The following is a 49,154-nucleotide window of genomic DNA, read 5'->3' on the forward strand; positions in this document are numbered from 1 at the left end:
TGGTCCTTTTCGCTCCTGTTCTTCGTCAGATAGCCCGCTATCTTCCTCATCACAGAAGCGAAAATGCCTCAAAAACTCATCCCAAATCATCGCACGATAAATTCAAAACAGCTTCTTAATGGACAAGATGCGGACATTAAAGATAAATCTTTGCGCCTCTACGTTTGTTTTTTCCCGATTCATTTCCGACTAACTATAAAAACCGTATCTTTGCATATCACTTAAAACCATACGCTTATGTGCTCGGAAGGAATCGTAGAAAGATACGTCAACTTTTATACCGACTTCGCATTCAAGAAGCTCTTCGGTACGGAAATCAACAAAGAACTGCTCATCAGTTTCCTCAACGCCCTGCTACACGGAAGGGAAAAAATAGAGGACATTACCTACCTGAACGCCGAACACCTTGGCACGCAGGAATACGACCGGCGCGCCGTGTTCGATGTGTATTGCAAGAACGAGAAGGGAGAACATTTCATCGTGGAGATGCAGAAAGGTGAACAGCAGTTCTTCAAGGACAGAAGCATCTATTATTCGACATTCGCCATCCGGGAGCAAGCTCCACGGGGGGATTGGAACTACGAACTGAAGGGTATATACACCATCGGCATCCTGAACTTTTCCATTTATCCAGATAATACGGACTTCTACCACGAAATCAAGCTGATAGACATCGACACCAAGGAAATATTCTACGACAAGTTGACATTCATCTACCTGGAAATGCCCAAGTTCACCAAGGAGGAAGACAAATTGGAGACGCTCTTCGACAAGTGGTTGTACGCCATACGGAATCTTGCCACACTCATGAAACGGCCGGAAGCCCTGCAAGAGATGGTTTTCACACGGCTGTTCGAAGCCGCTGAAATAGCGAAGTTCGACCGAAAGGAACGATACGAATACGAAGAAAGCCTCAAAAACTACAGAGACTGGATCAGCGTAATAGAAACTGCGGAAAACAAAGGGGTAGCAAAAGGGCACGCAAAAGGATTGGAAGAAGGAATTGCCAAAGGCAGAGAACTTGGTGAAAAGGAAAAAGCCATTGCAATAGCCCGCCAACTAAAAGACATGAACATCGATGTAGAGGTAATCTCCAGAAGCACCGGACTGGACATTAAAGAGATAGAAAGAATTTGAAATACGCCCCTACGGTTGACTGTTTGCGATATTCATAAGATACAAAAAATGCATCCGGTTGGACGATTGTGGCATAACCTTGTACGATTTCACCCTTTTTTGTCCCGTTTTTTTCCTTACTTTGCTGACAGAACAAAAAAAGAAAAAATATGATGAACCTCAGTATGCTGTTAGCAAGCGCGGCTGCCCTGCTTTCGTATGCAGCCCATGACACCCTTCCTGCCAGCCAACCCTATCCGCTTCCGGAAGGAAAAGCAATCTACCAACCTGAAGAATTTGCCGGACAAAACTGGCAAATAGACACCTGCCGGTACAGTTACGCCCGGATGGATTATACCGAAAACACAGCCATCTTTTGGGAAAAAGGCTTCGGCAAAGATTTGGCCAATCCTCCACAATTGAATGGACACGACATGCACGTTGATTTGGAACACCTGAAAACGAAGCTGGAGGAATTTTATACCTTTTTCCGCGATAGCTTAAACTTTGTCAACCCAGGCTCGTATAGCGAACGTTACCGTATGATGGTGATGCTGATGCATTCGCTGGACGGTACGGCATACGGAGGGGCTTACGATAACAAGATAGGAGCCTTTTGGGCTGCGCCAAACCGGCTACAAGACCCGAACCTGAATGCCGTGGCACACGAACTGGGGCATAGCTTCCAGCTTCAGATGCTGGCAGACGGCAGTTCCTGTTGGGGTGAGAAACAGGGAGGTTTTTTCGAAATGACTTCACAATGGATGTTGTGGCAAGTCAATCCCAACTGGATTGCCGAAGAAACCTATCATTGGGATGCTTTTAAACAAGCCTCGCACAAGGCTTTCCTGCACGACGAAAATGTATATCGTTCGCCGTATGTATTGGAATACTGGAGCGAACGCAACGGACTGGACTTCATCGCCGAGCTTTACCGGAAAAGCACCGCAGACGAAGACCCCGTACGGACCTACCAACGCCTGAAAGGTTTCAAGGAAGGAGAAAACTACAAATTTGTAGATGAAATGTTCGACTGCTATTGCCATCTGGTGAACCTCGACTTCAAACGGGCTTTTGCCGAAACCCGTCCATTTGCCAATTCGTTCGAAAACTTTAAGCCTTATATGACCCAAGAGTCCGATGGCTATTGGCAGGTAAAAGCAGAGCGCTGTCCGGAAAATTACGGTTTTAACGCTATCCGGCTTGATGTGCCCGAACCTGGTACGACGGTGAAAGCCGACTTCAAAGGGTTACAAGGCAAAGAAGTTCCAGCTGGATACCCGGGTTATAAGAATCCCCTTCATGAGGCTGCCTATTACCGTTATGGGCTGGTGGGGGTAACCGAAGAAGGGGAAACTTTGTTCGGTACGTCGGGAAGCACAGATGCGGACAATCAAACCGGCGCTGTTTCGTGGACTGTGCCCGAAGGTAAGAAATTGGCTCATTTATGGCTGATAGTAACTGCCGGTCCGCATGATACTCACCGGTTATTACAACAAGTACCGTTGGCACAATGGCCTTATAAAGTGAAACTGACGAATACACGTATCTTATAATCGTAAAAATCGTCTAACAAAATGCAATAATCGTCCAAAAGTTGCGAATAACATCGGCTTTCGGACGATATTCGCATAGTTTAAGACTTCTATGGTACGCTATTCAATTCTTTTTGCTTTGCTTTGCAAACGGAAATAACCCTAAATGCATGAACACATGAAAAAGACATCTTTTTTTCTCGGGATAATTTTCAGCCTTGTCGGAATCGTGTCGCAAGCAAAAGACTATACGTTGCTTTCGCCCGACAAGCACTTGAAGGTTACAGTAACAGACGGAAACAGTCTGTTGACATACTCGGTATATCATAACAATTCTCTCATACTTAAAAGCAGTCAAATAGGTTTGGTGGCCCTTGACGAACAACTTACTGCCGGGAAAGCAGTGAAAGTTACTTCGAAAAAGTCAAGGGAGGTTGTTCAGGATGTAACATCTCCTTTTTATCGCTTCAAGTCATTCCGTGCTGTGTGCAACGAAATGGACTTGAAGCTGAAAGGTGATTTCGGCGTTATCTTCCGGGTATACAATGAAGGCATCGCCTATCGTTTTTACACAACCATGGGTAAAGACAAAGAATTGGTCATTGCCAATGAAACGGCGGAATTCAATTTCCCTGATAACTATACGGCATACCTGCCTTACACGACCAACGAAGAAAAGCCAATGGCAATGGCATATCAGGCAACCTACGATGTAAAACCTCTTTCGGAAACACGCAAGCAACTGGCCTTTCTTCCGGTAACCGTAGATTGCGGAAGTGTAAAGGTGACGTTGCTGGAATCGGACTTGGAAGCCTATCCGGGTATGTTCGTCGAACCTACCGGAACAAATGGACTGAAAGGTGTATTTGCCTCTTATCCTAAAAAGACAGACTATTATCCGTGGCGCAAACAATTATACGTAACCGAAACGGAGAATTTCATTGCGAAAGTAAAAGGCACACGTGAATATCCATGGCGCATCCTTGCTGTTACAGAAAAAGACAGCGAGATGCCGGTCAACAATTTAGTTTATGCCTTAGCATCGCCGAACCGTATCGGAGATTACAGCTGGGTAAAGCCTGGCAAGGTGGGTTGGGAATGGTGGAACGACTGGAACTTAAAAGGAGTAGGCTTCAGTACAGGCATCAACATGGACACCTATAAATATTATATCGACTTTGCTTCCCGTAACGGACTGGAATACATCGTAATGGACGAGGGCTGGTACGATCCCAAGAGCGGAGATATGCTTACTACCATTCCGGCTATTGACTTGCCCGAATTGGTAGCATACGGGAAAAACAAAGGTGTAGGTATCGTGTTGTGGACGGTATTTAACGTACTGGACGAGCAGTTGGAAGCTGCTTGTAAAAAATATGCTGATATGGGCATCAAAGGATTCAAGGTAGATTTTCTCGACCGTGATGACCAGACCGCTGTGGAAATGGTTTACCGTATTGCCGAAAAAGCTGCCGAATACAAACTGTTGCTCGATTATCATGGCATTTATAAACCAACTGGACTGAACCGTACTTATCCCAATGTCATCAATTACGAAAGTGTATTCGGGATGGAAGAAGCGAAATGGAGTGAAGTGGAAAAAAATATGCCGCTATACGATGTAACCTTTCCTTACATCCGCATGATGGCAGGACACGTAGACTACACGCCGGGAGCCATGCGCAATGCTACGAAACGTGATTTCAAACCGATGTATTACACACCGATGAGTATGGGAACACGTGCTCATCAGCTGGCTGCCTACATTGTCTACGATTCGCCGTTTACCATGCTTTGTGACGCACCCACCAGCTATATGCGTGAACCAGAATGTCTGAAGTTCATCACCTCCTTACCGGTAGAAACCGATTCAACTTTCATATTGGCAGGTGAGATAGGCAAATACATCGTAACCGTACGCAAGAAAGACATCAACTGGTTTGTAGGCGGTATGACCAATTGGGACGAACGGGATCTGACCGTTGACTTCTCCTTCTTGGACGAAGGCGAAACCTATTTCTGTACGCTGATGAAAGACGGCATTAACGCTTCGAAGCAAGCCGAAGACTATGTTTGCGAACAATTTGAAGTGACGCGCGATACCCGGCTCAAGTTGCACTTGGCTTCGGGAGGTGGTTTCGCTCTGAAACTGGAGGTCTGTCCGAAGCACAGTGCTGTAACCGGCATACCTGAAGGCAAACTAATACCAGACTTTTATAAGAAATATATCGAGACAAAAGGACTCTATGTCACCTCTTCGGAACGAGTAAGCGACAAAGCCCTGCTGAAAGCTTGCGATATCATCAGCCTTATGTTGGCAAAACGTCCCGATATCACAGCACACATGGTAGAAAAAGGTTGCCACGTAATGGTAATCGGTAAAGAGGAAGAAACCTGCGACCTGCCCGAATTCGCGCATATCTGCAATTGCGAGGACAGTATCAAATACTGGAACAAGCGTGCCCGTGGCTTTGGAGGTGCGCCTGAAGATACCTACTCGTCCAGTTGCGGTGAAGAAAACCTGCTGGCCCTGCCGCAAGACAAATACGTAGGCGAAAACATCCTGGTTCACGAGTTCGCACACCTGATTCATACCATCGGTATTGTAGGCGTAGAGCCTGATTTCGATGAACGGCTGGAAGCACTGCGCCAGAACGCCATACAGAAAGGGCTATGGAAAGACACCTATGCCATCAGTTGCAAAGAAGAATATTTTGCCGAATGTACGCAATCGTTCTTCAACTGCAACCGCTATGCAGAAAAGGCAAACGGCGTGCATAATCAGGTGAACAACCGCACCAAGCTGAAAGCATACGACCCGGACATGTACAACCTGTTGAAAGAGTACTTTTACGAGATTGATTTACCTTTATACAATAATTGTAAAGCTGAAGACTAAAGAACCATGAAAAAGCTATTGTACATCCTGCTGCTGACCGGCACAGCATTGACCACGCAAGCGCAAGAAGTGAAATGGAACACGCCGGGAGCTGGAAATCCTTTTCTTCCGGGCTATTTTGCCGACCCTACAGTCAAGAAATTTGGAGATACCTATTATATATATGCCACTACCGATGGAAGTGGTGCAGGATTCGGTCCTTCGCAATTATGGTGTAGCAAGGATTTCGAAAACTGGACACTCATGCCCATGAACTGGCCCGACAGTCACTGGATATGGGCACCCGATGTAATGCAGCATACCGACGGCACTTACCGTTTGTTCTATTGTCAGCCTTGCAACCTGTATGAAGGCATAGCGGAGACACCGCGCGGCCCGTGGAAAAATATCTTAGGAGAAAGCGAAGCCGTACTGGTGCCCGACCGCTTTGTAAAAAACGCCATCACATTGGACGGACAAACGTTTGTAGACGATGACGGCTCGGTATACTTGTATTGGGGTACATGGGGCATCTACAAAGGATTCGGATGTGGTGCCGGAAAGATGACCCCCGACCTGAAAGGATTCAGCGAAACCCGCCTGATACCGAATACGGAAGTAACCGATTTCTTCGAAGCACCGTTTGTCATGAAGAAAGACGGCATCTATTACTTCATGTATTCGTCCGACTCGTGCCACGACAGCACCTACCACGTACAATACGCCACAGCCACCAGTCCTCTGGGACCTTATACATATAAAGGAACCATCTTGAAGACTTCGGCAGACGGCACGATACACGGACCCGGACATCACAGCATACTGCAAGAAGGGGACGACTACTACATCGTTTACCACCGGCATGACAATCCGCACTCTACCCGTGGATTCCATCGCCAAGTGTGCATCGACAAACTGACTTTTCGTGCTGACGGAACCATCGAACCGATAGAAGGTACCCACAGCGGTATAGGCAAACTGGGTAAAAGCATACTGACCTCGCCCAACCTGGCTTACCGTAAACCTGTACGTGCCTCATCTTATTACGATGACCATTTCCTGCCTGAATATGCCGTAGACGACAACAACGGTACACTTTGGCGTCCGCGCGGCATGGGACAAGAGTGGATTGAAATCGACTTGCAAAAGGTAGAAACCGTAAAAACCATCTGGACTCAGTTCGAATACGGCACGTCTTATTACCAATATGTCATTGAAACGTCTGTCGATGGCAAGACATGGACTGTATTTGCCGACAAACGCTCAAACTACCTGGCAGGAAGCCCGATGGTGGACTTCGGTGATACCCAGGCCCGCTACATCCGCCTGACCACTACGGGTACACAAAAGAACGGATTTGCCGGAGCGTTGTGGAACATCAAAGTGTTCGGTGCATACGAAACAGCCTCGCCTCAATTATGGATGGGGCTTTCGGGAGAAGACTGGAACGGGACAGAATGGAAAAATGACGGCGGTATGCTGGGAGGAACTTTCCGACTGAAAGCCGGACAAATCAGCCGCCAACGCTTGAAAGGCCAGGAGGCCATCGTATTGGCACCGGGTAGCGTATTAGAATACACATCGCCGGTATTGAAGCCTACCCAAGCACATACAGCGACCGTATGGATATACAAAGACTCCCAATGGACATCAACAGACACCGACAGCTATCTGACCAACGGTGGTATCCGCATTGAAGCAGGAAATGAACCGCTGACACTAACCAATTTCCGCTATTACAACTGGAAGCAGGAAGAGGCAGAAAAACAATACGATGCCACTACCGGACTGGTGCGCATACAGCCGTCCGACCGTCACAAACAAGGATTACTCGTGTCGCTCTCTGCCGATGATTTTACCGCAGGCGATACCGTAGCCTACATCCCCAACAAAGGCATCGAAGGTGTATTCGAAGCACAAGACGCTCCGGCAATCGTCAAAGAGGTAGAAGGAAAGAAAGCTTTCAGCTTCGAAGGCAAACAAGTGTTCCGCTCCAGCTTCCCGCTTCCGGCTACCTTGGCCGACAATGCGCCTTATACCCTGGAAGCCTGGATATGGAATCCCGAACTGAGCGAAAACGAATGCATAGCCGACTTTACCAGCAGCCACGATGAATTAGAGAAAATCATGTTGGTCAACGGCACCGAACCGCGCTGCGGCATGCTGAACCATTACGGCTGGTATGAAGACGTAGGCTACAAAGATGCAGCCGCTCTGGCAGGCAAATGGCAACACATCTATGTAGAATTCGACGGAAGAACCGAAAAAGTATACATAAACGACCAGCTCATCAGCAGTAAAGACATTCAAATCCTGGTGAAACCCATCCAATTTGTAACATTGGGACTGAACGCTGAAAACGCATGGCCGTTCACCGGATACCTGCATTCGCTGAAACTATGGGATGAATGGATTCCATTCGAAAAATAATTAATCCACATAAAAATACACAACCATGAAAAAACTGATGATTTCCGCTTTGCTCTTTTCTATCGTAACAGGAGAAGCATATGCACAAAAGGGAACGGCGGCACATGGGTATCCTATCGATCCCGTTCCGTTCACTTCTGTAAAGATTACAGATTCTTTTTGGGGACAACGGCTGAAGGCGAGCCGTGAAACAACTATTCCGTTGGCATTCAGCAAATGTGAAGAGACGGGACGTTATAAAAATTTTGAGATGGCCGCTCATCCAAGCGATACCATCAAGGTAGGCGGATTGTCTTTCGATGATACCGATGTATATAAAACCATTGAAGGAGCCAGCTACCTGCTCCAAACCTATCCCGACAAGAAACTGGAAAAATACATCGACAGTGTGTTGACCATTGTCGCCGCTGCACAAGACCCCGACGGCTACCTGTATACATCACGTACGATGAATCCCAAACATCCGCACGAATGGGCGGGGAGCAAACGTTGGGAGAAAGTAGAGGAACTGAGTCACGAATTCTATAACTTGGGACACATGATAGAAGGCGCTATCGCTCACTACCAGGCTACTGGAAAACGTAATTTTCTCGACATCGCTATCCGTTATGCAGACTGCGTATGCCGTGAAATCGGTGACGGTCCCAACCAGGTGGTACGTGTACCGGGACATCAGATTGCCGAAATGGCACTTGCCAAGCTATACCTCGTTACCGGTGATGAAAAATACCTGAAACAAGCCAAATTCTTCCTCGACAAACGTGGCTACACATCACGTCGTGACGAATACAGCCAGGCACACAAACCGGTCATCGAACAAGACGAAGCGGTAGGACACGCCGTGCGGGCCACTTATATGTATGCCGGCATGGCAGATGTGGAAGCCCTGACAGGAGACACATCGTATGTACATGCCATCGACCGCATTTGGGACAACATTGTAGGCAAGAAGCTCTACATTACCGGCGGTATCGGAGCCACCAGCAACGGCGAGGCTTTCGGAGCCAACTACGAACTGCCCAATATGTCGGCTTACTGCGAAACCTGTGCGGCTATCGGTAATGTGTATGTCAATTACCGCCTCTTCCTGTTGCATGGCGACGCCAAATATTACGATGTACTGGAACGTACGCTTTACAATGGATTGATTTCGGGCGTATCGCTCGACGGCGGAGGATTCTTCTATCCCAATCCCTTGGAATCTATGGGACAACACCAGCGTCAGCCCTGGTTCGGATGTGCTTGCTGCCCGTCGAACATCTGTCGCTTTATTCCTTCGCTTCCGGGATATGTATATGCTGTAAAAGACCGCAATGTATACGTCAACCTTTTCATGTCGAACAACGCGACACTGAAAGTTAACGGCAAGAAAGTAGAACTGTCACAAACCACTTCGTATCCTTGGAACGGAGATGTCACCATCACCGTAGACCGTAACAGTGCCGGACAATTCGCCATGAAAGTCCGCATACCGGGCTGGGTACAAAATCAAGTCGTGCCGAGCGACCTGTATATGTACACTGACGGACTGCGCCCCAAATACAGCGTGAAAGTAAACGGTGAAGAAATGAATGCTGAACTGCAGCAAGGCTATTTCACCATCGACCGGAAATGGAAGAAAGGCGACCAGGTGGAAGTGCACTTCGACATGGAACCGCGCACCGTCAAAGCCAACAACAAAGTGGAAGCCGACCGTGGACGCATTGCGATAGAAAGAGGCCCGATTGTATATTGCGCCGAATGGCCCGACAACGACTTCGACGTACTGAGCATCCTGATGAACCGCACACCGAAATTTGAAGTGGTGAGCAAACCCGACCTGCTGTACGGCATCAATGAAATCAAAACTCAGGCACAAACCCTGGAATATGACAACAACGGACGCCTCGTTGCAAAAGACCATACACTGACCCTGATTCCTTACTACGCATGGGCACATCGTGGTTCGGGCAACATGGCGGTATGGTTGCCTTATGAAGTAAACGCTACCCGTCCGACAGCTATCCCCACATTGGCATCGAAAAGCAAGGTAGATGCATCTCACAAAGGTTCATCGCTTTCTTCTATCTCCGACGGACTAGTGCCAAAAGATGAGAACGACCGTACCATTCCTTATTATCATTGGTGGCCTAAAGAAGGGACAACCGAATGGATTTCATACGAGTTCCCTGAAGAAATGACCGTCTCCAGCTCTACGGTTTATTGGTTCGATGACGCTCCATGGGGCGGATGCCGTGTCCCGAAGTCATGGAAGATTTACTACAAGGACGCAGCAGGTGCATGGACTCCGGTTCAGAACCTGAACGACTACGGCGTAAAGAAAGGCGACCCGAACATCGTTGATTTCGAACCGGTCAAAACCAAAGCCGTCAAATTGGAAGTCGTATTACCAGAGAAAAACGCTTCCGGAATTTATGAATGGGAAGTGAAATAGTATTCAAGTAGTAAAGGAGGTAAAGTAGTAAGGAGATAAAAGAGGTAAAGTTTTGATGATATCGCTAAAAAATAAAGCTTATATTCGAACTTCGCTTCCTTTCTCTCCTTAATACGTTACCTGCACAATATAAACCCGACAAACCAATGAAATATTCCATACTCACAACCGCCGCACTCCTGATTAGCGGTGCGGCTTGGGCGCAAGGCACATTAGAAGATTACAACCGCGCTTACGGACTGCGCGAAAAATACAGTCCGAAATCAGTATACTACAGCAACGTAAACCCGCAGTGGATAGAAGGCACCGATTGTTTTTGGTACATACGAAATACCCCTGAAGGTGAGGAATACGTGAAAGTAGATGCCAGCGAGAAGAAACGCGCTCTTTTATTCGACCCAGACAAGCTATCGGCATCTCTCACTGCAAGCACAAGCAAAGAAATCGACCCGATGCAGCTTCCCATCCGCGGATGCCGTGTGTCGCAAAACCTGGATACCTTGCGCTTCGTTTTTGAAGGAAAGCGCTGGTGCTTCGACATTACCCACAACAAGCTGACCGAGGAAGGCAACCTTCCTGCACCGGGACCGCAACGCCACTGGATGGAACGGGATGATGAGAAAGATGGAGCGCCTGTTACTTCGCCCGATGGCAAGTATGTAGCTTTCATCAAAAACGACAATGTATGCGTACGCAACCTGGCTACCGGAGAAGAAAAGCAACTAAGTCAGGATGGTACGATGGCAAATTATTATTCATCGTATATCTATTGGTCGCCAGACTCGAAGTATGTAGCCTCCTGCCGCATCCGCCCTACCGAGAAACGGTATGTATACTACGTGGAATCATCACCTGCCGACCAGCTTCAGCCCAAACTGCACAAGCAAGAATACGCCAAACCGGGCGATGAACTGCCCTTCAAGGTGCCTTGCATCTTCGGGGTGGAAGACGGTAAACGGCTGATACCTTCTACCGAACTCTTCAGCCACCAGTATGAACTGTACGGACCTATATGGAACAACGACAGCAAAGGAATTACCTTCGAATACAACGAACGCGGACACAAAGTCTACCGGGTACTCGAAATGTCGGTAACTGATGGCAGCGTACGCCCGCTTATCGAAGAAAAGGAAGAAAAATACGTCAACTATCCGCGCATCTACCGCTACTACCTGAACGACGGCAAACGTATCATCTGGTCAAGTGAACGGGATAACTACAACCACCTGTATCTGTACGACCGCGCTACGGCAAGCCCCATCAACCAAATCACCAAAGGCGAGTGGTACGTACGCGAAGTGCAATACGTCGACGAAGCCAACCAGCAGATTTATTTCTCGGCCAACGGGGTGAACAAAGACGAAGACCCGTATCTGATACATTATTACCGCATCGGCTTCGATGGCAAAGGCATGAAAGAACTGACTCCTGAGGAGGGAATGCACAAAGCATGGTATTCATCAGACCATAAATACTTGGTAGATGTCTATTCCAAAGTAGACCAGGCTCCTGTAGCCGTACTGCGCAACGCGGAAAACGGCAAAGTGATGATGGAACTGGAAAAAGCCGATATTTCGAAACTTACCGCCAACGGCTGGAAAGCTCCCGAAGTATTCGCAGCCAAAGGACGCGACGGCAAGACCGATATGTGGGGCATTGTCTACCGTCCGTCCAACTTCGACGCTTCGAAGAAATACCCTGTTATCGAATACATCTACTCTGGTCCGGGCGACCAGTACGTGCCCAAGACCTTCTCACCTTTCAACGGCTACATGTCGGCGATTGCCGAACTGGGCTTCATCGTGGTGCAGGTAGACGGCATGACCACTTCGTTCCGCTCGAAAGAGTTTGAGGAAGTATGCTACAAGAACCTGAAAGACTCCGGACTGGCAGACCACATAGCCTGGCTGAAAGCCCTTGCGCAGAAGTATCCGTACATCGACCTCGACCGTGTAGGTATCTTCGGATGTTCGGCCGGCGGACAAGAGGCATTGAACGCCGTCTTGCTACATCCCGAGTTCTACAAAGCCGCCTATTCAGCTTGCGGATGCCACGACAACCGTATGGATAAGATTTGGTGGAACGAACTGTGGATGGGTTACCCGATAGACGATTCATACAAAGCCTGTTCGAATGTGGAAAACGCCCATCTGTTGAGCCGTCCGCTGATGTTGGTGGTAGGCGAACTGGATGACAATGTAGACCCTGCCTCTACCATGCAAGTAGTCAATGCACTTATCAAAGCCAACAAGGATTTTGAATTGGTGGTTATTCCCGGTGCGCACCACACCATGGGTGAAGCCTTCGGCGAACATAAACGTTACGATTTCTTTGTCCGCCACCTGATGGGAGTTAATCCGCCGGCATGGAGCGAAGTGAAAACAGGAAATCAATAGCTTCTTATAATATGAATATCCTCACGAAACCAGTAGGTAAAAGGAGTTAGAAGGAGTTATGCCTTCGGCAGGAGTTAAAAGCCAATAGCATAAAAGTATTGGTCTTCTAGCTCCTTTTAAGAAGCTGTTTTGAATTTATCGTGCGATGATTTGGGATGAGTTTTTGAGGCATTTTCGCTTCTGTGATGAGGAAGATAGCGGGCTATCTGACGAAGAACAGGAGCGAAAAAGACCAAAAAATCGCCCAAAGCACACACGAAAACGAATACATCAAGCCAAGAAAAACTTTTTGGAGAAATTCAAAACAGCTTCTAACTCCTTGAAATAACTCCTTTTTTACTTTTTGTCGGCTAAATGCGGACATTCATTTTAGGTTTAACTTCTGATTTATATTATTTATGGTAAAATTTCTGTTTCATAATCGGGTTAGATTCAAATTTTCTTTTTATCGTCCTCCTGTTTCGAATACAGATGACAAAGTTTTGAGATTATAGGTAATGGGCAGACATCTCCCGAATGGTGTCTGCAATATCTTTTCTGAAGTATTCGGGAGTAAGGACTTCCATGTCGGTTCCTCTCGAAAGGATTTCTTGTTTGAAATCGAAAGTCGGTTTGATATGGTATTCGAAAATGGAGTATTCATCCGTTGTCTCTACTTCTGTTTGGGAGGAATGTAGTGGCAGGGCACGCACGTATTGCCGGTGTGTGGCAGATACTTTTATCCGTACAGTCTCGACATCCTCATCGTCTACAATGATGCCGAAACAATCGGCAAAGTATCCTTCCGGGTCGAAAGTTTTTGGGTAAGTGAAATGTATGTCTGAAGTAGTCAGCTGGTGTATCCGGTCTAACGAAAACGTGCGCAGGGCGTTACGCTCTTTGCAAAAGCCTACGACATACCAGCGTTGCCTGAACACTTTGATGCAATAGGGCTGTACGGTGTATAGGGTGGGGGTGTCGCGCCAATAACTTTGATGCAGCATGTTCACTTCCAGTCCGTCGCGCATCGCTTCGATAATGGGAGTCAGGAATTGCCTGCCCGACGGTATGTTTTCGAATAAGATGCGACGTTTCAGGTGATGGCTTTCATTGATAAGGTTGTTTACGGCAAACGTGTTGAGCAGCCAGTTGCGTATGCCTCCTTTTTCCATGTCATCAGCATTCTCGATGTAGTAATAATAACCGGCCGTGCGGTCACATTCGATGTTGATGTCGAATACTTGCTCGATAGCGTTGCGCCAGTTATGGAACGTGCGGTGTGGCAGGCTGATACCTCCGCTTAGTTGGGAGCGCATCCACCGTTTGTTGATTTCTTCGAGAGTGATTCTTCCGGCACGGTAGATAGTATCTACCAGCCATATATATTTGTCAAACAGGTCTTTTGTCATGGTTTTTGGTCGTTTAATTTAATCGTAATACATCTTGACGGTCAGGTTGAAGCGTGAAATCTGCATCATGTCCTGCCACGAAAGCTTGTATGTTTCTTTCATGTAGCAGAAGTCTTTTCCCAACCCGTTTGCTTGTTTTTCTTTTAATCTGTCTTCCAAGATGGGATTGTACAGGCGTTGTTGGGGCTGACTATTGTCTTCCGGTTCTTTTTCGTTGACGTAGACATGGTCTCTCATCACACCCCAAAAAGGAGTATATCTGCGCTCTTCTCCGCAAAGCACTCCCCATAAATCGCACTCTTCGTCCGAATAACATCTTTCTTCCGCATCTTCCCTGTCCCAGAATTCCAAGTGCAGTGCAAACCATCTTGGTAGATGCGGATGATGATGTCTTCCAGTATGTCTACCGGCAGCTGGGTCAGGTCATCGTATTCGCATAAATACCCGTCTCTGGGCAACACATCGTGATTGCTCGATTTCCGTGTGGCGAACTGGCGTTCGTAGAAGCGCAGGCAGAAGTTGAGTATCAACTCGATGTAGGCGACAAGGATAGTCCGTTGGTGCACATCGGGATGCCTGCATAATTCTTCCTGTATCTGCTTCATCAGGGCGATGAGGGTAGCCCGTTCCTCGGCGGTCATGTGCAGGGCTTCGTTCACCTGATAGGCAAAGAAGGTAAACTCTTTCATCCGTGCGGCAAGCGGCGTGCCGTGCAGCAGTTCGGGCGAAAACAGCAACGCCCAACCCTCGATGCGGAACACCTCGCCGTTGTCTTCCACACCGCCTATCTGTCCCGGCGACACACAAATAAGCGTTCCCTCCCGATAATCGTACTTGCTGCATCCGTAAGTCAAATCCTCCAAGCAATCATCGCGCAGAAAGAGGGCATAGACGGAGAAACGGGTGCGGCTGTGGCGTATGGGCGGCAGCGCGGCATAGTCGATGACGCTGACCAATGGATGCTGGTCAGCGTGCCCGACGTAGGCGTTGTAGTCGTGGACGGTCTTTGCGTTCAGAATCTTGGGCATGAGTACCATATATTTTATTCATAAATACCATTCTTATAATCCTGTAGATATTGCGTGAACGTCTTTCCCGTCTGCTGCTTGAAGAAGCGCATCAGATGGCTGGGGTCGGAGAAATGGAAATCATCCGCCAGTTCGCTGACGGTGCGGTTGGAGAAGAGCAGCTCGTTCTTCAGTTCTTCCAGCAGACGTTGTTTCAGCAAATGGGCGGCTGATACGCCGAACTGAGCCATGACCGAAGCGTTCAGCGTGATGCGGCTGATGCGAAGCTTGTCGGCATACTCCTGTACCCGCTGCATGGTGCGGATGTGCTGTTCCAGCAAATCCTTGTATTGGAAGGCGTAATTGTTCTTCGCGATTTCTACGGGCAGGCGGTATGCGGCGGCATACGCACGGTTGATAATCAGCAGCAGGTAATAGAGCACGGACACAATGAGGTTGTACGTGTCCGCCACGGGATGCAGCAATTCCTGTTTGATTTTGCCGAGCAGGCGCATGTATTCCGCCAGTTCTTCGGGCGAGGCATACAGGTAGGGCGGCGTATCAGTCTGATAATAGTACAGCAAACGATAGACAAAGAACTTGTCGGCAATGAATGTGCGCATGAAGTCCTCACGGAAAATGAGGAACGTATAGTCCAATGCCGCTTCGTCCACATGCCATTCCTGTTGTTGGTGGGGCGAGAGGAGCAACACCATGCCGTCGTGCAATTCTATCTTGCGGAAGTTCAGCAGCAGAAAACCGTTTGCCTTCCGAAGAAAATAAAAACTGAAGAAGTCCGTCTTGAACCGTTTGTATTCGGTCAGTACAGGGCCGATGTCCTTGTTCGTGGCGGTGTTGATGTAGAAATCCACGCCGCAATCTGTCTTGCTGAACGGCACGCTGACCAGTCGTTCGGGGTTGATTATCTCTTTCATACGCTTGAAGTTTCCGCAAAGGTAATATATTCCTTTATCAAAATGGCATATATTCCCCTGTTTCGGGCATAGAGGTGCGGGAAGATTCTGCCGAACTTTGCAACCGTAAACATTAAAAGCATAGAAGATAATGGAAACAACATCTATCCGTTTGGTGCGCAATGCCACCTTGAGAATCAATTATGCAGGACACAACATCCTTGTCGACCCGTTCTTTGCCGATAAGGGAAGCATGCAGTCGGCAATCGGCGTGTATAAGACCCCACGTGTACATCTGACCATGCCCGTCAGTGAAATAACCGAAGGATTGGACATGGTGTTGCAGACCCACATCCATCCCGACCACTACGATGAAACGGTAAAGCAACATCTGCCGAAGGACATCCTTTATTATACCCAACCGCAGGATAAGGCGACGGTGGAGCAGGACGGCTTCACTCGAGTGGAAGTAATCGAAGACAAGATGACAATGGGGGACATGACCATCTATCGTGTGAGCGGCCATCACGGTTTCGGCAGGATTGGCGAGATAATGGGACCCGTATCGGGCTATGTCTTGACGGCAGAAGGATGCCCAACGGTCTATCTCATGGGAGATTGCAAATGGGAAGACTGCATCCGCGAAATGGCGGAACGGTTCAAGCCCGACTACATCGTGGTGAACAGCGGCGGAGCGGTTTTTCCGGAGTTTTCCAAGGTGGACGGCTGCATCATTCCCGATGAAGCCGAGGTAATGCAAATGCTGGACGAACTGCCTGTACACATCAAGCTGATAGCCGTCCACATGGATGCTACGGATCACGGGCAGACCACTCGCGCCATCCTGCGTAACGAGGCACTGCATCATGGTGTCGATATGTCTCGCCTGCTTATCCCGGAAGATGGGGAAACCACCAAATTATAAATCCTATAAAAAATTACAGAAATGAAAGCAATTAAGAATGTGGCAGCAGCCAAAAACTTCAACGCAATAAGCGTTGGCAAACTGAGTGAACTGAGTGACTATGTGATAGAACTTTCGCCCGAAGTGAAGATTCCGGGAAAGGTGTTCGGAGGTGCGGCACTTCAGGCAACGGGCAGTGAGTTCTCCTTCCAGATGTTCCAGCCCGGCACGGAAACGGGATTCCTTCACACCCACAAGAACCATGAGGAGCTTTATTTCTTCCTTGCGGGAAAGGGTGAGTTCCAAGTAGACGGACAGGTGTTCCCCGTTGAAGAAGGCAGCGTGGTGCGCGTGTCTCCCGACGGTAAGCGCAGCGTGCGCAACAACGGGACAACTCCGCTCGTAATGCTTTGCGTGCAGTATCGGGGCAACACCTTCACGGCAGAAGACGCAACCGATGGCGTGATTCTGAATGAACCGGTGAAGTGGTGAGAAACGAAACAGGTAAAGGCAAAACAATTTTAAGTTTAACCCGCCTTTCTGTCAAGAATTATCTAAGCGACAACCTGCCCGCAGACACCCACGCCGTGCTCCGTGCCCTGCCCAACATCATGGCGGATTTCATGAAAGAAAGCCGTGCTGTGCATTTTGAAGGACTGGGCTGGTTCCGCTACACCACCGTTTCGGCAGGCAACGGCGTTGCCACGAAAGAGGAAGTAAGCAGCGACCAAATCACCGGTCTGCGTGTGCAGTTCACGCCCGACCGCACCCGCAACATGAGCGGCGGCTACACCCGCGCACTGATTGCCGACGAAGGCATCACCTTCATGGAATGGCTGGGCAAGGAAAGCGATGAGACGCAGGTGCCGGAGGAGTATGAGGACGAAGGGCAGACGGAAAATCCGTTGGAATAACTATCCGGTAACGCTATTGAGAAATCCTGCAACGAATTGTCCCGCGTTGCGGGATTTTTTTGCCTTGACAATATTGTATGTTTTGCTAATTGACCTTTTCACCAATACTATTTGAGCCTCACACCAATCATTCGGCAGCTTTTTCGGCGTATCTTTGTATCGTAATAAGAAATCAAACGGATAGGATATGATGAAACGAAAACTGTTATTCTTCACGATGCTGTGTTGCATGGCTTTGTCAGCAAACGCCTGCGGCACGGACGGAACGCATCAGCAGACGACGGAAAATGAGATTACTGGTGGCAGCGATGTGAACGCAAATGATACCGTGGTAAGCGGCGAAGGCTTGTTCGACTTGACCACGGGCGAGAACGGCAAGCCGCCTGTCATTACGCTCAGCAGCGGCTACACCATGCCCGTACTCGGCTTGGGAACATACAGCCTGCATGGAGACGAGTGCATCGATGCCATACTCTCCGCCATCAAGTTAGGCTACCGCAAGTTCGATACTGCCACATTCTACGAAAACGAGGAGGAAGTGGGCGAAGCGATACGCCGCTCTGGAGTGCCCCGTGAGGAGTTCTTCATCTGCACCAAGCTTTATCCCAACGAGTTCGGCCACGCGAAGGAAGCCATCGAAGCATCTCTTGCAAGGCTCAATATCGGCTACGTGGACTTGATGCTGTTGCACCATCCGGGCCGTAACGACGTGGAAGCCTACAAAGCAATGGAGCGAGCCGTGGCGGAAGGCAAGATACGCTCGCTCGGCGTGTCCAACTACTATATAAAGGAGATGACGGAGTTCCTACCGAAAGTGAGCATCAAGCCCGTGATGACGCAGAACGAGATTCATCTCTATTATCAGGAGAAAGAGGTGAGGGAATTTATGCACCGCAACGGCATTGTCATCGAAGGATGGTATCCCTTCGGCGGCAGAGGCTATACAAAGGCGATGTTCAGCAACGAAACCCTCAAGGAGATAGCCGAAGCGCACAGCAAGTCTCCTGCACAAGTCATCTTGCGCTGGGACTTGCAGCACGGCGTGGCGGTCATCCCCGGTTCGAGCAATCCCGACCATCAGAAAGAGAACATCTCCGTGTTCGACTTCGAGTTGACACCGGAAGAAATGGCACGCATTGACGCACTCGACCGGAACGAGAAACATGACTGGTATTGATAATCTAAACAACAGAAGAATATGAAAACAACAGCAATGAAATCAATCTGCACGGCTTTGCTCGTCTGTCTCTGTAGCGCGGGCAGCCTCATGGCACAAGAAAATCAACTTAATACGAATAGCATTATGGAAGAAAAATTGAATTTAACGCAAGAATGGGACAAGGTGTTTCCTCTGAGTGACGAAGTGAATCACAGTAAAATCACGTTCCACAACCGTTACGGCATCACGCTTGCCGCCGACCTGTATGTGCCTAAAGGTGCAACGGGCAAACTGCCTGCCATAGCTGTCTGCGGTCCATTCGGAGCTGTTAAGGAACAGGCATCCGGACTGTATGCACAGGAACTGGCTAAGCGCGGCTTTCTCACAATAGCCTTCGACCCGTCGTTCACAGGCGAGAGCGGCGGTCAGCCCCGTTATGTAGCATCACCCGACATCAATACCGAGGACTTCTGTGCAGCAGTGGACTATCTCTCAACTCGCAACGATGTGAACCCGGAACAGATAGGTATCCTCGGCATCTGCGGTTGGGGAGGCATGGCCGTTAATGCCGCAGCCATCGACACCCGCATCAAGGCCACCGTTGCCGCCACCATGTACGACATGAGCCGTGTCAATGCCAACGGCTATTTCGATGCCGCCGACAATGCCGACGCACGCCACGAACTGCGCCGCCAGCTGAACACCCAGCGTACAGCAGACTATCGCAACGGCTCGTATGAGCTTGCCGGAGGTCTGCCCGATGTAGTGCCCGACGATGCTCCGCAATTTTTGAAAGACTACTTCGCCTATTATAAGACGGAGCGCGGCTACCACAAGCGTTCGCTCAACTCCAACGGCGGATGGAACAAGACCTCAACACTCTCGTTTCTGAACATGCCGATATTGTCCTACGCAGGCGAAATCCGCAGTGCCGTACTGCTTGTCCACGGGGAGAAGGCTCATTCGCGCTACTTCAGCGAGGATACCTACAAGAAGCTGACCGGCGACAACAAGGAACTGCTAATCATTCCCGGCGCCAACCACACAGACCTCTACGACAACTTCGACAAGATACCGTTCGACCGGATAGAGGCGTTCTACCGCGAGAACCTGAAATGATGAGCGATATGGATAAACATGTTACTTTCCGAAACGGGCAGCAAGTCTGCCCGCTCGGTCAAGGTACTTATCAGATGGGGCGCAGGCGCAACGAAGAAATACAAGCCCTGCGCCGGGGCATTGACTTGGGTCTGACATTAATAGATACTGCCGAGATGTACGGCACGGAAGACCTTGTGGGCGAAGCCGTGCGAGATTGCCGCGAACAGGCGTTCATCGTCAGCAAGGTATTGCCAAGCAATGCCAGCTACGAGGGTACAAAGCGGGCTTGCGAACGGAGTCTCCGGCGGATCGGCACGGATTACATCGACCTCTATTTATTGCATTGGATAGGGCGTTATCCGTTCTCCGAGACTGTCCGTGCTTTGGTGGAATTGCAGCAGGAAGGAAAGATCCGGCAATGGGGCATGAGTAATCTGGATGTGGATGACATGGAACACATTCTTGCCTTGCCGTACGGCAGGGATTGTGCAGCTAATCAAGTGCTCTACAACCTAAAAGACAGGGGCATTGAATACGACCTTATTCCGTGGAGCGAGCAGCACGGTATTCCCGTTATGGCCTACACGCCGCTGGGCGAAGGACGGTTGCGCAACCACAAGACGCTGATAGAGATTGCCCGCAGGCATAATGCCACTTCCACACAAATCATGCTGGCGTGGGTAATGCGTACACAGAATGTCATCGCTATTCCCAAAGCAAGCAGCATCGCCCATGTGGAGGAGAATGTCCGAAGCCTCGACATATCCTTGACGGAAGAAGACCTGCATGACATCGATAAAGCATTTCCGGCTCCTACGCATAAAGTGCGTTTGGTAGGTTGGTAAAGTAAGTCATGCACATTTATTATTGATGCCAATAAGGGAGTTGAAAGGGGGTTACAAAGTTCCCCAAGTGGTGTTTCCTGCATTATTATGTGCAAAAAGAATGATTCTCTAGTCAATGAAAGACTTGTTTGTTCTTAATGAGAGTGTGGTGAATAGCTTTTGATTTATTTAGTCAACTATTTGACTAATTCGAGAAGAATGCCTATCTTTGTGCCCCGAAAAGGATGAAGATTGTTTTTATGGAAAAAGAAAGTGCTGCATTCAGGGAGCTGATGTTGCAGTTGTTTCGTACGCGGATGACCTTCAGGCGTGCTGTGCAACGGGCTCTGAAAAAGACAGAAGCAGGGATTACATTCGAGATGCTTCAGGTATTGCGGTGTTTGTGGGAAGAACAAGGCATCTCCCAGCAGGTGCTGGCAGAACGCATAGCCAAAGGAAAAGCCGCATTGTCGAACCTGATAATGAATCTGGAGAAAAAGAATTATGTGTACCGGCTGGAAAGCCCTTCCGACCGCCGGAACAAGCAGGTCTTCCTGAGCGAAGAAGGGAGCTTGTTTTACAAGCGCATCAGCATTGCGCTGGATGCTATTTACGAGTCTGCCGGCGTTGCCATAGGGCTGGAGAAGGTAGAGTCGATGTCAGCTGATTTAAAACTTACCGGCGATGTGTTGGAAAAAGTTTAGCCTGTTGCTCTGGGGCGTTTGCGCCCTTGCCTTCATAGATGTGCAGGCAGCAGAAAAGGAAGAAATAAAAGAGGACCAGCCTGCCGACTCGTTGTTCCTGACGGTAGATGAACTGTTCCGCTTGGGCGTGGAGAATAGCTTGCGCCTTCAGGCAGATGCCTTGGACGAGGCTATGGCATACGAACGTGGCAAGACTGCCCGCACTTCGCGCTTGCCCGATTTGCAGATAGGCTTGCGCGGGGGTGTCGTAGGGCAGCCAGTGGTATTCCAGCGCGGTTTGTCGGATGCCGTGCGTCCCGACACGCCCGACTGGTCGCAGAACTATGCGATAGATTTTACCCAGCCGCTTTACGAAGGCGGAAGAATCCGCTACGCCATCCGGAGGGCAGACCTGCAGACCCATGCCGCCGCACTTCGTTCCGCCTCCGACCGTGCCGACGTGAAGCTTGAACTGCTGGAACAGTATATGAGCCTGTTCAGCCTGTACAAGCAGCGCGAGGTGCTGATGCGGAACATCGAGGAATCAGAGCTTCGGTTGAAAGATATCCGCCAGATGAAGAAGGAAGGTCTGATTACGAACAACGACGTGTTGCGCAGTGAAATGCAGCTCACGAACGACCGCCTGTCGCTGACCGAAACCGAGAACAGCCTGGCGCTGGTTTCGCAACAGCTCGACATCCTGCTGGGACTGGACGAGAACCGCATGCTTTTGCCCGATACGTCCTTGCTCCGGCGTTCGGTGGCATTGCAGGAGTATGACACTTACGTAGAAGAGGCGTACCTGAACGACCCTGCCATGCAATTGTTGCGCAAGCAGACCGAAATAGCCAAAAACGAGGTTCGCCTGACCAAGGCCGAAGCTTTGCCCAGCATTTCGCTTTATGCCTCGAATACGTTGGCACGCCCCGTGTCGCGCACAATGGCGGACATGTATAACAATGCGTGGAATTTCGGATTGTCAGTCTCTTATCCCCTCTCGTCATTGTATAAGAACAATCACCGGGTGAAGGAAAGCAAGTTTGCCGTGCAGATGAACCTGAATGCCGAAGAACAGAAAAAGCAACAGGTGCGCGTAACGGTACGCACGGCATTTCTCCGCCACCGGGAAGCTTTGCGCCAGGTAGATGCCTTGAAGCTTTCCGTGCACCAGGCGGAAGAGAACTATCGCATTATGCAGAACCGGTATCTGAACCAGCTGGCGATACTGACCGACTTGCTGGATGCCAATGCGGTGAGGCTGAACGCGGAACTGCAACTTACATCGGCACGCACGCAGGTCATCTATACTTATTTTCAACTGGAAAGAGCCTGCGGAAGATTGTGAAATAAAACGAAGAATCATGGGAGAACTAAGAATAAAACGAGAAAGACTGAGGAAATTACGTATGCGGAACCGGATATTGAACGTGGTGTGCATCGTCCTTGCCGGTTCCGGACTATGGTGGACCGCCACTTATTTTTGGCGTTATTTCAATTATGAGGTAACCAACGATGCCTTTATCGACCAGTATGTGGCTCCGTTGAATGTCCGGGCATCGGGCTATATCAAGGAAGTGCGTTTCAGAGAACACCAATATGTGCACAAAGGTGATACGTTGCTGGTACTGGACAATAGCGAATACCTGATTCGGGTAAAAGAGGCCGAAGCGGCTTTGCTGGATGCACGGGGAGCACAAGATGTCCTGCATTCGGGCATTGAAACCTCGCACGCCAACATTGCGGTGCAAGACGCCAACATTGCCGAGGCAAAGGCACGCTTGTGGCAACTGGAACAAGACTATCACCGTTTCCAGCGGTTATTGAAAGAAGAATCCATCCCCCAGCAACAGTTCGAGCAGGCAAAGGCATCGTACGAGGCAGCCCAAGCACGCTATCAGGCTTTGCTGGAGCAAAAACGTGCCGCCCAGTCGCAATATACCGAAACCAGCAAACGGACCGTAAGCGCCGAGGCCACCATCCTGCGCATGGAGGCAGACCTCGACCTGGCAAGGCTGAACCTGTCGTACACGATACTGATAGCCCCCTACGACGGGTATATGGGCAGGCGCACACTGGAACCGGGGCAATATGTGCAGGCGGGACAGACCATTTCGTATCTGGTAAGAGGGGATGACAAGTGGGTGACCGCCAACTACAAGGAGACTCAGATTATGCATATTTACATCGGCCAGCCCGTACGCATCAAGGTAGATGCCTTGCCGGGCAGGGTGTTCCGGGGAGAAGTGACGGCCATATCGGAAGCCACCGGCTCGAAGTATTCGCTGGTGCCGACCGATAATTCGGCAGGAAACTTCGTAAAAGTGCAGCAACGCATTCCGGTGCGCATCGACTTGAAAGACGCGTCGGATGACGACATGCGGCATCTGCGTGCCGGAATGATGGTAGAGACGGAGGCTTTGCGGAAATGATGGATGTAAGGAGTTTGGGACTTCCCGTGCGGAGGTGGGTGCCCGACTGGCTGGCGGTGGCTGCTCTTTTCATCGTGATATTGCCGGTATTGATGGTCAACGGCGCTTATACGGGCAGCATGCTCGAGGTGTCGAATACGCTGGGCACGAATACCGAGGACATCACGATGGCTTATTACGCCGCATCGGCAGGGATGGCAATCGGCTATCCCATTGTACCGAAAGTGCTTTCTGCCTTTCCGGCGAAGCCTTTGCTGCTTGCCGACCTTGTCCTGCAGTTCTTTCTGAGCTGGATTTGCGCCCGCTCACAGAATGCGGATATCCTGATTGTGGCAAGTTTCGTCATCGGCTTCCTGAAGGGGTTCATGATGTTGTGGTTCATCCGTATCGTGAAATTCATCTTCAGCCCGAAAGATGTACGCAGCGAGTTTTACTCGTATTTCTATCCGCTGGTATTCGGATTCGGACAGCTTTCGATGGTGCTTACGGCAGAACTGGCATACCATTACGACTGGAAGTATATGTATTATTTCGAAATGGCACTGATGCTGCTGAGCGTCCTGACGGTAATCATTTGCTTCCGGCAAGACAAGGACAGGACGGGATTGCCGATCGAAGAACTGCATCTGCGCGAAATGCTGGTGGCGGCTGTAGGGGTACTGATGCTGATGTACGTGGCGGATTATGGGAAGATGCTCGACTGGATGGCCTCTTTCAAGATTCGCGCCTACCTGGTTATCGGCCCCATACTGATTGCCTTTTTCATTTGGTTGCAGGCGCATGCCGAAAAGCCCTTCGTCAATCTGGCTCCCTTGTATCAGCCCAAAGCCATCGTGGGATATCTCTACATGATGCTGGTGATGTTTTTCAGCACGTCTACCACGTTGCTCACCAACTATATGACTTCCATCTTGCAAGTGGATTCCGCGCGTACGTACCTTTTATATATATGGATGCTGCCGGGATATGTGCTGGGGGCGTTCATCTGCTTCTGGTGGTTCAGGTGGCAACGGTGGCGTTTCCGCTTCCTCATAGCCGGAGGCATGGCATGCTTTGCCCTGTTTTTCGGTATATTGTATTTTACGGTTTCGCCGGAAAGCACTTACGAGATGCTGTTTTTCCCCGTGTTTATCCGCGGGCTGGGAATGCTGGTTGTGATTATCGCGTTTGCCTTGTTCTCGGTAGAGGACCTGAATCCGAAATTCCTGCTCTCGAATGCTTTTTTCCTGATACTGAGCCGTTCGGTGCTGGCGCCGATTATGGCAACTTCGTTTTACAGCAACGTGCTTTACCACCTGCAGCAAAAGTACATGCATTCGTTATCGGAAACCCTGACGATGGCAGACCCGCTGGCGGCATCGCGGTTCTCCCAATCGTTGAGCAGCGGAATAGGGCAAGGACACGGTTATGCCGAAGCGGCACAGATGGCGACTTCTTCGCTTTATGCCACGCTCCAGCAGCAAAGCCTGCTGCTGGCGTTGAAGGACATTCTGGGGTGGCTGTTCATCGTGACGCTGGTGATAGCCATCGTGTCGCGCTTCATTCCGTTCCATAAAACCATCCGTGTCACCTTTGCCAAGGCAGGCGATGATATGGTATAGTTATCATATCCCCAGCTTTTTTTTCAGTTCTTGGGAGAGGGCATCTTTGTGGACCAGGATGTAGATGGTTTTGGCACGGACATAACTTTCCGACATGTTCAGGTATCCTCCGAAACGGTTCCCGTCGGCTGCCCATGAGTTCTTGGTGATGTAGTAGCGGGTGCCGTTTTGGTCGGTTGCGATACCGGTGATGTGCATCAGGTGATCATCGGTGGTTTTCCCAGATTCGTAGCCTTGCTGGCGGATTTCGGGAGTGACGTTCACTTCCGGATACGGACGCTTAAAATGGAATACTTCGGCAAGCCGGTCTTTTGTGCTCAGTTGTCCCCAGCGTGCACGGTCGCTGTCTTTATACAGGTCGGCATTCTCTACGTCGGGATTGATTGCCACTCCGTTGTTGAACGAGAACCCAGGTTCGCTTACGTCACCGTCCCAACATAGGGTGTATCCGTTTTCCAGCGCCGTGTTCATTGTGCTTATCAGTTCATCCAGAGGAAGGTTGTACATACGTTGGTGCTCCCAGTTGTCGGGGATTTCCACTTCGAATGCTTTGTAATAGGGCTTGTGGGTGAAGCTGGTGAGCGGGATATAGTCGTCGGTGTCGATGTCCAGACTTTCTGCAAAGCTTTCAGGGGTGTATTCTTTGCCTTTATACGTGAATTTTTCGGGGAGTTTGCCGAAGTAGATATCGAACAGGCTATTGGCAAGCTGCTGGTATTGGGGGCTGTTCTTGCTTTGTTTGACTGCTTCTGCAGAGAGGGCTTCCACGTATCCGGCAAGTTCGGAGTGGTTGTGTACCGGTGAGTCGTAGTTAATGCCTGTATAGACTTCTTCGGGCACGATACCTACTTGGTTGAATGCAGTCATCCAACTGGTGGTGATGCTTCCTTGCCCTACGTTACCCTTGCCGTGGCGCAGGAAGTTGTCGGCCATCTGATTCAGGTATTTCTGGCGCACGATGAACATTTCTGAGAGATCATATTCTCCTTTGCCTTGGCGCAGCAGTTCCGATTCGATGAACGAGGTGGTGGCGAAGCACCAGCATGTACCGCTTATTGCCTGGTCTTTTACGGGGGTCGTCTTTTGCTGGACTACGGTGTTGAACTTGTATCCATCTTTCTCTTCTGCCATTGCCGGCAGGGTGGCAAGCGCGAAGGCTGCCCATACATAATGTCTCAGTTTCATGAGTTTTTAAGTTTTTGAGTTACTGATATCTGTTATTAGTTGTCCATTGTCAATTGTTCGTAAGGTATTCTTTTCGGAACATGTCGAGGAACAGCAAGAAGAGTGATACCAGCAACGGTCCGAAAATGATGCCCATAAAGCCGAAGATGGGAAGTCCTGCCACCACGCCGAAGATTGTAATCAGCGGATGGATGTTTGCCATTTTCTTTTGCAGGATGAACCGGATGAGATTATCGCATTGTGAGATGATGATGCCTCCGTAGGCAAGCAGTATCAGTCCGTGTACCCAATCGCCGATGATGAAGAAATAAGCGGTGACCGGAACCCATACCAGAGCCGTTCCTACCAGAGGGACGATGGAGGCGAAACCGGTAAGCATTGCCGTGAGAACCGGGTTCGGTGCATGGCAAAGCAAATAGCCGAACAATGAGATAAATCCTTGAATGATGGCTAGGAGAGGGATTCCGATGGCATTGGAGCGGACAATGAGCTGGATTTTCTGGAGCACTTCGCGCTTGTTGTTTTCTTCGAAAGGAAGCAGTTCGGAAATGAATTGCTCCATTTTGTCTCCTTCCCATAACATGAAAAACAGGAGCATGATGGCTACGGCAAGGTTTACTATCAGGTCGCTTACCCCAGTCATGATGGAATGGCCGATAGAAGACACTTGGCTGATGATGAATGACAGATTTTTTTCGGACAATACGTCAAACCCTGTCTTTTCCTCGATGATGCTTATCATTTGTTGGGCGGGGCGGATGATATCGGCAGTATCGAAATGTAGGTTAGATATCTGATTGACCAGTGCCCAGCTGAAAAGTGAAAGTGGTATCAAGATGAACAGGGTTGTTCCAATTGTGATAATCCATACAGAGGCCAAAGGCTTGATTTTCTTTTTCAGCCAGTTTGAGAAGCCGCGCAATAGCAGGTAGAGGGTGAATGCGCCCAAGATGCCGTTCATGAAAGGCTGCGCCTGGCGGAATAATAGAATTCCCAAGCCTACAATCATGATGATGAGTGAATACTTCCAATATTGTTCTTTCATATCCTTAGGTATTTAGCGTTGATGGTTTGTGTTTGGTGATTCGTTCTTCTGATTTCCTTTTCTTCCAAAGCTGCCAGCTGTTGATGGTATTTTGCCACACCACGTAGCTTCCTGGAGCGATGGTTGTAAGCGGGTTCAGATAGGTGGCTGCCATCCAAATGGCAAGCACCGTGTTCTTTTGTCCCAATGCCTGTCCGCCACTGATGCGGTCGTGGTATTTTCCTCCGATGCTTTTTCCTCCCCAAAACTGGAGGCAGCAGATGACTAGTGCCAGAGCAGCGATAATACATTCTTCGGCTATGGAAGTGTTTCCTTCTATCACAGATTGGGTGGTTTGTCCCATTACGATGGTTAGGGATATTCCCCAAAGATAGAATGCCATGTCCTTAAGTCCTACCAGAAATTGATGGACAGGTGGGGCATAACGTCGCAACAACACCGCGATGAAGAAAGGAAAAAGCAGCAAAGGGAATACTTTCCCTAGTATCCGCATGAATGATTCGCCGAACGGAATGTCGGAAGGTTCCACCAGAGGAAAGACCAAAGGGACAACTATGGCTGCCAGAAGATTGGAAGCCAATGTATAAGTGGTAAGCGATGCGGCACTTCCGCCTAGTTTGTTGGTGATGACTGCAGCAGCCGTAGCAGTGGGGCAGATGAGGCAGACCATTGCTCCTTCAAGTGAGATACGCCATACGGAGCTGAAAGGAATGCAGAGCAATACTCCTGCTACTGCCAGACAGGAAATCAGTTGGATAAGCAACAAGATGCAGGTCCATCGCCGCGGAGATAGGTCTTTGACTTCTATCTTGCAGAACGTAAGGAGCAGTTGGGCAAAAATCAGCAGCGGAGTAAGCCAGACCACTAGAAACTTCACGAAAGGTTTGAGTGGATGAAGGAAATCGAACATGGCAAAGCAGAAATATCCTATGACTCCTGCCAGCATGGCCAAAGGCAACGTCCAGTTCTTGATAAATTGTAGCATGGTGTTTCCTACGTTTAGTTTAGGATGCAAAAATAACGAAAAACGTTAAAATGGTTGCCCTTTTTTCTGTTTTTATAGGCTTTCTCCATTAAAATAAAGAAATCTTGTCTGGCTAAAGGAAGAAACCCACAAAAAACTATTACCTTTGCACCAGACTGGAAACATGGGAAAGTATAGATTTAACATATTATGTATATGCTGTTTCTTGCTGTCTTTCGTAGCAACGGCTTCTGAAGTTACGGACAAATCGTTTACCGTAGTTATAGATGCGGGACATGGAGGTAATGATCCGGGGGCTGTGGGAAGACGTGGGCGAGAAAAGAACATCAATCTGAATGTCGCATTGAAATTAGGCAGGTTGATAGAAGAGCAGTGTGGTGATACGAAGGTGGTTTATACGCGCAAGAAAGATGTATTTGTGCCGTTGCATAGACGTGCCGACATTGCCAATGCTGCCAAGGCGGACTTGTTTATTTCCATCCACACCAATTCTGTTGCTTCACGTAACAGCAGGGTGAGCGGTACGGAGACCTATACGTTGGGACTTCACCGAACGGAGGATAATCTGGAAGTGGCAAAGAAAGAAAACTCTGTCATCTTGATAGAAGATGATTATAAACAGCGTTATGCCGGGTTTAATCCCAATTCGTCTGAGAGTTACATTATTTTCGAGTTCCTTCAAGATAAGTATATGGCACAAAGTGTGAATTTTGCCCAATTGGTTCAGAAACAGTTCCGCCAAAGTGCACGACGTATAGATAAGGGGGTGCATCAGGCTGGCTTTCTGGTGTTGCGCGAAACCACAATGCCCAGCGTCTTGATAGAACTGGGATATATTACCAATGCCGCCGAAGAGCAATACTTGTTGTCCGACAAAGGCAGCTCGGCTTTGGCCCAAAGTATTTATCAGGCATTCTTGAGGTATAAGCAAGAGCATAAGACTCCGGCGGCTGGTGTGGGCGGAGATGTTCCCGTTTCAACCGTGTCAGAAGAGGAAAAGGAAGATTCAGGCATTCAGACAGAACAGGCAAGGAAAGACGGAGTGGAAGACAGACCGGTCTTTAAGATTCAGATATTGACTTCCGACCGGATCTTGCCAGCAAAAAGCCGCTTGTTTAAAGGATTAAGTCCTGTAGGACGGTATAAAGAAAAAGGATTATACAAGTATACTTATGGAGAGACGGTTGATTATAATCAGATACTACGCCTGAAGCGGACGAAAGTAGATGCAAAATTCAAGGATGCTTTCATCATAGCATTCAAGAATGGCGAGAAAATGAATGTCAATCAGGCTATCCGGGAATTTAAACGAAACAGATAATTAAAACAAAAAGACAAGCATATATGAGAAAAGAATTTAAAATAGGACTGGCGGGGATTGCTGCACTGGTCATCTTGTTTTGCGGCATCAAATACTTGAAGGGCATCAATATGTTTAAGCCCGAGAGTTATTACCTGGTAGAGTTTGAAAATGTAAACGGACTTCCTCCGTCGAGTCCAGTGTTTGCCAATGGCTTTAAGATTGGTATCGTGCGTGACATTCAGTACAATTACGCAAAGCCTGGCCATGTGCTTGTAGGCATTGAGTTGGATGAACACATGAAAATACCCAAGGGAAGCCGAGCTGAACTGGTGACGGAAATGTTGGGTACCGTAAAGATGAATCTGCTGCTTGACTTGCAGAATACTACCTATTATAATGAAGGAGATACGCTTCCAGGTTCGGCAAACAACGGACTTATGGGAGCTGCTGAACAGGACTTGCTTCCGAAGCTGCAGCAGATGATGCCGAAAATGGATTCCATTTTGGGGTCATTGAACAAGCTGTTGGCAGATCCGGCATTGGCCCAGACGTTGCACAATGCCGAACAGTTGACCGCCTCCTTGAATGCGACCAGTGAGCAGCTGAACAAGTTGATGAGTACCGATGTGCCTCAGGTGATGGGAAACGTCAATGACATTACAGCCAATCTAAAGGTCATCAGCGGTAATTTGAAAGGTGTGGATTACGCTTCCACTATCTTGAAAGTAGATTCCACATTGGCTAATGTCCGTATGTTGACAGACAAATTGAACCGGAAAGACAATACGCTCGGGTTGCTGATGAATGATTCATCTTTATATCAGAATCTGAATGCAACGGCGACCAATGCGGCCAGTTTGTTGAAAGATCTGGAAACACATCCGAAACGCTATGTTCATTTCTCGTTATTCGGGAAAAAAGACAAATAAGAAGCTGTTTTGAATTTATCGTGCGATGATTTGGGATGAGTTTTTGAGGCATTTTCGCTTCTGTGATGAGGAAGATAGCGGGCTATCTGACGAAGAACAGGAGCGAAAAGGACCAAAAAATCGCCCAAAGCACACACGAATACAGATACATCAAGCCAAGAAAAACTTTTTGGAGAAATTCAAAACAGCTTCTAAATATGCTTATATAGAAATTGTCTAAATAGTATCCGACGCCTGAAGTCGAAATAAGTAATGACTAATCCTTTGATATTCAAGTTATGAATGAAGAAGGATTAGTCTTTGTGCGCTTTGAGAAATAGATAAATAATGCATTGAAAAACAAACCTTTGCAATTTTACAAATGCTTGGAAATATATGTTTCAGAAGTGTGTAAAACAAGCGGTTGAAAACCAATATATTATAAAAGCCTTGTAAAAAGCAAGCGAAAAGGCATTTGTTTTTATAGAAATAGATTCCGAACTTTGTTCCGTAGAAGTATAGCTTAAAAATATAGAGAGGACAAATATGATTGAAAACAATCAGGCTATTGTATTGTGGCAACGTTGTCTTGACTTTATTCGTGACAACGTTAATACGACAGCCTTTACTACTTGGTTTGAACCCATCGTGCCTGTCAAATACGAAGGGAAAGCTTTGACTATTGGAGTTCCGAGCCCTTTCTTCTATGAGTATCTGGAAGAAAAATACGTGGAACTCTTGCGTGCCGCCATCTATAAAGAGATAGGTGAGGGTACGGAGTTGATGTATTCCATTTTGACCGACAAAACGAATCACATAGCCATTGATATGAAAGGGACAGAACGCTCGGGCGCTTTGTCTCCTCAGAAGCCCATACATGATGGGAATAAGGCTCCTACATTGTTGCAGGCTCCTGTAGTTCAGGATTTAGACCCACATTTGAATCCTAACTATAATTTTGAAAACTTTATCAAGGGTACCAGCAATGAGTTTTCGCGCACAGTGGCTGAGACGGTGGCTCAGAATCCGGCACGTACTTTCAATCCGTTGTTCTTGTACGGACCTTCAGGGGTAGGAAAAACGCATTTGATTAATGCTATCGGTACACGTATCAAGGAATTGTATCCGGAGAAGCGTGTGCTTTATGTGTCTGCACACTTGTTTCAGGTGCAGTACACCGATTCGGTTCGTACCAATCATTTTAATGATTTCATCAGTTTTTACCAGACTATTGATGTGCTGATTATTGATGATATTCAAGAATTTGCCGGAATGACCAAGACACAGAACACGTTTTTCCATATATTCAACCATCTGCATCAGAACGGGAAGCAGCTTATTCTTACGTCCGACCGTGCACCGGTGATGTTGCAGGGGATGGAAGACCGTTTGTTGACACGTTTCAAGTGGGGATTGATTGCCGAACTGGAAAAGCCGGATATTGAGTTGCGCAAGAACATCTTGCGTAGTAAAATCCGTCGCGACGGTCTTACAATACCTGAATCTGTGATTTGCTATATAGCCGAAAATGTAAACGAGAGTGTACGCGAACTGGAAGGAATTGTCAATTCTTTGTTAGTATATTCTATCCAGTTGAAACGGGAAATCAACTTGGAACTGGCACAGCATATTGTGCAGAAAGCTGTGCGTTGTGCCGAAGTGAAACCGCTTACGGTCAATGATATTATAGAGAAGGTGTGCAAGCATTATCAGATAGATACTTCTGCTATCCATACCAAGACTCGCAAGCGTGAGGTGGTGCAGGTACGTCAGCTTGCAATGTATCTGGCAAAAAAGCATACCGATGTTTCATCTGGCAAGATTGGCCAGATGATAGGAAACAAAGACCATGCTACCGTGCTTCATGCTTGCAAAATCATTAAAGACCAGGTGGAAGTGGACAAGGCATTCAAGAGCGAAGTAGAGGAAATCGAAGCAAGTTTGCATCGGTGAGATATGAAATTTCCTTTTTAAAGATATTTCTTTGTAAAAGGGTTGCATATTTCAAATGAATGTCGTACCTTTGCACTCGCAATTAAGAAACGGGGTTCCGTAGCTCAGCTGGATAGAGCAACGCCCTTCTAAGGCGTGGGTCGAGCGTTCGAATCGCTCCGGAATCACAGAAATCTGTAAGTGGTTTTTCCGCTTGCAGATTTTTGTTTTTTCTATTCCACACGTCATTAATTTGGCTCAGTTATTTGTGCATTTGTTCAAGTATGCCTTTTGATGAACATAAGTGAGTGGACCGTTTCACATAAGTGACTTGGGTGTTTCACATAAGTAAGTCAGTCGTATCACTTATGTTCGTTGATACCGCATATGGTATAGTATGGCTTGTTTATTTTCTTCTCCTGAATTCAGCGCAGACGATAGCTGTGGCTATGGCTACATTCAGTGATTCGCTGGTGGCTCTTTCAGGCGGATAGTTTGGGATGAACAAGCGGTGGTTGATAACTTCGGCTATGTCCGGGCTGATGCCATTGCCCTCGTTGCCCATTATGATGATGCCTTTGCTATCTAAAGCTTCTTCGTATATGTTATTTCCGTTTAGGAATGTACCGAAGAGGGGAACGTCTGCCTTGGCCTGTTCTGTGATAAATGCGGCCAGGTCACAGTAATGGAATTTTACGCGTGCGATGGCTCCCATCGTAGCCTGTACGGTTTTGGGGTTATAGATGTCAGCCGTGCCTCGCGAGCAGAATATGTGTTCGATGCCGAACCAGTCTGCCACCCGTGCTATTGTTCCTACATTTCCGGGATCTTGAACATCGTCCAGTGCCAGGCAGAGTGAGTGTCTGGCTGCATCTGCTTCTACTTTATGTGGCGGTTGTTCGAAGATAGCCAGTACTTCCTGAGGGGTTTTCTGCAGGCTGATACGAGATAGTTCATCTCTCTTTACCACAATGATTTCGGAAGCTTGGATGTAGGGGTGTTGGTTCAGCCATTCGTCGGTGCCTATTATCAGCCGGCATGTAAAATGCCCCAGCAGGTCGCCTACCAGTTTCGGTCCTTCGGCGATGAAGGCTTGTTCTTCTTTCCGGTTCTTTTTCTGTTCCAGCGAGTGGATGTATTTGATTTTGTTTTTGCTGAGCATACGTTTTCGTTTAAAATGACACCTGTCAGGAATCACAAGGGGAGTCAGAAAAGGTGGTATTGTTCACATTTTGGGTTGGAAGTTAGCAGCCGATACTTGTATGCTTGTTTCATAAAGCTGAATCACGGGCTTTTAACTACCGGGCATAGTGATAATTCTTGCGAAGCATGACCACTTTAACTCCTGATTCGCACAAATAACAAATATTTACGGGCAAAGCTAAGAAGATATTTTCAATAAATCCCTATCTTTGCGGATAAATTTGCATTCCCTCTGAGTAGTATATGAAAAAAAAGGTTCTGATAAACGTATTCCTGATGCTTGCTGTTATGTTGCTGGCAGGCTGTTCAGTGAGCAAGTTTATTCCAGAGGGGAGCTATTTGTTGGATGATGTTAAAATAGAGTCGGATAATAAAGAGATTAAGTCGTCGCAGATGAATCTTTATGTCCGTCAGACCTCTAATGCCAAATGGTTCAGTATTGTCAAGCTTCCCATGTATATTTATAGTGCTTCAGGGCTGGATTCTACAAAATGGCTGAATCGTTTTTGGCGCAAGATAGGTGAGGCTCCCGTCATATATGACCGTGAGGCTGCTCGGGAAACCCGTGAGGAAATGGAAAAAGCCGTACAGAATATGGGATATATGGGAGCTACTGTAGATATGGACGAGGTGCCTTCGGGCAACCGGATGAAAGTGTATTATTCGATTCATTCGGGACAACCGTACGTTGTAGAGCGTCTGACTTATGACATTTCCGATTCGAAAATAGCCGCTTATCTGGCAGAAGATTCTACTCATACCCGTCTGTACGAGGGAATGCGTTTCGATGTAAACGTACTGGATGAGGAGCGTCAGCGTATTACCCAATACTTGCAGGACCGTGGGTATTACCGTTTCAATAAAGATTTCATAACTTATCAGGCGGATACGATGCTGAATACGCATCGGGTAGGTTTGACAATGAGATTATTGCCTTACCGCCGTACAAAGGATGATGCGCCTCAACCCCATAGGCAGTACACATTGCGTAATGTGCGTTATGTGCTGGGGGTAGATTTTGCAGAATTGTCAGAGGATGCTTTGCGCGGGCTCGATTCGATATCTTCCGGTGGAGTCGGGCTTTTTTATAAAGACAGACCTTTTTTACGTCCGCGGGTCGTAACCGATTATAATCATTTACATCCGGGGGATTTGTATTGCAGCCGTAATGTACAGGACACTTATTCTTCGCTGGCGAGGCTGTCAGTATTGAAATATTCCAATATCCGTTTCGATGAAGTACGGTTGCCCGGCGATTCTGCCCGTGTGGATGCATATATCTTTTTGTCTAAGAACAAAAACAAAGCCCTTTCATTCGAAATAGAAGGTACCAATTCGGCTGGTGATTTAGGAGCAGCCGCTTCGGCTTCATTTATCCACCGCAACTTGTTTAAAGGATCGGAAACGTTTACCTTGAAATTGCGTGGTGCGTACGAAGCGGTAAGCGGACTGGAGGGGTATGCCAACAGCAATTATGTGGAGTATGGCGTGGAGAGCAGCATCAATTTCCCCGAATTTATGTTTCCTTTTTTGTCATCCGACTTCAAACGGCGTGTCCGGGCAACCTCAGAGGTCAGTGTGAAGTTCAATTCACAGGTACGTCCGGAGTTCGAACGTACGTTGGCTTCTGCTGCTTGGAGTTACCGGTGGTCGCGTAGGGGAAAAGCTACGCACCGGTTTGATGTACTTGACATCAACTATGTTTACATGCCTTACATTTCCGGTGCTTTCAATGATTATCTTGATCGTATGGACCAGGTCAATCCTTTGTTGCGGCATAGTTATGAAGACCTTTTTATCGTGCGGATGGGGTATACTTATACATACAACAGTGCAGGAGGAAATGCGATGAAGGCTGCCAAGAGCAATTCGTATTCCATCCGTTTCAATATTGAAGAGTCGGGCAATCTGCTTTATGGATTTTCGCGCCTGGTGCATAAGAAACCGAAATACGGTGATGCTTATCAGCTGGCAAACATCGATTTTGCCCAATATGTAAAGATGGATATTGATTTTGCGAAGAATTTTGTGATAGACGACCGGAACTCGTTGGTATTTCATGCTGGGTTGGGCATAGCTTGCCCGTATGGCAATTCGAGAAGCCTGCCTTTCGAAAAGCTTTATTTCTCGGGTGGAGCCAATAGTGTGCGTGGCTGGAGAGTGCGTACGCTGGGACCCGGTTCGTACCGGGGAGACGGGAATACCATCGATTATGTCAATCATACGGGTGATATCAAGCTTGACCTTAACATCGAGTATCGTACCTATTTGTTCTGGAAATTGAATGGTGCGGCATTTATCGATGCCGGTAATGTGTGGAATATTCGTACCCAAGGCACACAGACCGAAGGCGTTTTCAAGTTCAACCGTTTTTATAAGCAATTGGCAGTAGCATATGGTTTGGGCATTCGTTTTGACCTCGATTTTCTAATCCTGCGTTTCGACGGTGGTATGAAAGCCATCAATCCGATGTATACGGGCAAAGACCGTTATCCGATTGTTTCACCTGATTTCAAGCGTGACTTTGCTTTCCACTTTGCTGTAGGCTATCCCTTCTGATTAGTTTAATTCAATTATAAAGACAAGATGAAAGATTCTAACAATTTGTATACGAAAGAAGAAATTCAGGAACTGGAACATTGGTTCGATAGCAAGGAGCTTCCTAAGAGTTTGCAATTGGACAAGGCTACATATATCCCAGACCTGAAAGAAACATTGCACAGGTTGTTTCTGCAAGCAGACCAATGCTACGAAAATCCGAAGATGCAAGGTTGTATTTATCTGCTAGAACGCATCAAGGCAAAGCTGGAGGAATGAAGAATGAAGAATCCCATGTGGCGAAGCGATTCTTCATTCTTCATTTAAAAAAGTTCATCATTCCTCAAACTTCTGCTTGCGTAGAGTTTCTTTCAGCACTTTCGACATTGCCTCGTTTCCTTCTTTCGTGTAGCGGATGTCGGTGAAAATCTGTGCCAGCGTTTCGGTATGGTTGATTTCCACGAAATGCTTGTTCTCGGGCAGTGACTCCTTGTAGGCATAGATACGGTCGATGTCCTCGGGCGAATAGTCATGATATTGCTCTTCGTGAACGATGCCTTCCAAAGGCAGACGGTCGGTCTGGGGAGGACATTCATCGGGATAGCCCACGGTGATGGTAGCAAGCGGAATGACCCGTTCGGGCAGGTTCAGGACTTCGATGATTTGGTCGGGATTGTAAATCGTGGTGCCCAGGAAACAGGTGCCCAGTCCGGCGGCTTCGGCAAGTGTGCAGAAGTTCTGTGTAAGCATGATGGCATCAATGCTGGCATTCATGAACGAGAGCAGGTTGTCGTAGCCTGGTTCTGCCTTGCGTTGGCGACACCACTTCACAAAGCGGTTGAAGTCGGCGCAGAAGGTCAGCACCACGGGAGCTTCTGCCAGCATTGGCTGGTGGAAATGTGCGGGTGCCAGCCGTTCTTTCATTGCCGGGTCACGTGTGATAATGACGCTATACAACTGCATGTTACCCATTGTTGGGGCACGGAAAGCTTCTTCCAGCAATCCGTTCAGCAAGTCGGCAGGGATGTCCTGTTGCTTATACTTGCGTATCGTACGTCTGTTTTTGATAGAATCCATAATTTGTTTTTGGTTTTTGGTTTGAGCAAAGGTAATATAAAATGAGCAAATAAACAATGTGCCAATGTGCCAATGTGCTAATGTGCTAATGTGCTAATGTGTTAATGTGCTAATGTGCTAATGTGTCAATGTGCTAATGTGCCAATGTTCGTTACGCCGGATTTGATAATATCTCTTGTGGCTTAATGTGTGTCGAACTCGGACAACTTGATGCCATAGCCCATTTCGGGCCATTCTACGTAGATGTCTTGGTCGTCTGTATGCCTCACTATCAACACTTGTTGCGTAGGGTTGATTGTTTGAAGAAAATCGTATGCCTCTATGGGCAATTGGTACGTGCGGCTGTCCCCATTGTGCCTGATGAAGAGCTTCAGGCAAGTCCGGCTGATGCTGACATCTTCCAGCTGGTAGGTGTCTTTCAGGTCAATTCTGCCTGCAAACAACGCTTTGGCTTGTTCGAAGATGGAATTTCCTTGTTCTTTATCCCATTTGTTCATGATTCTTGCCCACACTTTTTCTTCTTTGTCTTTCGGTTTTTCCAGATTTATCTGTTTCATGGCTTCAGGAAGCCCGAATAGATTACCTGTTGCAGGATTGGCTTCCAGATAGAGTGTATGTGTTTCTTCATCATATCCGTAGGCATAAAAACACCATTCTCTATGTGCTCCAGTTCCCCGGCAAGCTTGAAGGATGAGCGGGTCGTCTTCTTTATCTACCGACCAAAAGCAAAACACCAATGCGTCTTTCAGTACGAATGTGCAGATGTCTTTTCCTGCTTCCAGGCACAATACGATGTAGCACCCGTTTGTGGCACGCCCGAAACTATGCTCTACCAGTACCCATACTTGGCTGCCTTGTAGGTAAGGGTGCCCGGGTATGCGCCAAAAGCTTTTTGCATCCCAACCGAATAACATCATGCTTTGACTGGCATAGCTGCTGAAATCCGCTTCCGTATAGCGTCGGAACAAGATGGTACAGTTTTCGATGATTTTCCACAAGTTCGATGCTTTTGTCAGTTCTTTCAGATTGAAAGAAATTTCATGCGCGTCCGTCCTTTCCGGGTACCAGTAGGATAACATACTGTCCAATTCGTCTATCAGCAGGCAGAAAGTGCGTTGGGGGTTTTCCTTATAAGGGTCGATATTTCGGCATCGTATATAAATCACTGTCACGATGCCCCAATACACATCCGGTTCGTCCGCTTTCAGGTCTTTCAGTATCGGGGCGGTTTCTTGCTGAAATTCCGGAGAACAAGCTTCGTAATCATCATCGGTCAGCATGAGCAGCAAGTATCGAAGCCACTTCGGATGTTTCCGGTCCATTTCGGGCAGAATCAAGTCGCTGAAATAAGCGGCCCCTTCAAAGATACGCGCTAAGTTATACAAGTGCCTTTCCGTGAGGCAGTGCTCTTCCAGGAGCTTGTCCCACACGTCGTCCACCGTACTGTCTTTCGTTTCATCCCTCATAATCCGATAAAGGGTCGCCTTGTTGCTTTCGTATCCCAAGTCTTTGGCGAGTGCGGAAGCCGAAGGCGCGAAAGCCCGGTTTTCGATGAGGCATTGCAATATCTTTCGTTTCTCGTTCATATCCGTATCAATTTAAGCCGGTTTTGATACAAAACGCCGGCACCTGCCGAAATCCGTCCTTATATAATATAAGGAGTAAACGGGAAAACCGTAATTTTGTATCAATCGGATGTAAAGGTAAAAAAACTCCCGAAAAAGAGCGTCATGTCCGGCAAAAAATGTATATTTGCATGATGCGGGCTGGAGAAATGGCTCACATTTATGGAAAGCGTTTTTTGCTTTCGTCCTAAGAAACGAAATCGCCAAAATTCAGACTCAGACGGATGAAAGGAACATGACGCTCATCTGTTTTGTATATGTCTGCGTACAGCCCGTGTTGTACCTGTACATACTAAGACGGCGTGGGAGTACTGTTTATATTCATTTCTGGGTAAGGCGTTTGGCGATGCCTGTTTCTTGATGGATAGCAGACAAGTCCTCACGCCTTTACTTTTGTGTTAAATCTAATGCTGAATTCGGAGGGCTTATAGGCGTATAAGTAATAAAAGGTAATGCTATGATAAAATTTGATAAGGAAACTATTATCGAAAAGTTCAAAAGCGGTGAATGGATGGATAAAGCTCAGTCTTGTCTGAAAACCCCCGATAGCCTGAAAAAATTGTCCGATGATTTGAGTGGATACATGAATAAGGACGGTTTGAAGAACGTACAGAGCCAACTCGTTCAATTGTATGATTACGTAAAACAGTTATTAACGAAAGGATATTATGACTATAAAGATCATACACTTGTACTTATTATTGCGGTCATTATCTATGTTGTATCTCCGATTGATTTGATTCCAGACTATCTTCCTGCAGTCGGATTGATTGATGACAGTGCTCTTGTGGGGTGGTTATTTCAAAAATTGGGAGATAAGTTAAACCAATCCATACAAGAAATGGAACAGGAAAAGACAAAGGATACAGAGAAACTTTTGGATTAAATGTTGCGGAAACTGCGATGTTCGGACAGTTTTTGTCCGTTTCGCCCCCTACTTTTGACTTAGAAAATACAAAATAATTCAAATGAATGTCTCACTTATAAACACACAAGCGTTATGGCAGATAAAGATTTAGATTTTTTGTATCAGTGTTCCAATGAACAGCTGAAATTGCTTGCCGATTTTATGTTGTACGATAAAGACGGCAAGTTGAGATGGACAGAAGAAATTTCTTCTACACAAGCTTTCAAGTTGTATTACCCTCATGAAATGGTAAAGCTCGTGCCTACCTTGATTGATGAATTGCAGAAATTTGGCGGGAATACCCTCTTTAATATGTTCAGAGGGCATGGCGTTTCTTACCGAGAGATACTGACATCGGTATGCAAACAGCTGAAAGTATCTTATCACAAAGACGCCTCTACGGAATTGATCGAGCACTATATGCTACAGAAATTCCTCATCATGTCGGTAGAAAAAATGACGGAAGAAGATGTGCATCATCTTTCAGAAAAACTTACGAAAGAATCGTTGGCAAAGCAAATCGGGCTTCTGAAAGCAGGTTCTCCGCTATTCATCCGTTTGACAACCATGTTAATTACTCAGATGGCTACTAAATATGGTTTGAAACAAGCGGCAAACTTAGTGGCTAAGTTCGCAGGAGGCAGAGCATTCGCGGTTCTGGCAGGCCCTATCGGCTGGGTATTGTCTTTGGGTTGGGTGGCTTTCGATATTGCCGGCCCTGCCTATCGGGTGATGATTCCTTGCACGATAACCATTGCCTACCTGCGCATGGTTTACGATAAGTCAGAAGACGAACTAAACGATATCCTGCGATGAAACATTACTGTTTGTCTTGCAGACTAAATCAATTACCCTAAATCAATTGCTGTATGGAATTTAACTTTAAGATGCGTTTGCTTGGTTATTATAATACGGATAACCAACGTATGAATGAGGAAAACTTTCGGAAGGATGATGCTAAGGTTCTTGCCAGTTTGTTTGATAAAACTTTTGCGAATATTCCTGATAATGCCGATGTTTTGTTCGCTCAAGCATTACGAGGGCATGGTGTGTTTATATTTCGTGATAACGATTACAACTTGTATGCATACTATCCTTATGAACATATTGCAAGGATAACAGAAGTACGTTACAGTGTAAATGCAATTATTAAAGCCTCCCCCGGTTATAAAAAATGGTTTGTACCAGGAGAACCGTTTGTTATAGAACAGGTTTATGATAATAACGTTCTCTTTTATGATCTTTCAAAAAATGAGAAAAAGATTCGGTTAACAGAAAAATTTTTATATAAATCACGGGAAGATTATTACATAAAATTAGGGAATTCAGAATATGCAATAAAGTGGAATGGAGAGATTAGCATTTCTGAAATGAAAAAATTAATTCTGCATCGTTGGACGTGTTTGGACGAAAGACGTATGAAGGATTATTGTGGAAATTGTGATGGTTGGGATTATAGCGGTTGTGATATGGAAAGGTGCAGGGAGGATTGTGAGGGTTGTGGAGGCAGACGGTATAAATGCAATAATAGTTGTTTTTATCATCGTCATTCGACCGCCATTGTTATTTGTTATATTCCTGAACTCATAACAGAAGAGTTGAATAAGGCTATAGAATTAATAAAGAGCGTAATGAATTCATCTTCTGAAAAATGTTTAGACGATTGGCAATATGATGTATTGTGTTCGTTGCGGGATGATTGTGATTTTATTCAGGAGTATTTGAATGTGGATATGGAGGTAATAGATTCATTCCGTAGAAAATTTAGTACGATACTATATCTTCACGAGCATAAAAATGCTATTTTAGTTGAAGTCAAAGTTCGTAAGTCTGATGAGGAGTCTGTATCATATTTATTGCCATTGGAAAGTATATCTGTCAGTAAGAAAGTAGGTTCTGTCTTGTTTGTGTTTAAAAATATCTATATGATATTGTCTTTAAATGGATATGATTGTTATTCAAATGCGAACATTAATGAGACATTCTCTTTAGTCTTTGATAGTAATGAAGTGAATAGATTAATGAAAAAAATGAAAGAAAGAACATTACGGTATATACATATAGAAGATAGCAAATATAACTTTGGGTGATTTGTACTACATTGAATTAATGAAATATGGCTTTATGAAACTACTAATTACTTACAACGAATTGCAAACCTTGATTCAGAAAAAGACAGGAAAGGCTGTTCGTTTCCAAAAAGCGGAAGATGGGAATACGGTACAGGTGACTTACACGGTAGAGGTGGACGTTCCTCTTATCGGAAAAATATCGAAAGATGTCGCGGGGATAATCAAGTTCAACGGCATAACCGATACGGTGCTTGATGTTACTTATTCTTTGTCGATGGGGCTGGAACTGGTGGCTAAGGGCATCAAGACCTTCTTGGGCGAACAGATAGAGCGCACGCAACTGATGAAGTGGGGCGAGGAAGAAAACCAAATGTTGCTGTTCGTGGACAAGATAGCCGAGAAACTGCATGTGGATAATGTAGATAAACTTACGAAATTTATCCGGATAACGGAAGTACGGGCGGCAGAGTCTGGCTTGGAAATAGAGGCTGATATCCGATACGATGCCATGGGTTGAAAAAGTAATATATACTGCATCGGGCAATTCAGTATATATTCATCGGCTGATGCAGTATATATCCATCGGCTGATGCAGTATATATTCATCGGGCAATGCAGTATATATTACTTTGGAAGGGATATTGAATAACTTAATCTATGGGGAGAAAACTTTCTGGGAAAAATAGTGCTATGTTCAAAGAAAATATCTATATTTGTAATGTTAGCCGTTACGTTTTTACCTTTGGACCTGAAAAAACGAAAAGCTATGGGTAAACTTGAAAAATGCCTGTATATAGTAGAATTGTTATCGCGCGGCAAGCCGATGTCGCTCCGTGAGATAAACGAGCATTGGGAATACTCCTCATTTTATGATGGCGAACTTCTCCCTAAGTCCTTTGGGCGTTACAAAGAGTATGTTTCGGCTGTTTTTGCCATTGACATTGAATGTGACAAGCGAACGAACAAGTACTATATAGCCAATCCGGATTACATTGAGAACAATGCGCTTTACAAATACCTGCTCTCCGCATTCCATGTAGAAGCGTTAGTGGAATTGGCGATGAAGCACAAAGATTGCGTGGTGCTGGAAAATGCGCCCAGCGGAGTGGAGTATCTCCAACTTATCCTCAAAGCCATTGACCAAGGCGTCGTTATCGAATTCGATTATTATTCTTTCAATAAAAAGACGGTGACTCATCAACAACGCATCCCATGTTTTCTAAAGACATGGGAGCAACGTTGGTACTTGATAGCCGAACCGTTAAGTCGCAAAACTCCTACGGTTTATGCCTTGGAACGCATTAGCAATCTACGTTTGTCTGAAGAACGGGCTACTCCATCCCCAGATATAAAACCGCACACATATTTCGATGCTTGCTTTGGGGTAAACCATGAAGTCTGCCCTCCTCAATTAATAAAGTTGAAAGTGTATGGGAGCCAGGTGGATTACATCAAAGCTCGTCCCCTGCACGAGTCTCAGCAAGAGATAAAGAAAGGCGAAGGCTGGAGCATCTTCAGCTATTGGCTGAGGCCAAGCTATAACTTCTATCAAGCGTTGTTGTGGCATAGGGAGAAAGTGGAGGTGCTGGAGCCGGAGGAGGTGAGGAAGGAAGTGAGGAGATTGTGGAGAAAATGAAGAATATGTACTTATAAAATATACGAATATGGTAAATGAAACATTGAAACAAATCCGAGTTAATGTATTGGGGTTTAGTGTAGAAGAAATGGCACGAAAATTGAATATGTCTGTTTCTGAGTATGAGAGAATGGAGAATGAACGACCAATTCCGTCTTTGATATTGGTTAAGCTTGCACAAGCAGTAGGTATGCCTATAGAGGATTTACTTAATGTACAAAAAGAAGAGATAAAATTTGACATTAAGGATGAATGGATTTCCATATATGATATAGAACGCAACCTGTCAAAATTTTTAATAGCCAATAGGGAGTATATTGATAGTGAACCTTTATTGGGGTTATTGAAGAATATGGTGCGCAAACCAAAGGTAGCTTTTGTTGGTCGTTCTGATGTCGGAAAGAGTGCTTTGATTAACACATTATTAGGAAATGATGCGCTTCCTGTAAGCTGGACTCCTACCACTTCTATTATAGTATATGTAAAACATATACAAGATAAACCTTCTTATATTGATGATAACGTGCTCATTTTTCATGCTGGTGAGGAGAATGAGTTGTGGGATGATGCCAAATTACAAGAACATGAATATACAGAATCTTTCCTCATTGCATCAGGTGATTATTCATTACTTTTAGATTATGGAGCACGTCAAGGTCGCAAATTTGAAGATACGAATGCGGCTTCGGCTGTGGTGTTCGTTGATTCTGATATTTTAAAGAATTGCGATTTGGTTGATTTGCCGGGTTATGGTACGGGAGATAGAGAGATGGACGATTCTCTTCTTGCAAAAATGAAAGGAGCTGATATTTTGGTTTATATGTCTCTTGCAAATGCTTTTATGCGCGCAGAAGATATTGCTTGGTTACAAAATGAATTGCCTAATTTGAATCCTATCTCATTGAATAGTAGCTTAAAACCATTGTCTAATTTGTATATTGTAGCTTCACAAGCACATACGGTGAATCATGGTTCTATATCTCAATTGGACTATATCTTGACTCAAGGAGCAAAACGTTTTGAAGCGACAACCACTCCTGATTATTGGAGTAAATTCGGGCAAAAGGTTGATTTAGAAACTTTCCATAAACGTTTCTTTACCTATTCTACAGACCAAAAAGATTTGAGGAAAGAATTTGAAATAGATTTGCGTGATTTGTTAGAAAGGTTGCCTCAAGTGATAAAGAATGATTTGTTATCCGTTTTAAAAAATAATGTGCAAGAACAGATAAATCATATATCATTACGTATAAAATCTTTTCGCAAAACATTGTTTGATAGGAATAACAAGAAAGAGAGATTAGAACGCATTTTGGCAAATGAACCGGCGCGGATTAATAAGAATACGGTAGCAAAACAAAAAATATTTGATGCTATAAATCAGTTCAAGCAGGCAGCAATGGTCGATTTTGTAGAAGAATACAATCGGATTATTAATAAAGAAAACATAGTAAATCTAATTAATAGTAATGATTGGAAAAAGAAAGAGGAAGATATGAAACTACTTGGTCAGAAATTATCTAACCTCTTGAATGATGCAAATTCGAGCATAACCCTCCGATATTCTGAAGAGTTTAAAGTTTTAGTAGATGAATATATTCATGATTTTGAGAGCGAAACGAATTTGCAATCATTAGATTCGGGTATAAACGGGAAAATTTTTGATTTCAAAGCTTCTTTTGCAGGAGGCTTGGCAGGTCTTGCGTTGTATGGAGCTTTAGCTGTATGGGCAGCAAGTCTAGGTAATTTGGGTGCGTATATATTGGTAGCTAAAGGTGTTAGTGTTTTAGCGGCTTTAGGTATCGGTATCAGTGGAGGTACAGCAGCTGCCATTTCTGCTGTTGCAGCTATTGGTGGTCCTGTCGTTATTGCGGTCGGGTTGGCTGCTCTTGTCGCCGCATTGTTCTATGCAATTTTTGCAGCGAATTGGAAGGAAACCATAGCTAAAAAAATTGTGAAGAAATATGATGAAAAAAAGGTTTTAGAGGAGTGCCAGATGTCCATTGCAAAATATTGGGATGATACGAAAGCTGCATTTACTTCTGCTACTAATAATATGGAGAAAGAGTTTAAGGAGTATTTAGATACTCTTAAAAAGGAGATCAATGAAACGAACGATGATGAGATAAACCGGAAGATTGAAACTGAAGAGAAAAGTTTGAATGTATATACCCAATTAATTAACAACTTAACTGAATGATGTATGGAATTATTTGATAAATTAAAGGATACGAATTTTTGGGATGCTCAAATTGTAGGTAAAAATTTGTTTTGTAAGTATCCGGCAAGTGAGGAATACTTCGTCACTTATTTTGATTTTTGCATAAAAGTGGCAGGATATCCTATTGAAACCAATGCCCGTTCTTTCTTTTTAAGCGAAGCGGAATTAGCATTGAATGTATTTTCTGAGAAAATAGATATGACAGAGGAAGCACTGTTACTTATTCAAGAAAAGCGGAGCGAATTGGTTAGAGCTTCTTCAGCGATTAATGAATTGATAGCAAAGAATGACAAAGCAATTTATGACAATCAAGTGAAGGCTAATACAGATGCTTTGACAGAATTGGCATCATTAAGAGATAATTTGTTTACGATTAAAACGCAAGAAGATTTTGAAAACATCTTGGGCAAAATAGCTATCGTTGATAATTCGTTGAATAAATCGATATTTACAGATAAACAAACTTCGATTTATGAGAATTTGACAAGAGGATATTCGGAGCTGGTTTCAAAGAAAATGTCAGAATTGGCTCATTATGAAGATGTGAAATATAATAAGGATGCTGCAGAGTCATTTAGAAAAGCCTTTAGACTGTTTAAATCGGATGAAAATAAGTATAAGACGCATGATAATAATTTGTATGAATTGGTCGCAAGATACTTGTTTGCTTACGATGCTAAACAGTTGTTTAGTGAAACTTTGGTTTATTACAATTATGTGTATTCTTATATCTTCAATAAATTGGATGACGATGGCAAGTACCGTTTCACTCAGTTTTCGTTTGATACTCCCAAATCTAAGTAGGTTATGATAGATAGAAATACTATACAGGGACAAATAATAGGTAGGACATCTTTACAATACCGCACTTGGGGCGGTATTGTAAACCCTATGTTGATGGCTGTACCGATGCAGTCTGCAAATGCTTTTAGCGTGATGCAGGTAACGAATAATTATAATTTAGAGTGCAATAATTTCTTAAAAGATTTAGGTGATTTAAAAGAGAATTTGCAAAATGCAGTCAATGAAAAATTGAATGTAGATCCTAATTTTAGAGGCTATAGGCAAGAAGGAGTTAAGTTAGCTTGGAAATATGAACAAGCTGATGTAAAAATGGGAGGTTCTGGGTCTGCTAATTGGAACAAATCCCAACAACAAGAAATTCTTGAAAATGGTTCAATACGTGGTGCGGAAGGGCATCATCAAAGGAATGTTGCAGATCATCCGTATGATCAAGCTAATCCTGACAATATTAAATTCTACGAATCAAGACAAGAGCATTTACAGAATGGACATAATGGTGATTGGCGGAACGAGAGTGATGCTCCGATGATAGACAAAGATGAAATGCTAAGGCATACTAATAGAAAGAGAGTTATAGGTAATGAATTAAAAGGCGTAGGTATTGCTGCTATAATCGGTTTTGCTACAGGTGCGTCTATAGGCTTTATTGTAACTTTAGCACAAAATGGCCTTTCTCCTGAATCTTTTAAGTTAGCTGCCATAGAAGGTGGAAAAGTAGGATTAGAAGGTATGGCTTTTGGCGTTATCGGGCATATTGCATCGCGGACACTTGGAGAAATGGCAACTAGTGCTATGACAGGTTTATTTGCCAATATGGGAGTGGAATTAACGGAAAATTTGATGAAAGCTTGTAATATGGGAGTTGTCGGTGCTGTAATAATTGTAACGTCTTCTGTTTATCAATTTGTGCGTTTGAAACGCGCTGGTTGTAGTACAGAGGAATGCCTTGCACGTGTAGGTAAACAAGCTCTAATATCTGTTGGTTCACTTGCTGTAGGGGTTGTTGTTCAAGCAACTTTTGGCAGTGGTCCAGCGGCTATAGTGACAATTAGTATATGTGCTATCTCATTGAGTTATTCTATGTATCAAGTATATCATAACAAATCACTTGCGGAAAAAATCCAAGATTATGTAATTGAAAAGTCCTACCCGTTTAATATTGCTTGAAATATGACATATAAAGATTTTGCATCAAGAGCTATGCAACAAGATAAGAGGAATATTTTTTCAGCATCGGATAAAATGCCGGATAGAGTGCCTCAATCTCTATGCGCTTTTTATAAAGAATGTAACCCTGTAGATGTTGAGATAAATACTGAAAAGTATGGTGTTATTCGATTTTACGGAATTGATGAGTTGTACAGGCTGTGTGAAGAGTATTATTTTTATCCTAAAAATGTTTTTATTTTTGCTACATGCAATGGAGATCCATTTTTTATGGGTGAAGATAATCAGATTTATACTTCGTTAGAAAGTGAATATCGTCCAGAAAAGGTGGCTGATAATTTTACAGTGTTTTTAGAAAGTTGTTTTGTGTAAATATTATGAAATGGATCAAATATACAGGTCTTAATAAGAATTTTCTTACTACTCAATCGGGTATGGCCAGATGCCCTCAATGTGGGTATGTATTCTATTATGAACATGGACGTTTTTTGACAGAGATACCCCCTATGATAGGACGATCTACCAATTTCCCGTCTCCTTGTCCTAAATGTGGATGCGACCAATGTAAAAGATTAACTCTTATAGATTATATAAAGCGTGAACGTAGATAACCTTATGAGCAAACTAACCGACCATCTAACAAATCTCTTACCATTCCAACGGGAAGATAAGAGATACGTAAAAGAGCGGGGCGATGAACTCGCTACCTCTTTCTTGATGTATGCTCGGCATGAGTATTAGCTAACGGGTGCAAGTCCCTAATGAGCCCTAATAGCGGGAATCATACAGCCCAAAGCAAGGGTGTCCATCGCGAGTTGGAATCTGAAAGAAGC

The 49,154-nt window shown here is 46.0% G+C and carries 42 protein-coding genes and 1 tRNA gene; 33 read left to right on the top strand and 10 right to left on the bottom strand.

From position 1 onward, the window contains the following. Positions 1-237 precede the first annotated feature (237 nt). From B5F25_RS11770 to B5F25_RS21795, 7 genes are all read left to right on the top strand, one after another. Positions 238-1,137, top strand: a complete 900-nt coding sequence (locus B5F25_RS11770) for an Rpn family recombination-promoting nuclease/putative transposase (RefSeq protein ID WP_087249745.1) — start codon at positions 238-240, stop codon at positions 1,135-1,137. A 149-nt stretch (positions 1,138-1,286) separates the two neighbouring features. Further along, entirely contained in the window at positions 1,287-2,672 is a 1,386-nt protein-coding gene (locus tag B5F25_RS11775; RefSeq protein ID WP_087249747.1) for a DUF6055 domain-containing protein, read from the top strand. Positions 2,673-2,829: 157 nt separating this feature from the next. Further along, complete coding sequence (locus B5F25_RS11780) at positions 2,830-5,550, top strand: glycoside hydrolase family 97 catalytic domain-containing protein (RefSeq protein ID WP_241148405.1); 2,721 nt, start codon at positions 2,830-2,832, stop codon at positions 5,548-5,550. 6 nt (positions 5,551-5,556) lie between these two features. Further along, on the top strand, positions 5,557-7,959 hold the full coding sequence (locus B5F25_RS11785) for a family 43 glycosylhydrolase (protein ID WP_087249751.1): 2,403 nt from the start codon (positions 5,557-5,559) through the stop codon (positions 7,957-7,959). A gap of 25 nt (positions 7,960-7,984) precedes the next feature. Further along, positions 7,985-10,393: a beta-L-arabinofuranosidase domain-containing protein gene (locus B5F25_RS11790; protein ID WP_087249753.1), complete on the top strand. Its 2,409-nt coding sequence runs from the start codon at positions 7,985-7,987 to the stop codon at positions 10,391-10,393. A 146-nt stretch (positions 10,394-10,539) separates the two neighbouring features. Beyond that, positions 10,540-12,789 carry a DPP IV N-terminal domain-containing protein gene (locus tag B5F25_RS11795; RefSeq protein WP_087249755.1) on the top strand — a complete coding sequence of 750 codons (2,250 nt, stop codon included), beginning with the start codon at positions 10,540-10,542 and terminating at the stop codon, positions 12,787-12,789. Positions 12,790-12,934: 145 nt separating this feature from the next. Next, complete coding sequence (locus B5F25_RS21795) at positions 12,935-13,117, top strand: hypothetical protein (RefSeq protein ID WP_162614410.1); 183 nt, start codon at positions 12,935-12,937, stop codon at positions 13,115-13,117. A gap of 160 nt (positions 13,118-13,277) precedes the next feature. Here the strand turns inward: B5F25_RS21795 and B5F25_RS11800 are convergent, their stop codons facing one another. Genes B5F25_RS11800 through B5F25_RS11815 form a run of 4 tightly spaced genes read right to left on the bottom strand, consistent with a single transcriptional unit; the run spans position 13,278 to position 16,119 of the window. Beyond that, on the bottom strand, positions 13,278-14,177 hold the full coding sequence (locus tag B5F25_RS11800) for a WYL domain-containing protein (RefSeq protein ID WP_087249757.1): 900 nt from the start codon (positions 14,175-14,177) through the stop codon (positions 13,278-13,280). Positions 14,178-14,195: 18 nt separating this feature from the next. Further along, positions 14,196-14,414 (bottom strand): hypothetical protein, encoded by a 219-nt coding sequence (locus B5F25_RS11805; RefSeq protein WP_022040807.1) that lies wholly within the window; start codon positions 14,412-14,414, stop codon positions 14,196-14,198. After that, complete coding sequence (locus tag B5F25_RS11810; RefSeq protein ID WP_087249759.1) at positions 14,414-15,214, bottom strand: hypothetical protein; 801 nt, start codon at positions 15,212-15,214, stop codon at positions 14,414-14,416. Before B5F25_RS11810 ends, B5F25_RS11805 begins: the two co-directional genes overlap by 1 nt. Before the next feature lie 5 nt (positions 15,215-15,219). Then, on the bottom strand, positions 15,220-16,119 hold the full coding sequence (locus B5F25_RS11815) for a helix-turn-helix domain-containing protein (RefSeq protein WP_087249761.1): 900 nt from the start codon (positions 16,117-16,119) through the stop codon (positions 15,220-15,222). 127 nt (positions 16,120-16,246) lie between these two features. Between B5F25_RS11815 and B5F25_RS11820 the strand changes: the two genes are divergently transcribed. The 10 genes from B5F25_RS11820 to B5F25_RS11865 all read left to right on the top strand — a co-directional run bounded on the left by B5F25_RS11820 (position 16,247) and on the right by B5F25_RS11865 (position 25,713). Beyond that, on the top strand, positions 16,247-17,023 hold the full coding sequence (locus B5F25_RS11820; protein ID WP_087249763.1) for an MBL fold metallo-hydrolase: 777 nt from the start codon (positions 16,247-16,249) through the stop codon (positions 17,021-17,023). A 21-nt stretch (positions 17,024-17,044) separates the two neighbouring features. Continuing rightward, a complete protein-coding gene (locus B5F25_RS11825) occupies positions 17,045-17,494 on the top strand; it encodes a cupin domain-containing protein (protein ID WP_087249765.1) in 450 nt (149 codons plus the stop codon). Then, complete coding sequence (locus tag B5F25_RS11830) at positions 17,491-17,916, top strand: DNA-binding protein (protein WP_241148406.1); 426 nt, start codon at positions 17,491-17,493, stop codon at positions 17,914-17,916. Before B5F25_RS11825 ends, B5F25_RS11830 begins: the two co-directional genes overlap by 4 nt. Positions 17,917-18,103: 187 nt before the next feature. Beyond that, positions 18,104-19,093, top strand: coding sequence for an aldo/keto reductase (locus B5F25_RS11835; protein ID WP_087249769.1), 990 nt, complete (start codon positions 18,104-18,106; stop codon positions 19,091-19,093). Between the two features lie 21 nt (positions 19,094-19,114). After that, positions 19,115-20,194, top strand: a complete 1,080-nt coding sequence (locus tag B5F25_RS11840; RefSeq protein WP_087249771.1) for an alpha/beta hydrolase — start codon at positions 19,115-19,117, stop codon at positions 20,192-20,194. An 8-nt stretch (positions 20,195-20,202) separates the two neighbouring features. Then, a complete protein-coding gene (locus tag B5F25_RS11845; RefSeq protein WP_164496645.1) occupies positions 20,203-21,021 on the top strand; it encodes an aldo/keto reductase in 819 nt (272 codons plus the stop codon). Positions 21,022-21,260: 239 nt separating this feature from the next. After that, positions 21,261-21,704, top strand: a complete 444-nt coding sequence (locus B5F25_RS11850) for a MarR family transcriptional regulator (protein WP_087249798.1) — start codon at positions 21,261-21,263, stop codon at positions 21,702-21,704. Beyond that, positions 21,685-23,028 carry a TolC family protein gene (locus B5F25_RS11855; protein WP_140406926.1) on the top strand — a complete coding sequence of 448 codons (1,344 nt, stop codon included), beginning with the start codon at positions 21,685-21,687 and terminating at the stop codon, positions 23,026-23,028. The genes B5F25_RS11850 and B5F25_RS11855 overlap by 20 nt, the downstream gene beginning before the upstream one ends. A 13-nt stretch (positions 23,029-23,041) precedes the next feature. Further along, positions 23,042-24,112, top strand: coding sequence for an HlyD family secretion protein (locus tag B5F25_RS11860; RefSeq protein WP_162609948.1), 1,071 nt, complete (start codon positions 23,042-23,044; stop codon positions 24,110-24,112). Then, complete coding sequence (locus B5F25_RS11865; RefSeq protein WP_022040417.1) at positions 24,109-25,713, top strand: MFS transporter; 1,605 nt, start codon at positions 24,109-24,111, stop codon at positions 25,711-25,713. Before B5F25_RS11860 ends, B5F25_RS11865 begins: the two co-directional genes overlap by 4 nt. Positions 25,714-25,716: 3 nt before the next feature. Here B5F25_RS11865 and B5F25_RS11870 read toward each other — a convergent pair whose 3' ends face one another. From B5F25_RS11870 to B5F25_RS11880, 3 genes are read right to left on the bottom strand one after another with little or no spacing between them, the layout of a single operon-like run. Continuing rightward, the gene (locus B5F25_RS11870) at positions 25,717-26,898 is read right to left on the bottom strand and encodes a C1 family peptidase (RefSeq protein WP_022040418.1); all 1,182 of its coding nucleotides are present in this window, start codon (positions 26,896-26,898) and stop codon (positions 25,717-25,719) included. 49 nt (positions 26,899-26,947) lie between these two features. Continuing rightward, on the bottom strand, positions 26,948-27,943 hold the full coding sequence (locus B5F25_RS11875; RefSeq protein WP_022040419.1) for an AI-2E family transporter: 996 nt from the start codon (positions 27,941-27,943) through the stop codon (positions 26,948-26,950). Between the two features lie 4 nt (positions 27,944-27,947). Then, positions 27,948-28,928, bottom strand: coding sequence for a bile acid:sodium symporter (locus B5F25_RS11880; protein ID WP_022040420.1), 981 nt, complete (start codon positions 28,926-28,928; stop codon positions 27,948-27,950). Positions 28,929-29,091: 163 nt separating this feature from the next. On the opposite strand from B5F25_RS11880, the gene B5F25_RS11885 reads away from it, so the two are divergent. The 5 genes from B5F25_RS11885 (at position 29,092) to B5F25_RS11900 (ending at position 33,259) form a co-directional block, all read left to right on the top strand. Next, complete coding sequence (locus B5F25_RS11885; protein ID WP_087211982.1) at positions 29,092-30,249, top strand: N-acetylmuramoyl-L-alanine amidase; 1,158 nt, start codon at positions 29,092-29,094, stop codon at positions 30,247-30,249. Between the two features lie 23 nt (positions 30,250-30,272). Beyond that, entirely contained in the window at positions 30,273-31,160 is an 888-nt protein-coding gene (locus B5F25_RS11890) for an MlaD family protein (protein ID WP_087249775.1), read from the top strand. Between the two features lie 25 nt (positions 31,161-31,185). Further along, a complete protein-coding gene (locus B5F25_RS21800; RefSeq protein ID WP_162614411.1) occupies positions 31,186-31,380 on the top strand; it encodes a hypothetical protein in 195 nt (64 codons plus the stop codon). Between the two features lie 305 nt (positions 31,381-31,685). Continuing rightward, positions 31,686-33,092 carry a chromosomal replication initiator protein DnaA gene (dnaA, locus tag B5F25_RS11895; protein WP_022040423.1) on the top strand — a complete coding sequence of 469 codons (1,407 nt, stop codon included), beginning with the start codon at positions 31,686-31,688 and terminating at the stop codon, positions 33,090-33,092. Positions 33,093-33,185: 93 nt separating this feature from the next. Next, positions 33,186-33,259, top strand: a tRNA-Arg gene (locus tag B5F25_RS11900). Between the two features lie 218 nt (positions 33,260-33,477). Here B5F25_RS11900 and B5F25_RS11905 read toward each other — a convergent pair. Further along, positions 33,478-34,233 (bottom strand): RNA methyltransferase, encoded by a 756-nt coding sequence (locus B5F25_RS11905; RefSeq protein ID WP_087249777.1) that lies wholly within the window; start codon positions 34,231-34,233, stop codon positions 33,478-33,480. Between the two features lie 284 nt (positions 34,234-34,517). On the opposite strand from B5F25_RS11905, the gene B5F25_RS11910 reads away from it, so the two are divergent. Both B5F25_RS11910 and B5F25_RS11915 read left to right on the top strand, forming a co-directional pair. Further along, the gene (locus B5F25_RS11910) at positions 34,518-36,833 is read left to right on the top strand and encodes a BamA/TamA family outer membrane protein (RefSeq protein ID WP_087249779.1); all 2,316 of its coding nucleotides are present in this window, start codon (positions 34,518-34,520) and stop codon (positions 36,831-36,833) included. A gap of 27 nt (positions 36,834-36,860) precedes the next feature. Next, a complete protein-coding gene (locus B5F25_RS11915) occupies positions 36,861-37,091 on the top strand; it encodes a hypothetical protein (RefSeq protein WP_087208372.1) in 231 nt (76 codons plus the stop codon). A gap of 57 nt (positions 37,092-37,148) precedes the next feature. Here B5F25_RS11915 and B5F25_RS11920 read toward each other — a convergent pair whose 3' ends face one another. Both B5F25_RS11920 and B5F25_RS11925 read right to left on the bottom strand, forming a co-directional pair. Next, positions 37,149-37,889: an NADPH-dependent oxidoreductase gene (locus B5F25_RS11920; protein WP_022040428.1), complete on the bottom strand. Its 741-nt coding sequence runs from the start codon at positions 37,887-37,889 to the stop codon at positions 37,149-37,151. Between the two features lie 182 nt (positions 37,890-38,071). Further along, a complete protein-coding gene (locus B5F25_RS11925) occupies positions 38,072-39,475 on the bottom strand; it encodes a hypothetical protein (RefSeq protein ID WP_087249781.1) in 1,404 nt (467 codons plus the stop codon). Positions 39,476-39,971: 496 nt separating this feature from the next. On the opposite strand from B5F25_RS11925, the gene B5F25_RS11930 reads away from it, so the two are divergent. The 9 genes from B5F25_RS11930 to B5F25_RS11970 all read left to right on the top strand — a co-directional run bounded on the left by B5F25_RS11930 (position 39,972) and on the right by B5F25_RS11970 (position 48,693). After that, positions 39,972-40,400, top strand: a complete 429-nt coding sequence (locus B5F25_RS11930; RefSeq protein WP_087208378.1) for a YkvA family protein — start codon at positions 39,972-39,974, stop codon at positions 40,398-40,400. Positions 40,401-40,514: 114 nt separating this feature from the next. Next, a complete protein-coding gene (locus B5F25_RS11935; protein WP_087249800.1) occupies positions 40,515-41,237 on the top strand; it encodes a DUF3944 domain-containing protein in 723 nt (240 codons plus the stop codon). Positions 41,238-41,290: 53 nt separating this feature from the next. Next, positions 41,291-42,511, top strand: a complete 1,221-nt coding sequence (locus B5F25_RS11940) for a hypothetical protein (protein WP_087249783.1) — start codon at positions 41,291-41,293, stop codon at positions 42,509-42,511. Between the two features lie 34 nt (positions 42,512-42,545). After that, positions 42,546-43,010, top strand: coding sequence for a hypothetical protein (locus tag B5F25_RS11945; RefSeq protein ID WP_140406927.1), 465 nt, complete (start codon positions 42,546-42,548; stop codon positions 43,008-43,010). A 249-nt stretch (positions 43,011-43,259) separates the two neighbouring features. Next, positions 43,260-44,129: a WYL domain-containing protein gene (locus tag B5F25_RS11950; protein WP_162614412.1), complete on the top strand. Its 870-nt coding sequence runs from the start codon at positions 43,260-43,262 to the stop codon at positions 44,127-44,129. Between the two features lie 28 nt (positions 44,130-44,157). Continuing rightward, positions 44,158-46,329: a dynamin family protein gene (locus tag B5F25_RS11955; protein WP_087249789.1), complete on the top strand. Its 2,172-nt coding sequence runs from the start codon at positions 44,158-44,160 to the stop codon at positions 46,327-46,329. A 3-nt stretch (positions 46,330-46,332) separates the two neighbouring features. Next, the gene (locus B5F25_RS11960) at positions 46,333-47,154 is read left to right on the top strand and encodes a hypothetical protein (RefSeq protein ID WP_087249791.1); all 822 of its coding nucleotides are present in this window, start codon (positions 46,333-46,335) and stop codon (positions 47,152-47,154) included. A gap of 3 nt (positions 47,155-47,157) precedes the next feature. Beyond that, positions 47,158-48,321 carry a hypothetical protein gene (locus tag B5F25_RS11965; RefSeq protein WP_087249793.1) on the top strand — a complete coding sequence of 388 codons (1,164 nt, stop codon included), beginning with the start codon at positions 47,158-47,160 and terminating at the stop codon, positions 48,319-48,321. Positions 48,322-48,324: 3 nt separating this feature from the next. After that, positions 48,325-48,693 (top strand): SMI1/KNR4 family protein, encoded by a 369-nt coding sequence (locus B5F25_RS11970; RefSeq protein ID WP_087249794.1) that lies wholly within the window; start codon positions 48,325-48,327, stop codon positions 48,691-48,693. Positions 48,694-49,154: the final 461 nt, after the last annotated feature.

The sequence above is a fragment of the Bacteroides sp. An19 genome, assembly GCF_002160215.1.
Lineage (GTDB): Bacteria > Bacteroidota > Bacteroidia > Bacteroidales > Bacteroidaceae > Phocaeicola > Phocaeicola intestinalis.

Coding starts and splice junctions, on each gene's coding strand:
- B5F25_RS11840 (WP_087249771.1), top strand. CDS start 19,115: ATGAAAACAACAGCAATGAAATCAATCTGCACGGCTTTGCTCGTCTGT.
- B5F25_RS11800 (WP_087249757.1), bottom strand. CDS start 14,177: ATGACAAAAGACCTGTTTGACAAATATATATGGCTGGTAGATACTATC.
- B5F25_RS11945 (WP_140406927.1), top strand. CDS start 42,546: ATGAAACTACTAATTACTTACAACGAATTGCAAACCTTGATTCAGAAA.
- dnaA (WP_022040423.1), top strand. CDS start 31,686: ATGATTGAAAACAATCAGGCTATTGTATTGTGGCAACGTTGTCTTGAC.
- B5F25_RS11905 (WP_087249777.1), bottom strand. CDS start 34,233: ATGCTCAGCAAAAACAAAATCAAATACATCCACTCGCTGGAACAGAAA.
- B5F25_RS11925 (WP_087249781.1), bottom strand. CDS start 39,475: ATGAACGAGAAACGAAAGATATTGCAATGCCTCATCGAAAACCGGGCT.
- B5F25_RS11955 (WP_087249789.1), top strand. CDS start 44,158: ATGGTAAATGAAACATTGAAACAAATCCGAGTTAATGTATTGGGGTTT.
- B5F25_RS11930 (WP_087208378.1), top strand. CDS start 39,972: ATGATAAAATTTGATAAGGAAACTATTATCGAAAAGTTCAAAAGCGGT.
- B5F25_RS11940 (WP_087249783.1), top strand. CDS start 41,291: ATGGAATTTAACTTTAAGATGCGTTTGCTTGGTTATTATAATACGGAT.
- B5F25_RS21795 (WP_162614410.1), top strand. CDS start 12,935: ATGATTTGGGATGAGTTTTTGAGGCATTTTCGCTTCTGTGATGAGGAA.
- B5F25_RS11965 (WP_087249793.1), top strand. CDS start 47,158: ATGATAGATAGAAATACTATACAGGGACAAATAATAGGTAGGACATCT.
- B5F25_RS11970 (WP_087249794.1), top strand. CDS start 48,325: ATGACATATAAAGATTTTGCATCAAGAGCTATGCAACAAGATAAGAGG.
- B5F25_RS11885 (WP_087211982.1), top strand. CDS start 29,092: ATGGGAAAGTATAGATTTAACATATTATGTATATGCTGTTTCTTGCTG.
- B5F25_RS11910 (WP_087249779.1), top strand. CDS start 34,518: ATGAAAAAAAAGGTTCTGATAAACGTATTCCTGATGCTTGCTGTTATG.
- B5F25_RS11815 (WP_087249761.1), bottom strand. CDS start 16,119: ATGAAAGAGATAATCAACCCCGAACGACTGGTCAGCGTGCCGTTCAGC.
- B5F25_RS11835 (WP_087249769.1), top strand. CDS start 18,104: ATGATGAAACGAAAACTGTTATTCTTCACGATGCTGTGTTGCATGGCT.
- B5F25_RS11805 (WP_022040807.1), bottom strand. CDS start 14,414: ATGAGAGACCATGTCTACGTCAACGAAAAAGAACCGGAAGACAATAGT.
- B5F25_RS11850 (WP_087249798.1), top strand. CDS start 21,261: ATGGAAAAAGAAAGTGCTGCATTCAGGGAGCTGATGTTGCAGTTGTTT.
- B5F25_RS11920 (WP_022040428.1), bottom strand. CDS start 37,889: ATGGATTCTATCAAAAACAGACGTACGATACGCAAGTATAAGCAACAG.
- B5F25_RS11785 (WP_087249751.1), top strand. CDS start 5,557: ATGAAAAAGCTATTGTACATCCTGCTGCTGACCGGCACAGCATTGACC.
- B5F25_RS11865 (WP_022040417.1), top strand. CDS start 24,109: ATGATGGATGTAAGGAGTTTGGGACTTCCCGTGCGGAGGTGGGTGCCC.
- B5F25_RS11795 (WP_087249755.1), top strand. CDS start 10,540: ATGAAATATTCCATACTCACAACCGCCGCACTCCTGATTAGCGGTGCG.
- B5F25_RS21800 (WP_162614411.1), top strand. CDS start 31,186: ATGATTTGGGATGAGTTTTTGAGGCATTTTCGCTTCTGTGATGAGGAA.
- B5F25_RS11790 (WP_087249753.1), top strand. CDS start 7,985: ATGAAAAAACTGATGATTTCCGCTTTGCTCTTTTCTATCGTAACAGGA.
- B5F25_RS11855 (WP_140406926.1), top strand. CDS start 21,685: ATGTGTTGGAAAAAGTTTAGCCTGTTGCTCTGGGGCGTTTGCGCCCTT.
- B5F25_RS11950 (WP_162614412.1), top strand. CDS start 43,260: ATGGGTAAACTTGAAAAATGCCTGTATATAGTAGAATTGTTATCGCGC.
- B5F25_RS11770 (WP_087249745.1), top strand. CDS start 238: ATGTGCTCGGAAGGAATCGTAGAAAGATACGTCAACTTTTATACCGAC.
- B5F25_RS11880 (WP_022040420.1), bottom strand. CDS start 28,928: ATGCTACAATTTATCAAGAACTGGACGTTGCCTTTGGCCATGCTGGCA.
- B5F25_RS11875 (WP_022040419.1), bottom strand. CDS start 27,943: ATGAAAGAACAATATTGGAAGTATTCACTCATCATCATGATTGTAGGC.
- B5F25_RS11825 (WP_087249765.1), top strand. CDS start 17,045: ATGAAAGCAATTAAGAATGTGGCAGCAGCCAAAAACTTCAACGCAATA.
- B5F25_RS11915 (WP_087208372.1), top strand. CDS start 36,861: ATGAAAGATTCTAACAATTTGTATACGAAAGAAGAAATTCAGGAACTG.
- B5F25_RS11935 (WP_087249800.1), top strand. CDS start 40,515: ATGGCAGATAAAGATTTAGATTTTTTGTATCAGTGTTCCAATGAACAG.
- B5F25_RS11810 (WP_087249759.1), bottom strand. CDS start 15,214: ATGGTACTCATGCCCAAGATTCTGAACGCAAAGACCGTCCACGACTAC.
- B5F25_RS11870 (WP_022040418.1), bottom strand. CDS start 26,898: ATGAAACTGAGACATTATGTATGGGCAGCCTTCGCGCTTGCCACCCTG.
- B5F25_RS11845 (WP_164496645.1), top strand. CDS start 20,203: ATGGATAAACATGTTACTTTCCGAAACGGGCAGCAAGTCTGCCCGCTC.
- B5F25_RS11775 (WP_087249747.1), top strand. CDS start 1,287: ATGATGAACCTCAGTATGCTGTTAGCAAGCGCGGCTGCCCTGCTTTCG.
- B5F25_RS11890 (WP_087249775.1), top strand. CDS start 30,273: ATGAGAAAAGAATTTAAAATAGGACTGGCGGGGATTGCTGCACTGGTC.
- B5F25_RS11780 (WP_241148405.1), top strand. CDS start 2,830: ATGAAAAAGACATCTTTTTTTCTCGGGATAATTTTCAGCCTTGTCGGA.
- B5F25_RS11960 (WP_087249791.1), top strand. CDS start 46,333: ATGGAATTATTTGATAAATTAAAGGATACGAATTTTTGGGATGCTCAA.